Annotated in this window: 53 protein-coding genes (1 of these 53 cut by a window edge); 27 read left to right on the forward strand and 26 right to left on the reverse strand. The window is 70.8% G+C overall.

Annotation, left to right across the window (positions count from 1 at the left end; all coding sequences use genetic code 11):
* Positions 1-394: 394 nt before the first annotated feature.
* On the reverse strand, positions 395-1,066 hold the full coding sequence (locus ACFWNN_RS00295) for an AIM24 family protein (protein ID WP_382437623.1): 672 nt from the start codon (positions 1,064-1,066) through the stop codon (positions 395-397).
* Positions 1,067-1,085: 19 nt separating this feature from the next.
* Positions 1,086-2,468: a DUF2867 domain-containing protein gene (locus tag ACFWNN_RS00300; protein WP_382437624.1), complete on the reverse strand. Its 1,383-nt coding sequence runs from the start codon at positions 2,466-2,468 to the stop codon at positions 1,086-1,088.
* A 169-nt stretch (positions 2,469-2,637) separates the two neighbouring features.
* On the opposite strand from ACFWNN_RS00300, the gene ACFWNN_RS00305 reads away from it, so the two are divergent.
* The 5 genes from ACFWNN_RS00305 to ACFWNN_RS00325 are packed head-to-tail and all read left to right on the forward strand — an operon-like array spanning position 2,638 to position 9,822.
* Positions 2,638-3,135: a hypothetical protein gene (locus tag ACFWNN_RS00305; RefSeq protein ID WP_382437625.1), complete on the forward strand. Its 498-nt coding sequence runs from the start codon at positions 2,638-2,640 to the stop codon at positions 3,133-3,135.
* Positions 3,136-3,190: 55 nt separating this feature from the next.
* Positions 3,191-4,570, forward strand: a complete 1,380-nt coding sequence (locus ACFWNN_RS00310) for a hypothetical protein (protein WP_382437626.1) — start codon at positions 3,191-3,193, stop codon at positions 4,568-4,570.
* Positions 4,567-5,934, forward strand: coding sequence for a VWA domain-containing protein (locus tag ACFWNN_RS00315; protein ID WP_382437627.1), 1,368 nt, complete (start codon positions 4,567-4,569; stop codon positions 5,932-5,934). Before ACFWNN_RS00310 ends, ACFWNN_RS00315 begins: the two co-directional genes overlap by 4 nt.
* A gap of 43 nt (positions 5,935-5,977) precedes the next feature.
* The gene (locus ACFWNN_RS00320) at positions 5,978-7,090 is read left to right on the forward strand and encodes an AAA family ATPase (RefSeq protein ID WP_382437628.1); all 1,113 of its coding nucleotides are present in this window, start codon (positions 5,978-5,980) and stop codon (positions 7,088-7,090) included.
* Positions 7,087-9,822, forward strand: coding sequence for a DUF5682 family protein (locus tag ACFWNN_RS00325; protein WP_382437629.1), 2,736 nt, complete (start codon positions 7,087-7,089; stop codon positions 9,820-9,822). The genes ACFWNN_RS00320 and ACFWNN_RS00325 overlap by 4 nt, the downstream gene beginning before the upstream one ends.
* 84 nt (positions 9,823-9,906) lie before the next feature.
* Here ACFWNN_RS00325 and ACFWNN_RS00330 read toward each other — a convergent pair whose 3' ends face one another.
* Positions 9,907-10,704: an ion transporter gene (locus ACFWNN_RS00330; protein WP_382437630.1), complete on the reverse strand. Its 798-nt coding sequence runs from the start codon at positions 10,702-10,704 to the stop codon at positions 9,907-9,909.
* 427 nt (positions 10,705-11,131) lie between these two features.
* Between ACFWNN_RS00330 and ACFWNN_RS00335 the strand changes: the two genes are divergently transcribed.
* A complete protein-coding gene (locus tag ACFWNN_RS00335) occupies positions 11,132-12,091 on the forward strand; it encodes a hypothetical protein (protein ID WP_382437631.1) in 960 nt (319 codons plus the stop codon).
* Here ACFWNN_RS00335 and ACFWNN_RS00340 read toward each other — a convergent pair.
* The 3 genes from ACFWNN_RS00340 to ACFWNN_RS00350 all read right to left on the reverse strand — a co-directional run bounded on the left by ACFWNN_RS00340 (position 12,076) and on the right by ACFWNN_RS00350 (position 15,482).
* Positions 12,076-12,855 (reverse strand): hypothetical protein, encoded by a 780-nt coding sequence (locus ACFWNN_RS00340; protein ID WP_382437632.1) that lies wholly within the window; start codon positions 12,853-12,855, stop codon positions 12,076-12,078. The two genes, ACFWNN_RS00335 and ACFWNN_RS00340, sit on opposite strands and share 16 nt — an antisense overlap.
* 25 nt (positions 12,856-12,880) lie before the next feature.
* Positions 12,881-14,800, reverse strand: a complete 1,920-nt coding sequence (locus tag ACFWNN_RS00345; RefSeq protein ID WP_382437633.1) for a sigma-70 family RNA polymerase sigma factor — start codon at positions 14,798-14,800, stop codon at positions 12,881-12,883.
* Between the two features lie 67 nt (positions 14,801-14,867).
* A complete protein-coding gene (locus ACFWNN_RS00350; RefSeq protein WP_382437634.1) occupies positions 14,868-15,482 on the reverse strand; it encodes a class I SAM-dependent methyltransferase in 615 nt (204 codons plus the stop codon).
* A gap of 58 nt (positions 15,483-15,540) precedes the next feature.
* On the opposite strand from ACFWNN_RS00350, the gene ACFWNN_RS00355 reads away from it, so the two are divergent.
* Together ACFWNN_RS00355 and ACFWNN_RS00360 are read left to right on the forward strand one after the other, a co-directional pair.
* A complete protein-coding gene (locus ACFWNN_RS00355; RefSeq protein WP_382437635.1) occupies positions 15,541-16,695 on the forward strand; it encodes a glycosyltransferase in 1,155 nt (384 codons plus the stop codon).
* Between the two features lie 88 nt (positions 16,696-16,783).
* Entirely contained in the window at positions 16,784-19,723 is a 2,940-nt protein-coding gene (locus ACFWNN_RS00360; RefSeq protein ID WP_382437636.1) for a discoidin domain-containing protein, read from the forward strand.
* On the opposite strand, the gene ACFWNN_RS00365 is transcribed toward ACFWNN_RS00360, so the two are convergent.
* The gene (locus ACFWNN_RS00365) at positions 19,720-20,325 is read right to left on the reverse strand and encodes a TetR/AcrR family transcriptional regulator (protein ID WP_382437637.1); all 606 of its coding nucleotides are present in this window, start codon (positions 20,323-20,325) and stop codon (positions 19,720-19,722) included. The genes ACFWNN_RS00360 and ACFWNN_RS00365 overlap by 4 nt on opposite strands.
* A 54-nt stretch (positions 20,326-20,379) precedes the next feature.
* On the opposite strand from ACFWNN_RS00365, the gene ACFWNN_RS00370 reads away from it, so the two are divergent.
* From ACFWNN_RS00370 to ACFWNN_RS00380, 3 genes are all read left to right on the forward strand, one after another.
* A complete protein-coding gene (locus ACFWNN_RS00370) occupies positions 20,380-20,478 on the forward strand; it encodes a pentapeptide repeat-containing protein (protein WP_382437638.1) in 99 nt (32 codons plus the stop codon).
* 301 nt (positions 20,479-20,779) lie between these two features.
* Positions 20,780-22,000, forward strand: a complete 1,221-nt coding sequence (locus tag ACFWNN_RS00375; RefSeq protein WP_382437639.1) for an NAD(P)/FAD-dependent oxidoreductase — start codon at positions 20,780-20,782, stop codon at positions 21,998-22,000.
* Between the two features lie 20 nt (positions 22,001-22,020).
* Positions 22,021-22,431, forward strand: coding sequence for a hypothetical protein (locus ACFWNN_RS00380; protein WP_382437640.1), 411 nt, complete (start codon positions 22,021-22,023; stop codon positions 22,429-22,431).
* 172 nt (positions 22,432-22,603) lie between these two features.
* Here ACFWNN_RS00380 and ACFWNN_RS00385 read toward each other — a convergent pair whose 3' ends face one another.
* Together ACFWNN_RS00385 and ACFWNN_RS00390 are read right to left on the reverse strand one after the other, a co-directional pair.
* Positions 22,604-22,915, reverse strand: a complete 312-nt coding sequence (locus ACFWNN_RS00385) for a hypothetical protein (RefSeq protein WP_382437641.1) — start codon at positions 22,913-22,915, stop codon at positions 22,604-22,606.
* Positions 22,916-22,948: 33 nt separating this feature from the next.
* Complete coding sequence (locus tag ACFWNN_RS00390; protein WP_382437642.1) at positions 22,949-24,295, reverse strand: PLP-dependent aminotransferase family protein; 1,347 nt, start codon at positions 24,293-24,295, stop codon at positions 22,949-22,951.
* 88 nt (positions 24,296-24,383) lie between these two features.
* On the opposite strand from ACFWNN_RS00390, the gene ACFWNN_RS00395 reads away from it, so the two are divergent.
* Entirely contained in the window at positions 24,384-25,232 is an 849-nt protein-coding gene (locus tag ACFWNN_RS00395; protein WP_382438385.1) for an NAD-dependent epimerase/dehydratase family protein, read from the forward strand.
* On the opposite strand, the gene ACFWNN_RS00400 is transcribed toward ACFWNN_RS00395, so the two are convergent.
* From ACFWNN_RS00400 to ACFWNN_RS00430, 7 genes are all read right to left on the reverse strand, one after another.
* Positions 25,224-26,072: an RNA polymerase sigma-70 factor gene (locus tag ACFWNN_RS00400; protein ID WP_382437643.1), complete on the reverse strand. Its 849-nt coding sequence runs from the start codon at positions 26,070-26,072 to the stop codon at positions 25,224-25,226. The genes ACFWNN_RS00395 and ACFWNN_RS00400 overlap by 9 nt on opposite strands.
* Entirely contained in the window at positions 26,069-27,226 is a 1,158-nt protein-coding gene (locus ACFWNN_RS00405) for a PucR family transcriptional regulator (RefSeq protein ID WP_382437644.1), read from the reverse strand. Before ACFWNN_RS00405 ends, ACFWNN_RS00400 begins: the two co-directional genes overlap by 4 nt.
* Before the next feature lie 112 nt (positions 27,227-27,338).
* The gene (locus ACFWNN_RS00410; protein WP_382437645.1) at positions 27,339-29,441 is read right to left on the reverse strand and encodes a heavy metal translocating P-type ATPase; all 2,103 of its coding nucleotides are present in this window, start codon (positions 29,439-29,441) and stop codon (positions 27,339-27,341) included.
* Positions 29,438-31,285 carry a cytochrome c oxidase assembly protein gene (locus ACFWNN_RS00415; RefSeq protein WP_382437646.1) on the reverse strand — a complete coding sequence of 616 codons (1,848 nt, stop codon included), beginning with the start codon at positions 31,283-31,285 and terminating at the stop codon, positions 29,438-29,440. The genes ACFWNN_RS00410 and ACFWNN_RS00415 overlap by 4 nt, the downstream gene beginning before the upstream one ends.
* A 33-nt stretch (positions 31,286-31,318) precedes the next feature.
* Positions 31,319-32,854, reverse strand: coding sequence for a long-chain fatty acid--CoA ligase (locus ACFWNN_RS00420; RefSeq protein ID WP_382437647.1), 1,536 nt, complete (start codon positions 32,852-32,854; stop codon positions 31,319-31,321).
* Entirely contained in the window at positions 32,854-33,981 is a 1,128-nt protein-coding gene (locus ACFWNN_RS00425) for a DUF5938 domain-containing protein (RefSeq protein ID WP_382437648.1), read from the reverse strand. Before ACFWNN_RS00425 ends, ACFWNN_RS00420 begins: the two co-directional genes overlap by 1 nt.
* A 5-nt stretch (positions 33,982-33,986) precedes the next feature.
* Positions 33,987-34,790 (reverse strand): SDR family NAD(P)-dependent oxidoreductase, encoded by an 804-nt coding sequence (locus ACFWNN_RS00430; protein WP_382437649.1) that lies wholly within the window; start codon positions 34,788-34,790, stop codon positions 33,987-33,989.
* Between the two features lie 134 nt (positions 34,791-34,924).
* Here ACFWNN_RS00430 and ACFWNN_RS00435 point away from each other — a divergent pair, with 134 nt between their 5' ends.
* Positions 34,925-35,560 carry a TetR/AcrR family transcriptional regulator gene (locus ACFWNN_RS00435; protein WP_382437650.1) on the forward strand — a complete coding sequence of 212 codons (636 nt, stop codon included), beginning with the start codon at positions 34,925-34,927 and terminating at the stop codon, positions 35,558-35,560.
* Here the strand turns inward: ACFWNN_RS00435 and ACFWNN_RS00440 are convergent.
* Positions 35,557-35,910, reverse strand: coding sequence for a hypothetical protein (locus tag ACFWNN_RS00440; protein ID WP_382437651.1), 354 nt, complete (start codon positions 35,908-35,910; stop codon positions 35,557-35,559). The two genes, ACFWNN_RS00435 and ACFWNN_RS00440, sit on opposite strands and share 4 nt — an antisense overlap.
* 94 nt (positions 35,911-36,004) lie before the next feature.
* Here ACFWNN_RS00440 and ACFWNN_RS00445 point away from each other — a divergent pair, with 94 nt between their 5' ends.
* From ACFWNN_RS00445 to vanX, 3 genes are read left to right on the forward strand one after another with little or no spacing between them, the layout of a single operon-like run.
* Entirely contained in the window at positions 36,005-36,958 is a 954-nt protein-coding gene (locus tag ACFWNN_RS00445; protein WP_382437652.1) for an NAD(P)-dependent oxidoreductase, read from the forward strand.
* Positions 36,955-37,953: a D-alanine--D-alanine ligase family protein gene (locus ACFWNN_RS00450; protein WP_382437653.1), complete on the forward strand. Its 999-nt coding sequence runs from the start codon at positions 36,955-36,957 to the stop codon at positions 37,951-37,953. The genes ACFWNN_RS00445 and ACFWNN_RS00450 overlap by 4 nt, the downstream gene beginning before the upstream one ends.
* Positions 37,950-38,549: a D-Ala-D-Ala dipeptidase VanX gene (gene vanX, locus ACFWNN_RS00455; protein WP_382437654.1), complete on the forward strand. Its 600-nt coding sequence runs from the start codon at positions 37,950-37,952 to the stop codon at positions 38,547-38,549. The genes ACFWNN_RS00450 and vanX overlap by 4 nt, the downstream gene beginning before the upstream one ends.
* A gap of 5 nt (positions 38,550-38,554) precedes the next feature.
* Here vanX and ACFWNN_RS00460 read toward each other — a convergent pair whose 3' ends face one another.
* Both ACFWNN_RS00460 and ACFWNN_RS00465 read right to left on the reverse strand, forming a co-directional pair.
* Positions 38,555-39,625 (reverse strand): sensor histidine kinase, encoded by a 1,071-nt coding sequence (locus ACFWNN_RS00460; RefSeq protein WP_382437655.1) that lies wholly within the window; start codon positions 39,623-39,625, stop codon positions 38,555-38,557.
* Between the two features lie 53 nt (positions 39,626-39,678).
* Positions 39,679-40,404 (reverse strand): AraC family transcriptional regulator, encoded by a 726-nt coding sequence (locus ACFWNN_RS00465; RefSeq protein ID WP_382437656.1) that lies wholly within the window; start codon positions 40,402-40,404, stop codon positions 39,679-39,681.
* Positions 40,405-40,457: 53 nt separating this feature from the next.
* Between ACFWNN_RS00465 and ACFWNN_RS00470 the strand changes: the two genes are divergently transcribed.
* Positions 40,458-41,699, forward strand: coding sequence for an MFS transporter (locus ACFWNN_RS00470; protein ID WP_382437657.1), 1,242 nt, complete (start codon positions 40,458-40,460; stop codon positions 41,697-41,699).
* A 42-nt stretch (positions 41,700-41,741) separates the two neighbouring features.
* On the opposite strand, the gene ACFWNN_RS00475 is transcribed toward ACFWNN_RS00470, so the two are convergent.
* From ACFWNN_RS00475 to ACFWNN_RS00485, 3 genes are all read right to left on the reverse strand, one after another.
* Positions 41,742-42,860, reverse strand: coding sequence for a BMP family protein (locus ACFWNN_RS00475; RefSeq protein WP_382438386.1), 1,119 nt, complete (start codon positions 42,858-42,860; stop codon positions 41,742-41,744).
* Between the two features lie 82 nt (positions 42,861-42,942).
* Positions 42,943-43,458: a GNAT family N-acetyltransferase gene (locus ACFWNN_RS00480; protein WP_382437658.1), complete on the reverse strand. Its 516-nt coding sequence runs from the start codon at positions 43,456-43,458 to the stop codon at positions 42,943-42,945.
* A complete protein-coding gene (locus ACFWNN_RS00485; protein ID WP_382437659.1) occupies positions 43,452-44,450 on the reverse strand; it encodes a hypothetical protein in 999 nt (332 codons plus the stop codon). Before ACFWNN_RS00485 ends, ACFWNN_RS00480 begins: the two co-directional genes overlap by 7 nt.
* A 131-nt stretch (positions 44,451-44,581) precedes the next feature.
* Between ACFWNN_RS00485 and ACFWNN_RS00490 the strand changes: the two genes are divergently transcribed.
* The 7 genes from ACFWNN_RS00490 to ACFWNN_RS00520 all read left to right on the forward strand — a co-directional run bounded on the left by ACFWNN_RS00490 (position 44,582) and on the right by ACFWNN_RS00520 (position 52,850).
* The gene (locus tag ACFWNN_RS00490; RefSeq protein ID WP_382437660.1) at positions 44,582-45,211 is read left to right on the forward strand and encodes a MerR family transcriptional regulator; all 630 of its coding nucleotides are present in this window, start codon (positions 44,582-44,584) and stop codon (positions 45,209-45,211) included.
* Positions 45,208-47,526 (forward strand): VIT domain-containing protein, encoded by a 2,319-nt coding sequence (locus tag ACFWNN_RS00495; protein ID WP_382437661.1) that lies wholly within the window; start codon positions 45,208-45,210, stop codon positions 47,524-47,526. Before ACFWNN_RS00490 ends, ACFWNN_RS00495 begins: the two co-directional genes overlap by 4 nt.
* A 45-nt stretch (positions 47,527-47,571) precedes the next feature.
* A complete protein-coding gene (locus tag ACFWNN_RS00500; RefSeq protein ID WP_382437662.1) occupies positions 47,572-49,464 on the forward strand; it encodes a GH36-type glycosyl hydrolase domain-containing protein in 1,893 nt (630 codons plus the stop codon).
* Positions 49,461-49,823, forward strand: a complete 363-nt coding sequence (locus ACFWNN_RS00505; protein ID WP_382437663.1) for a hypothetical protein — start codon at positions 49,461-49,463, stop codon at positions 49,821-49,823. Before ACFWNN_RS00500 ends, ACFWNN_RS00505 begins: the two co-directional genes overlap by 4 nt.
* Positions 49,824-49,886: 63 nt before the next feature.
* A complete protein-coding gene (locus tag ACFWNN_RS00510; RefSeq protein WP_382437664.1) occupies positions 49,887-51,287 on the forward strand; it encodes a fatty acid desaturase in 1,401 nt (466 codons plus the stop codon).
* Positions 51,288-51,297: 10 nt separating this feature from the next.
* Positions 51,298-51,900, forward strand: coding sequence for a TetR family transcriptional regulator (locus tag ACFWNN_RS00515; protein WP_382437665.1), 603 nt, complete (start codon positions 51,298-51,300; stop codon positions 51,898-51,900).
* 23 nt (positions 51,901-51,923) lie between these two features.
* Positions 51,924-52,850, forward strand: coding sequence for an SDR family NAD(P)-dependent oxidoreductase (locus ACFWNN_RS00520; protein WP_382437666.1), 927 nt, complete (start codon positions 51,924-51,926; stop codon positions 52,848-52,850).
* Here the strand turns inward: ACFWNN_RS00520 and ACFWNN_RS00525 are convergent.
* The 4 genes from ACFWNN_RS00525 to ACFWNN_RS00540 are packed head-to-tail and all read right to left on the reverse strand — an operon-like array spanning position 52,847 to position 56,156.
* Complete coding sequence (locus ACFWNN_RS00525; RefSeq protein WP_382437667.1) at positions 52,847-53,203, reverse strand: 5-carboxymethyl-2-hydroxymuconate Delta-isomerase; 357 nt, start codon at positions 53,201-53,203, stop codon at positions 52,847-52,849. The two genes, ACFWNN_RS00520 and ACFWNN_RS00525, sit on opposite strands and share 4 nt — an antisense overlap.
* Complete coding sequence (locus tag ACFWNN_RS00530) at positions 53,167-54,930, reverse strand: hypothetical protein (RefSeq protein ID WP_382437668.1); 1,764 nt, start codon at positions 54,928-54,930, stop codon at positions 53,167-53,169. The genes ACFWNN_RS00525 and ACFWNN_RS00530 overlap by 37 nt, the downstream gene beginning before the upstream one ends.
* Positions 54,931-54,984: 54 nt before the next feature.
* Entirely contained in the window at positions 54,985-55,656 is a 672-nt protein-coding gene (locus ACFWNN_RS00535) for a GNAT family N-acetyltransferase (protein ID WP_382437669.1), read from the reverse strand.
* On the reverse strand, positions 55,653-56,156 hold the full coding sequence (locus tag ACFWNN_RS00540; protein ID WP_382437670.1) for a winged helix-turn-helix transcriptional regulator: 504 nt from the start codon (positions 56,154-56,156) through the stop codon (positions 55,653-55,655). Before ACFWNN_RS00540 ends, ACFWNN_RS00535 begins: the two co-directional genes overlap by 4 nt.
* A gap of 82 nt (positions 56,157-56,238) precedes the next feature.
* Between ACFWNN_RS00540 and ACFWNN_RS00545 the strand changes: the two genes are divergently transcribed.
* The 3 genes in view from ACFWNN_RS00545 to ACFWNN_RS00555 are tightly spaced (each overlapping or abutting the next) and all read left to right on the forward strand, a layout consistent with a single transcriptional unit that may run on beyond the window.
* Complete coding sequence (locus ACFWNN_RS00545; RefSeq protein WP_382437671.1) at positions 56,239-56,526, forward strand: putative quinol monooxygenase; 288 nt, start codon at positions 56,239-56,241, stop codon at positions 56,524-56,526.
* Positions 56,523-57,014, forward strand: a complete 492-nt coding sequence (locus ACFWNN_RS00550; protein ID WP_382437672.1) for a PaaI family thioesterase — start codon at positions 56,523-56,525, stop codon at positions 57,012-57,014. Before ACFWNN_RS00545 ends, ACFWNN_RS00550 begins: the two co-directional genes overlap by 4 nt.
* Positions 57,011-57,312, forward strand: the 5' end (the start) of a protein-coding gene (locus ACFWNN_RS00555) for an NmrA family NAD(P)-binding protein (RefSeq protein WP_382437673.1). The gene runs 577 nt beyond the window's last position; only the first 302 of its 879 coding nucleotides appear in the window; the start codon lies at positions 57,011-57,013; its stop codon lies off the right edge, out of view. Before ACFWNN_RS00550 ends, ACFWNN_RS00555 begins: the two co-directional genes overlap by 4 nt.

Below are 57,312 nucleotides of genomic sequence, written 5' to 3' on the forward strand. Positions count from 1 at the left end.
GTTTTTTTTTTTTTTTTTTTTTTTTTTTTTTTTTTTTTTTTTTTTTTTTTTTTATTTTTTTGTTTGAAATTTTTTTTTTTTGTTTTTTTTTTGGTTTTTTTTTTTTTTTTTAAGTTTTGTTTTTGTGTTTGAACATCAGCGTTTGGGGTTTGTGGGGGTGGGCCGCCGCGCGGCCCGGCCCCCCCACGACCGTGAGAGGCGGTGAAGGAGTCTCGGCCCCGAGCAACGCGGCGATGACGCCCGCACTCAACGGTCCACGAGCAGCGGGCAACAACATTCAACGCCTCCGGCAGATGTGATCCACGATCCCGTGATCACTTACCCGCCCGCGACGCGGCCAAACGCCGCTGGGGACCCGGTCTCGGCGATCTCGATCACCGAGACCGGAACCCGGCTACTGCGCGGTCGGGATCGGGTGCCCTTCCGACGCCTGCACGACGACGATGCCCTGCCCGGTCAGCGCGAGCTGGTAGGCCTCACCCGAGCCGCGGCCGATGACCGCGCCGAGCTTGGCCGTCTTGCGGATCGAGGACTGGAGCGAGGTCGACCACAGCACGGCCGACTGCATGTCGACGAACGTGGGCACGTCCACGTTCAGCACGACCGGCGTGCCGTAGGCGGTGACGGCGAGCGCGCCGGTGCCGGTGAACGTGGTGTTGAACAGACCGCCGCTGAGCATCGACGCGCCCTCGGTGCGGTTGATGTCCCACGTGAGCGTGCTGTCGAACGCGAGCACGTTCTTGCCGTTGACCGTGACGCTCTCGTTCTCCAGGTAGAGCACGAAGATCTCGTCGGCGTCCTGGGCGAGGAACACGTCGCCGCTGCCCGACACCTTCATCAGCGACATGCCCTCGCCGGTGAAGGCCTTCTTGAACAGCTTGCCGAGGCCGCCGGCGCCTTCGTAGGCGAAGTCGACGTCGCCCTGGTAGGCGACCATCGAACCCTGCTTGGCGAAGAAGAAGCCGCCACTGCCCGTGAGGTCGACCTTGAGCATGCGTTCGTTCTGCAGTTGGAAGCTTCCGGGCTCGACAGGCCGTTCCGCGTGGTTGAACAGTGAGCTGCGCATGCGCAGATCATGCAGGTGATCACCGGCTCGTGCACGCCGTTCGGACGATTCCGCGTGCCATCATCGCGAACACGATGTCGTGCAACGGTTTCTGCGCCATCCAGTACAGCTGGCCCATCAGTCCGTCGGCGGTGAACGTCACCTTCTGCCGGTAACGAGTGCGGTCGTCGTGGCGGTCCACGCGCATGTCGAGCACCGTGTGGCCGGGCATCTTCATGTCGGCGCGCAGAACGAGTCGTTTCGCTTCGTCGTCGCGGTGCACGACGGTCCAGAAGTCCACGACGTCGCCTTCACTGATCTGCGGGGCGCGGCCGCGGTAGAGCCCGATGCCGCCGAGCAGGTGGTCGATCGCACCCCGGACCGTCCACACGAGAGGGAGGGTGTGCCAGCCGTCCTCGCCGCCCAGTTCGGTCACCGTGCGCCAGACGTCCTCCGGTGACGCCTCGGTGAGCACCGTCCGTTCCTCGGCGAACTCCTCGCCGACCTGTCCGCCTGCTGCCGGAGCAGCGCCGCGAATGGCGTTGTCGACGCTGGTCAGGCCGCCCGGCGGCCCCGGCAGCACGTCGGTGGCGGGCGGTCCGGACTGGTCGAGGTCGTGCTCCAGCGACGCGAACAACGGCTCGGCGACCGCGGCCGGAACCGGGGTCACGAGCCCGGCTACCTGCGCGGCGAGCTTGTGCGACCACACCGGCGCGGGCAGCGGCATCCGCACCGGCAGGCGCAGCACCCGCGCGCACCGCTGCACCAGTTCGACGTAGCTGAGCCGCTCCGGTCCCGGCACGTCGAACACGCCGTCAACGGGCTCGTCGAGGTCGGCCGCCGCGACCAGGAAGTGCACGACATCGGCCGCAGCCACCGGCCTGCTGCTGTTGTGCATCCACGCCGGCATGGGCACCCACGGCGTGAGCGACGCCGACGACCGCAACAGCTCGAAGCTGGCCGACCCGGCGCCGATGATCATCGACGCCTGGAGCACCAGCGCGGGCACCGATCCTCCCGTCAGGACGTCCCCGACCTCCGCGCGTGAGGCGAGGTGCGCGGACGGCTCCGTCGTGTCCGGCCGCGGGCCGCCGACGTAGACGATCTGCCGCACCCCGGCGTGTGCCGCGACGGTGGCCGTGGTGGTGGCCGCGTCGCGGTCGACGCCCGCGAAGTCCGCCCGGTCGAGCGAGTGCACGAGGAAGTACACGACGTCGTTGCCCGCCAACGCCTCTCCGAGCGCCCGCGCGTCCGTCGCGTCACCGACGTGCACCATCACGTTGGTGGGAAACCGGATCGCCTGCGCGCCGTCGCGCACGAGCACGGCCACCTGATGACCGCGCGCGAGCAGTTCGGGCACCAGCTGCGACCCGAGGTACCCGGTGGCACCGAGCACGAGGCACTTCTTCACGTTGGACGTCACCGGGACGGTATACCCGCTTTCGGCCGATCGCACTCGTCCGTTCGCCGCCGGAAGCCCCGCGACCTGCGACTTCTGTAGATCTTCAAAAATTGTCAGACCCCGTCGCTAACGTCTCACCCGTACCGCCGCAGAGGCGGGTCCACCAGTTCGGGGGCAAGGAGAGGAATCGTTGGCAGACTGGGAAAGCGCGAGCACGGCGCGGGTGTTGCCGCCCGCTCGTCCGCGCAAGCTCGCCAAGGTGCCGTTCGTGGAGTTGGCGGACGGCCGGCTGCAGGGGGTGGTGTCCAGCGGGTCGGACATCGAGCGGGTGTACGTCTCGTCGGTCGCCGCGGGCACCTATGAGTTCGCCTGCAGCACCAACAACAACAGGCCGTGCGGCGGCGCGCGTGGTTCGTTCTGCAACCACATCTCCGCGCTGATCACCGAGTCCGTCCTGCAGTACGGGGTGGACCGGGTGGCGCGGTACCTGCGCGTCGACGGCGCGGATCTGGACGTGTCGGCGCTGCACTCGCACATGCTGGCGGCGCGACCGTCGCAGGCGGACAGTGCCGCGGCCGCCCAGGTCTTCAGCCGCTTCCTGCGTCATCTGGCCTATGTGGAGCTTCCGCCGACGACGGCGCCGCTGCCGGAGCTGCAGTGGTTCCCGCCGACCAGGGCGGTGGTGTGATGCGCGCCGACCTCAGGACCACTTCCTCCGACGGTGCCGACGGGACGGTGGCGTGATGCGAGCTGACCTGCTTTCGGATCCCCTCGACGGGGTCGACGAGGCGCTGGCCGCCGTCGCCGGTCTCGACCAGGCCCTCACCACCGGCCTGCTGCGCCCCCAGCCCGCGCAGGCCGCCGGCCTGGCCGCGCTGGCCGACGCCGTCTCGGCGTCCCCGCTGGCCTCGAAGGTCGCCGAGGCCGCGGACAAGGCGGCGGCCGGTGCCGCAGGGGAGGAGCACTTCCTCTTCCTGGCGGCGGCGCGGATCGCGCTGTTCGGCTCCGTCCACGACGCACTGATGGCGCGCGTGGAGCAGGCCACCGGCCGCGCCCAGACCGAGTGGACCGCCTCGCTGCCCGACCCCGGGCAGGCCGAGAACCTCGTGCTGGCCGCCCGGTCGTGGCTGGCCGACGTGGCCCGCGCCGGCTGGCAGGGCATCGACCACGACCTGGTCTCCGGTGCCGAACCTGTGATCTCCGCGCTGCTGCCGCACCCGCGCCTGCGCCGCCTCGCCGCGCTGCTGGACGGGTTCGCCGCCGAGCTGGCCGCCTCGTGCCCCGGCTCCGCGCTCGAACGGATTCCGGCGCGCCGCTGGGGTGACCTGTGGTCGCGGGCGCTGCTGCTGACGTTGCCGGGTGCGACCGACGCGCCCGCGAGCACGGTGACCGGGCGGCTGCTGCCGCTGGGCGTCGACCTGCACGAGCACGCGACGGCCGCGCAGGCCCAGGTGCACGCGGTGTTCGAACCGGTGGACGGCACGCCGTTCCTGGTGCGCGCCAGCGTGTCCGCGTCGAAACCGGACACCGTCATCGGCGCCGGGATCTGGCAGATCCTGCGCCCGCACATGTCGCTGCTGACGGCCTTCACCGAAGGCAGGTCGGTCGAACTGACGGACATGCCGATGACCGCCGAGGGCGACCTGCTGTGGCAGGACGAGCACGCGAAGCTCGGCGAGCCCGCCGACCCGTTCGTCACCGCGAGGGTGGTGCTGCCCAAGGCGAGCACGCCGCCGACGGCTCCGCTGGACCGGCACCCGGCGCGGATCGCGGTGCCCGTGTTCCTGGAGGGCTACGCGGCCGAGCAGACCGACGACGCGCTGACGTTCTCCTTCGCCGGGAGTCAGGTCGTGATGGACACCGACCGCGTGCCGGCCGGACCGCTGACGCCGGAGGCCGTGGCGGGCTCGAACGCCTGCATCGGGTTGCTGCGGTGGGACGCGGGCGCGTTCCGGATCCAGCCGCTCGCCGCCGAGACCACCGCCCGCAAGAAGACGGTGGCGCTGCACGCCGGTGCATGGGCCGGGGGAGCGGTGGACAAGGTCGGGGCGAAGGCCGAGAAGGCCGCCACCGACGCCGCGACCGTGCTGCGCGAACGCGCCGGAAGGTTGCTGCGCAAATGACGGACGCCCAGGAGAACCGCCGCCAGGTCCTGTACTGGCGCCTGCTGTCGAGGTTGTTCGATTCCGAGGAGCAGGCCGCGCTGGAGTCGGCGAGCCTCGCCGTGCTGCAGGACATCGGCCTGCCCCCGGCACTGCTCGACCAGCACGCCGGTGTGGACTCGATCGTGCAGCGCCACCCGGAGCTCGCCGCCGAGTTCGACGGTGTCATGGTGCCGCAGGCGCAGGAGGAGCGCGACAAGGCGGCCGAGGTGCGCCGCGCGGCATTGGCGTCGAAGGTGCTGCTCAACGTCTTCGCCACCGGCTCCGGCACGGTCAGCGCGGGCCAGCTGGCGCGCTGGCAGTCCGACGCGGGCTGGCTGGAACGAGCGCTGGGCTGTCAGCCCGGCCAGCTGCGCGGCGGCAACGGCACGCAGGCGTCCGGCACCGGGACCGGCGTCGGGTCGGGCACCCCGGACCTGAGCACCCTGATCCCGCAGATCGGCCCCGAGCTCGGTGCCCTGGAAGCGGATCTGGTCAAGCGCATGCACCTGCGCGAGGTGCTCGCGGACCCGGCGCTCGCCTCGCAGCTGACGCCGAGCATGTCGCTGATCGAGCAGCTGTTGCGGGACAAGGACAACCTGTCGGGTGTCGCGCTGGCCAACGCCAAGGCGCTGATCCGCAGGTTCGTCGACGAGGTCGCCGAGGTGCTGCGCACGCAGGTGCAGAAGGCGACGGCCGGAGCGCTGGACCGGTCAGTGCCGCCCAAGAGGGTGTTCCGCAACCTCGACCTCGACCGCACGATCTGGAAGAACCTGACCAACTGGAGCCCGGAGGAGGAGCGGCTCTACGTCGACCGCCTCTACTACAAGCACACCGCGCGCAAGACCACCCCGCAGCGGCTGATCGCGGTGGTGGACCAGTCGGGTTCCATGGTCGACTCGATGGTCAACTGCACGATCCTGGCCTCGATCTTCGCTGGGCTGCCCAAGGTCGACGTGCACCTGATCGCCTACGACACCAGGGCGCTGGACCTCACGCCGTGGGTCGCGGACCCGTTCGAGACCCTGCTGCGCACCCAGCTCGGCGGCGGCACCGACGGCACCGTCGCGATGGCGCTCGCCCAGCCGAAGATCGCCGAGCCGCGCAACACCGTGGTCGTGTGGATCTCCGACTTCTACGAGTGGCAGTGCGAGCCGCTGTTCGAGTCGATGGCCGCGATCCACCGCTCCGGCGCCAAGTTCATCCCGGTCGGCTCGGTGACCAGCGCGGGCCGCGGCAGCGTGAACCCGTGGTTCCGCGAGCGGTTCAAGGACCTGGGCACCCCGGTGATCTCCGGCCACGTCCGCAAGCTCGTGCACGAGCTGAAGTCCTTCCTCACCATCTGACTTTCCCCACCTCCCCGACATCCGCGAAAGGCACCACGAACCCATGTCCGACCTGTTGCGCGCCCCCGCCGAGCTCAAGTACGCCGAGGAACTCGACTGGCTGGAGTCGGTCGACGACAACCCCAAGCCGTTCTCGTGGCGGTTGTCGCCGAAGATGATCCGCCTGTTCGTCCTCGGTGCCGAGCGCTCCGACGGCCTCGACCGGGAGATCGCGCAGAAGTGGTTCGGCGACCGCAGCATCGTCGAGCGGGCCATCGTCACGCTGGCCTCCGACCGCGGCCTGCTGCTCATCGGCGACCCCGGCACCGGCAAGAGCTGGCTCGCCGAGCTGCTCGCCGCCGCGATCTCCCGCAACTCCACCCAGGTGGTGCAGGGCACCGCGGGCACGACCGAGGACCACATCAAGTACTCGTGGAACGTGTCGATGGTGATCGCCAAGGGCCAGTCCCGGCAGTCGATGATCCCGTCGCCGATCATGAACGCGATGGAGTCCGGCACCATCGGCCGGTTCGAGGAGCTCACCCGCTCGACCAGTGACGTCCAGGACGCCCTGATCTCCATCCTGTCCGAGAAGTACATCTCGGTGCCCGAGCTGGACACCGACAACATCGTGTTCGCGAAGCCGGGCTTCTCGGTCATCGCCACCGCGAACAGCCGCGACCGGGGCGTCAACGACCTGTCGTCGGCGCTCAAGCGGCGGTTCAACTTCGTGCGCATTCCGGTGGTGACGAACAAGAAGAGCGAGGCCGAGATCGTCCGGTTCCGCACCGAGGAACTGCTGCGCCGCCACCAGATCGAGCTCGACGTGCCGCCGACCCTGCTGGACGTGCTGCTGCGCAGCTTCGCGGACCTGCGCGCGGCGTCGGACTCGGCGGGCAGCGACGACGAGAAGCTCGAGTCCGCGCTCTCCACCGCCGAGCAGATCGGTGTCCTCGAGGACGCCATTCTGCACAGCAACTTCTTCGGCGACCGGCAGCTCACCGCCCGCACGCTCGGCTCGTCGCTGGTGGGCTCGCTGTCGCGGCGCGCGCCGGAGGACCTCGCGATCATGAACAAGTACCTGCACGGCGTCGTCGAGCCGCGCGGCAAGGACGAGGGCGGCGAGTGGCCCGAGTTCCTCGCGGGCGGGCGTGACACGATCGCCACCCTCTCGTGAGCTTCGAGTCGCTGCGCACGCAGCTGCACGAGGCGGCGACGACGTTCGCCGACGGACCGGGTGCCCTGGAGGGCATCCTGCTCGGCATGGTCGACGACGTCGACCGGGCGGTGTCCGAACCGCTGGAGATCTTCCCGGTCTGCCACCACTCGCCGGCCTCCGCCGTAGCCATGGCCCGCCGCCTGCGGGAGAAGCAGCCCAAGGTGATCTACCTGGAGCTGTGCGAGGACATGGCGCCGCTGCTCACCGAGCTGCGCAACTGCCGTCTGCCCGTCGCGGTGCAGGCGTTCTCCAGCGAGGTGGAGGGCTTCCCGGCGGAGTGGGCGCCGCTGTCGGTGGTCGCCCCGATCACCGAGGCGTCCGCCGAGTACCAGGCGATCGCGTACGCCCTGGACACGCCGGGCGTCGAGCTGGTGCTGGTCGACCGTTCGACCGACCACGTGTTCCAGTGGCAGCAGCCGGAGCACAGGCAGACCGACGGCGAGGACGCGCTGCACGGTGACGCGGTGGGCGTGGAGATCGGCGACCTGCGCCCGCGCTTCGCCGAGCTGGAAGAGCACCTCCTGCACCACGGCAAGGTCCGGCACTGGTCGGAGTGGTGGCACCAGTACGTCGAGCTGCCGCTCGGCGACAGCGACCACGACACGTACCGCCAGGTGATGTTCCTGATCGGCAGCCTGTTCCGCAGGCTCGCGCCCGGCGACCCGCGCCGGGTGCGCGTCGACGAGGACCGCGAGCGCTACATGTGGACGCGGATGCGCGAGCACCTCGCGTCCACCGGCGCGGACCCGGCCGACTGCCTGTACGTGTGCGGCGCGTTCCACGCGGCCAGCAGGGTCGCGGAGTTCGGTGTGGACGGCACCGGCGGGTTCGTGATCACACCGCGCAGCGCGACCAAGTGGCAACACGGCCTGATCCCGTCGAGCCACGCGGCGATCGAGGCCCAGTTCGACCTGGCGGCCGGATCGGTGTCCATCGCGGCCACCGAGTACGCCAAGAACCTGCGGCGCACCAAGGTGAAACCGTTCCAGCTGGCGGGCCAGGCAGGCGCGAAGAAGAAGCCCGCGAAGCAACCGGCGCTGCCCGCGCCGGTAGCGGAGATCGTGGCGGCGGACCAGCTCACCGGCTTCCTGCAACGCCCGCCGGTGCTCGACGGGCTGGACGAGGCGGAGCTGCTCGGCTGGTCGGTGGAGATCGTCCGGGCGGCCCGCCGCAACGGCTACCTGGCGTCCACCGCGGACGCGATCGCGGTGTTCGAGACGTCGATCCTGCTGGCGGGCATGCGGGACCGGGCGCGCCCCACCCCGTACGACTTCCAGGACGCCGCCGTCACGTGCATCGAGAAGGACGTGGTGCCCGGCCGCCGCGACGTCCGCAGGCTCGTCGAGATCATGATGGGCGGCGACCGGATCGGCCAGGTCGGCTACGACGCCCTGCCGCCGCTAGCGAGAGACGTGCACGACCGGCTGGCGCCGCTCAACCTCAAGCTCCAGCAACGAGGTGTGCAGCGGGCCCTGCTCGACATCGCCGGCACCCCGGAGCTGGAACCCTGCTCGAACCTCCTCTGGATGCTGCGCTACCTGCTGCCGCAGGGCGCCGCCCGCCCGATCATGGGCGAGCGCAAGCTCGGCGAACGCCCCATCCAGGAGTCCTGGGACCTCGCGCTGGGCACCCACCAGCGCGCCCTGATCGAGCTGGGCTACGAGGGCGTGAGCGTGGAACAGGTGGTGGAGCAACGCCTCCGCCGCAGCGCCCACGACCCGCAGGCCACCACGGCGAAGGTACTGGAGGCGGTGGAGGACGCCATCCGCTACCTGCACAGCCCCCGCCTGGCAGGCGAACTGGGCACGAGAGCGCTCGTGGTCCTGTCCAGCGAACGCACGGTGGACGGCGCGCCGGACGTCCTGCGCCGCACCCGCCGCCTCCTCGCGTACTACCGCACCAACGAACCCGTGCTGCCGCAGTGGATCGAGTCGTTCGTCCAGACCGGCTACGCCCACTACTGCACGCTGCTGCCCACGGCGTTCACCGACGAGGAAGCGGGCGCCAACCAGGTGGCCGCCATGCTGGGCTTCCTGTTCAGCATGGAGTCCCTGGCCCTCTCGCTGGGCTGCGACCGAACCCAGCTGGAACTGTCCGTGGCGCAGTCCCACCCGGAGGAACCGTCCAAAGTGGCCCTGCTCTGGGCCGCGCAGGTCCACCTGGGCAACCTGACCAGAACGGAACTGCGCGACCGCTGCACCGCGCTCCTGACAAACCCGCTCTCGCTACCGAGCTACCCGAAATACCTGAGCGGCTTCGTGCACGCCCTGGACCCGGTGCCGAGCATGGTGGACTTCGTGGTGGAGACCATGTCCAACGCGTTCGCCCACCTCCCGGACCCGCTGCTGCTGCCCTGGCTCCCCACCCTGATCGGCACACTGCGCAACCACAGCGCGCAGCACGTCCCACTGCTGATCAAGGAAGCGGGCCGCCTCTTCCCAGCCCGCCTGCCGGCCCTCGACGAGTGGACCCCACCCTGGGAACAGGAACCAGCGGCCATCACACCCCGCGCGCACCGCGGCGGAGGCACCGGCTCACCCTTGCTGGCAGCCCACCCGGCCACCACAGACGCACTCGCGGCCCTGCTGGGCTGCGAGGGTTCCTGGCAGGCGGCCGGACCTACCAGCGTGGCGCTGCTGGCCCGTCACCCGGAGACGGCGACCGCACTGGAGGCGCTGCTGGCCACCTGACGTGACACGCCGGGTCCGTCCAGCGCAGGACGGACCCGGCAGGGTTGCCGCGCTCTGCGAAGAAAGAAGGAGCGTGCTGTGCGCTCAGGCGGAAGCCTTGGCGCGCAACGCCTCCACATCGGCCCGCAGACGCCGCACCTCGGTGAGGATCTCCATCGTCGCGGCCATCTCCTCGCGGTCGTGCTCGGCGTGCTCCTCGCTCACCTGGTTCTGCATCGCGCTCACCGCCACGGCGATGAACAGGTTCAGCACGGTGAACGACGTGACGACGAGATAGCCGACGAAGAAGACCCAAGCGAACGGCTTCTCGGCCATCACCTGCCGCGCGACCTCCGACCAAGCCTCTCCGGTCATGACCTGGAAGAGCGTGAACAGCGAGTCGCCGAGGTGGCCGAAGTAGTCGGGCGCGACGCCGCTGAACAGCTTGGTCGCGATCACGGCGGACACGTACAACACCAGCGCGAGCAACGCGGTGATGGACGCCATACCGGGCAACGCCGTCAACAGGGCCGACACCACCCGCCGCATGCTGGGCACGACCGACACGAGGCGCAGCACCCGCATGACCCGCAGCGCGCGCAACACGGAGAACGAGCCAGAAGCCGTCGGCAGCAACGTGACGGCGACGACCGCGGTGTCGAACCAGTTCCACGGGTCGCGGAAGAAGCTCCTGCCGTAAGCACCGAACCGCAATGCCAACTCGACCACGAACACGGCGAGCGCGAGCCGGTCGATGGCGTGCAGCACGTCCCCGAACGACGCGAGCAACGCGGGCGACGTCTCGGCGCCCAACGTAATGGCGTTGACCAGGATCACCGCGGTGATCACTTTGTTGAACCACGGGGCGTCCACCAGGAGGCGCACCCGGTCACGGGACAGCACAAGATCAATCTATCGAGAGCCTCGGCACCTCCGGCGGTTCGCCCGTTCGGCCGCCGCGGCAGGCGATGGTGGCGGTCCGGCGCGGCCGAAGGTGTGGTGGTCAGGCCTGAGCGCCGGCTTCACCCGGCCTGGAAACCCCTGTCGCCCCGGCAGTTCTCGATCGCGATCCACGTGGCAGCGCTCGTCGACACGCCGCAGCACCACCGCTCAGGGCCTCCCGGTCCACCTGGGACCGGCGAGCCCGTGCGTGGTAGCTTGAGCCGCCGAAAAGACGTGAGGCGCCCGCTTGGTCTGGTCGGGTCCTCGTAGTCCACACGTCCTCGCGAACCATTGCGGCCACGGCATCTTTCTGACGACTCGATTTCGTCGGGGGATGCGATGTGGCGCGGGTTGTCACAGGGTCTCCTGGCGAGGAACGGAACCAGTTGTGACCACCACGACCAAGTTCGAGGACGCAGCACCGCGCGGGCACGCTCAGGCCGGGATGCGCGGGGTGATGGTGCCCGTCCTGATCGGGACGCTGACCGGCGCGATCTTCGTGACGGTGTTCCTGACGCTCTTCCACGCGCCGACGCCGCATCGGCTGCCACTTGGGGTCGTCGGGACGGTGGAGGCCGTCCAGGCGAGGCTCGACGCGCAACGGCCCGGCGCATTCACGCTCACTAGCTTCGCGGACGCGCAACGCGCGACCGAGGCGATCCAGCGCCGCGAGATCTACGGCGCCCTGCTCCAGAACGAAGGAAAGGTGCTCGTCGCCGGCGCGAACGGGCCGTCGGTGACCGCGACCGTCAGCCAGGCGCTGCAGGGCCAACGGGTCGAGGACGTGCTGCCTTCGTCCGCAGGGGACACCGCCGGGCTGTCGACGTTCTACGCCGGGTTCGGTGTGGTGCTGGCAGGGTTCCTGTTCGGACAGATCTCGTACGGGATGGCGCCGAGGCTGGCGTTGCGCAGCCGGTTGCTGAGCATCGGGATCTTCGGGGTGCTCAACGGCGTGCTGGTCGCGTTGATCAGCAGTGGCCTGAACGCGTTGCCCGGCAACGTCGTGCTGCTCGCCCTCGTCGTCGCGCTGGTGGCGACGGCGGTGGCGGCCGCGACGGTGACGATCATCCGGCTGGCCGGGCCGGTCGGCACGACGATCTCGTCGGTACTGCTGCTCATCCTCGGCAACGCCACCGGCGGCGGCACGCTGCCCGTCGCCTACCTGCCGGAGTGGTTGCAGTGGGTTTCGGGTGTGCTGCCGGTCGGCGTCGGCGTGCGGGCGATCAAGGGCGTCTCGTACTTCCAGAACGACGGGCTCGTGGTCGGGCTGCTCGTGCTCGCCGCCTGGATCGCCGTCTGCGCGGGAGTCCTGTTCCTCAAGGACAGGCGGGTTCAGCTCGCTGGGTGAGCACGGGTCCAGTCGTCGACGTGGAAGGGTGCCTCGCCGCGCGCGTTCGACGCGTGGGTGCGGGCCCAGCCCGGCAGCGGCGCGGGGGTCATGCCGAGTCGTGAGCGGTAGTCGTCGTGGAAGGCCTCCAGGACGGCGGAGGAGGTGAGCGAGGGCTCGTAGTCGGCCAGGCCGGCGATCGAGCTCTCGCGCAGCTCGTAGCCGAGCGCCTTGGAGACGTCCGTGATCACGGCGCGCACCTCGGCCGAGACGGCCACCTGCACGACGGTGCTGAACAGCGACCCGGTCGAGGTGACGCGCTGCGCCGAGCCGATGACCTTCGTGTCGCCGGCGACGTTGACGCTGAACTCGCCGGGGCAGTACTCGCCCTCCACCTCGCCGACGCGCGCGTCGATGGGGCCGAGCCCGCGCAGCACCCGGACGTGCGCCTCGGCGTTCGCGGCGAACGTCGAGGCGCCCGCGTGCCGGATGTCCGTGGTGCTGTCTAGGTGGTCGATCACGACCGCGCCGCCGTCGTAGGCGACCATCCGGCCGCCCGGCGACCTGACCACCGGCTCGAAGCCCGCCGCACGGGCGATCGCGGTGGCCTCGGCGATGCCGGGCGAGCGCAGGTCACGGCCGCTGAACGCGACCGTGGGACCAGACGGCACGTAGATGTGCACGAGCTGCGCCCACGGCGCGTTGGGCGTGCGCAGCAGCAGTGCCGGGACCACCAGTTCGGTGATGGCGTTCCCGGCGCTCCCGGAGACCAGCGGGTTGTTCACGCCCGTGATTCTCGGGCACGCCCCGTCAGCCCGCGGCGCGGTATGCCTCACCCGCCTGGTTGGGCGTGCCGCCCGCCTTGTAGAGGCCGGTGCCGGGCTTGTTCTCGTCGGGCAGCGCGAACCACGCGTACCGCTCGACGTACGGCAGGCCCTCCATCATCGCGCTGGAGTTCTTGGCGAACGCCGCGAGCTGCTCCTGCGTGGGAAAACGCGCCGCGCCACCGGAGAAGTCGATGAGCGCGTACTCCGTGAGCCAGATCGGCTTGCCGTACCGGGCGTGCACGGCGGACAGGTAGTTCTTCAGGTGCCCGACGGCGGCGTCGCTGAAGTCCGCGCCGTACCAGTGCACCGCGATGAAGTCGACGCGCAACCCGCGCTGCGCCGCGCCGGTCATGAACCGGTCGAGCCACCCGCCCGCCTTGTCACCGCTGTGCGCCACGGCCGGACTGCCCAGCCGCAGCCCGGTCGCCTGCAGCTTCGGCCACAGGTCGAGCGCCTGCTCGGGCGTCATGTTGGCCTGCTCGGGGAAGTCGGGTTCGTTGAACCCGAGCAACACCTTGCCGCTCGCCTTGGCCTTCGCGAGCGTGGCGTCGTCGGTGAACTTGGTGCCCCAGATCATCGGCACGAACTCGACGTTCGGCGGCGTGGCGATGCCGTCGGGCGTCGCGGCCCAGTTGTAGTACCAGCCCGCGCGGACGTCCGTGAGCGCCTTGCCGACACCGTCGAACTTCCAGGTGCTGACGCCCTTCTTCACCGACTTGGTCACGGGAACGGCGGGCGGCGCGGGCTGGACCGTGGTGGTGGGTGGGGTGGACGACGGGGTCGAGGACGGAGCGGACGACGACGGGGGAGCCGAGGTCGTCGTGGTGGGCGGAGCGGTGGTGGTGATGGGGATGGCGCGGGCGACCGGTTCCTCGCCGGAGGGGATCACCGCTACCGCGACGCCCAGGGCCAGGACGGCGGCGGCCGCGGCGGCGACGGGTTTGACCAGCGCGCCTTCGAGGAGGAGGGAGAACTTGCCGCTGGTGGCGGAAGTGGACACCGGGGAGGTCGCGCCGAGGTGGCTCACACCGGTCAGGGTGGAGGGGTCGGCCCCGCCGAGGTGGCTCATCCCGGCCACCGTCGACGGGTCGGCTGTTCCCCAGACCTGACCCGCCGCTCCCGCGAACAGCGCCGGGTCGAGCGTGAACGGCAGCGGCACCAGCGGCAGCCGCGCCAACAGCCCCTCGACCGAGGCCAGGTCGTGTCCGCAACGCTCACACCGGACGCATTCCCGGCTGTGCCGGGCGATCCGCTTGCGCCACAACGCGCTCGGCTCGCCGTCCCACTCCGCCACCATGTCGGCGAGATCCGGGCAACGGGGCGTGCGTTCCAGCGCGCGCACGACGATCCGTGCGGCGTCGAGCTGCGCCTTCACCCGTTGCACGCGCACGGCCGTGTGTTGTGGAGTCAGGTCCAACGCTGTGGCGACTTCGGTCCGGGTCAGTCGGCCCGCGGCCTCCAGCCACCACAGCGACAACAGTTCGCGTTCGTCCTCGCTGAGCCAGCGGGTGGCCGCCACGACCTCGCGGCGCTGACCGGACAGCTGCAGGCGCATGATCGTGAGGTCCACGAAGTCGGCGCCGGGGTCGGCGACGTCGTGGGGGACCTCGCCGGCGATCGGAGTGCGCTGGCGTTCGCGGTGGCGCAGGCGGATCTGGTTCATCGCGATCACGACGAGCCACGAGCGGAAGCCCGCCGGGTCGCGCAGCGACGGGAGGCCGTGCACCGCGCGCAGCATGGTCTCCTGGACCACGTCGTCGGTGTCGGCGTGGCCGCCCAGGGCGTGGCCCACGATGTTGTAGACGAGGGGCAGGTACCCGCTCACCAGCTCGTCCAACGCGCGCTGGTCGCCGTCGCGCGCGGCGATCACCGTCGCGACGACGGGTTCCTCCGGTGCTGCCATGCCCACCTCACTTGCCGGTCCTCTGGTCCGACCAGGAGATGTCCAGGGCGCGCGGCGATAACAGAAACTAGCTCGGCTTCACCGCGACCAGTCGCTCGACCACGCCGAGCTTGAACCGCTCGTGCCGTTCCACGACCAGGCCGTGGCCCTCGACCAGCGGAAACGGGCGGCGGAGGAAGTGCTCGCCCGCCATCGGCACGGTGATCCGCTCCAGCAGCCACTGGACGCCGCGCGCGAGCCGGGACGTGCTGGCGACGTGGTCGAGCAGGATCAGCCGCCCGCCCGGCCGCAGCACCCTGACCATCTCGGCCAGCGCGGTCGCGTGGTCGGGGATCGCGCACAGCCCGAGCGTGCACACCACCGCGTCGAACGAGGCGTCGGCGAACGGCAGGGCGTGCGCGGTGCCCTGCCGCAGCGTCACGGAGACGCCCAGGTCGGCGGCACGGGCGCGGGCCAGGTCGAGCATCCCCTCGCTCAGATCGAGCCCGGTCACCACGGCGCCGGCGGGGTAGTGCGGCAGGTTGAGGCCGGTGCCGACGGCGACCTCCAGCACCTCGCCGCCCGCCTGCGAGCACGCCCACGCCCGCGAGTCGCCGAAGACCTTGCGGTCCAGGACGCCGATCTCCCGGTCGTAGGTGGCGGACTTGCGGTCCCAGTAGTTCTGCCAGCGCGGCCGGTCCATGCCGTCCAGCGAAGCATCCCGCCTCGACTGACGCGAGCAACTCCGCTAGATCTGTGCGGTGCGCGTTGTCGTGGTCTCCGGAGGCGATCCCGGTCATGTGGTGCCGGCGATCGCGTTGTGCCTGAAGTTCGCCGCCGCCGGGGACACCCCGGTCCTGCTCACCGGCGACCGCTGGGTCGACGCGGCCCGCGCGGAGGGCATCACGGCGTCGCGCGTCACGGGCCTCTCGCTCGCCGACCTGAAGGACGTGCCGGACCTCGGGCTCGCCCTGTGCGACCAGGCCGCGGACCTTGCCACCGCACTCGCGCCCCAGCTCGCCGTGCTCGAACCGGACCTGGTCGTGTGCGACGTCCTGGCGCTGGGCGCGAGCATGGCCGCGGAGCTCGTCGGCGTGCCGTGGGCGCAGCTCTCCCCGCACCCGCTGTACGAACCGTCGAAGTGGCTGCCGCCGATGGGCAGCGGACTCGAGGCGGGAACGGGCGTGCGCGGCCGGCTGCGGGACGCGGTGCTGCGCGCCCTGACGGCCAGGTCGTTGCGCCAGGGCGAACGTCAACGAGCCGTCGTCCGGCACCGCATCGGCCTCGGCGCCACGGAGACCGGCCGGATCGCACGACTGATCGCGACCCTCCCGGCCCTGGAGGTGCCGCGCCCGGACTGGCCGCGCGACGCGCACGTCGTCGGGCCGCTGCTGTGGGAGGCGAGCCGCGACGTGCTGACCCCGCCGCCCGGTGACGCGCCGCTGGTGATGGTCGCGCCGTCGACCGCGTGGACCGGGGCGCAGGGCATGGCCGAGATGGCGCTGGAGGCCTTGGAGGGACTCCAAGTGAGGACGGTGATCTCGACGTTCGCGAAGCTCGACGAGCTGCCGCCGTGGGCGAGGTCGGGGCCGGGCAAGCAGGACGAGCTGCTGCGGCAGTCGGCGGTCCTGGTGTGCGGTGGCGGGCACGGAATGCTGGTCAAGGCGCTGCGGGCCGCCGTGCCGGTCGTGGTCGTGCCCGGTGGTGGTGACCAGTGGGAGATGGCCTGCCGGGTGGCCAGGCAGGGGAGCGGGCTGATCGTCCGGCCGTCCACTGTGGATGGTCTGAGGGACGCCGTGCGGCGCGTGCTGGACGACCCCGGGTTCGCCGCTGCGGCGGCGCGGGCGGCGGCGACGGTGAGTGATGTTCGTGATCCTGTGGAGGTATGTCGGACTGCGTTGACTCTTGCGCGTTGAGAGCGCTCCCACTTCAATGAGTGCCATGCGCGTGTCAATGACGATGCTCGTGGTGGCGGCGTTATCCATTTCGACGGCATGGCCAGCGGTGGGGCACCAAGACCGTGCGGCCGCACCCGACCTGTACCCCTCGGTCGGCGCGGGTACCAGCTTCCTCAACCACTCCGACCTGCTCGGGAACGTCCCCGAACCGGCCTGGTACGAGGCCAACATCCCGTTCGTGGACCTGCCCGACCGCGAGATCCGCGACACCTACTACTACCGCTGGCGCACGTACAAAGAGGCGCTGAAGTACACGGGACCGAAGGACGGCTGGATCGTCTCCGAGTTCCTCGGCCCGGTCGGCTACTCCGCCCCGAACGGCGGCATCGTCGCGGCGGCGGGCCACCACGTGTACGAGGGCCGCTGGCTGCGCGACCACCGCTACCTCGACGACTACGTCGACTACTGGCTGCGCGGCGCGGGCTCCGGTCCCAAGCCCGCCACCGACTTCCTCAACAAGAACACCACCGACTGGGCCCACCAGTACTCGTTCTGGGCCGCCGACGCCGTGGCCGCGCGGGCCGCCGTCGACGGCAGGGCGCGGTTCGCCACGGACCGGCTGCCGGAGCTCACCCGGCAGTGGCAGCGCTGGCAGCCGCAGTTCGACCAGAACCTGGGTCTCTACTGGCAGACGCCCGTGTGGGACGCCATGGAGTACACGGTCAGCTCCTACCAGAGCCCCGACCCGTACCACGGCGGCGACGGCTTCCGGCCCACCCTCAACGCCTACCAGTACGGCGACGCCAAGGCGATCGCGGAGCTGTTCCGGGCACGCGGGGACACCACGAGCGCCCGGCAGTACGACCAGGCCGCCGAAGCGCTCAAGACCAACCAGGAACGCTGGCTCTGGGACGACGCCGGCAAGTTCTACAAGCACGTCATGCGCGACGACAACCCCGGCCGCACGAAGCTCGCCGACCGCGAGGAGATCGGGTTCGTGCCGTGGTACTTCCACATGCCCCCGGCGGCGAACAGCGCGGCGTGGGCCCAGCTCACCGACCCGCAGGGCTTCGCGGCGCCGTACGGGCCGACGACGGCCGAGCGGCGCAGCCCGTGGTTCATGAAGGACGCGCTCAACGGCTGCTGCCGCTGGAACGGGCCCAGCTGGCCGTTCGCGACCAGCCAGACGCTGACCGCGCTCGCCAACCTGCTGATCGACTACCCGAGCCAGCCCTACGTCGACCGCGACGACTTCGTCTCGGTGCTGCGCGGGTACGCGCTGACCCAGCGCAAGAACGGCGCGCCGTACGTCGCGGAGGCGCACCACCCCGACGAGAACCGCTGGATCTACGACGGCCAGGGCCACAGCGAGGACTACAACCACTCGACGTTCAACGACAACGTGCTGTCCGGCCTGCTCGGCGTCCGCCCGCAGCTGGACAACTCGCTGCAGCTCTCCCCGCTGGTCCCGGACTCGTGGAGTCACTTCGCCGTGGAGAACCTGCCGTACCACGGCCGCAACCTCACGGTCCTGTGGGACAAGGACGGCTCCAAATACGGCCAGGGTGCAGGCCTCAAGGTCTGGCTCGACGGCAGGCTCACCCACTCCCAGCCGACCCTGGCGACCGTCCGGCTCACCGTGCCGGCCCGCACCACCGCGGACACCCCGGAACTGGTCGACGACTTCGCGAACGTCAGCCGCACCGGCCTGCCGACGGCCCGCGCCTCGTTCAGCTACAGCGCCGACCCGCCCACGAAGGCGATCGACGGCCAGGACTTCCACCTCGACGTGCCCGGCACCCGCTGGACGTCGTACGGCAGCCCGAACGCCGCCGACTGGCTGGAGATCGACCTCGGCGCCCCGACGCAGATCTCCGACCTGCGGCTGGTCTTCTACGACGACGGCGGGGGAGTGCGCGTGCCGACGACGTTCGACCTCCAGCACTGGGACGGATCCCAGTGGCGTGACCTGCCCGGTCAACGCAGAACCCCGGCACAACCCGTGGCACGTCAGGTGAACCGCGTCCTCGTGGAACCCGCGCTGACCACCAGCCGGGTGCGCGTCCTGCCACGCCGCGCGGACGGGGGAGCCGTCGGGATCACGTCGTTCTCGTCGTGGCGCGCACCGGTCGCGGGTCTCACCGCGTCGGTCCCGGACGATCTCGCCCTCCGGTCGGGCGCGGTCGAGACCACGACGACCTTGCAGGCGCAGCAACCGTTGCGCGGTGTGCGGGCGACGCTCGCGGTCCCTCCCGGATGGACCGCCACCGCGCTGACCCCGGCCACCGCCGCGATGCTGAACCCGGGCCGCAGCCTCGTCACACGTTGGCGGATCACCGCTCCGGCCACGAAACTCGGTGACCGCGCGCCGATCCGGTTGCTGGCAACGGCTTCCGGCAGCACCGGTGCCACGTCGGCGTTGACGTCCGCGCAGGCCGTCTTCGATCCGGCCGACTACGCCACCGTGGCCTGGGACGACACCTTCGACGCGGACCGGCTGGGCTCGTACCGCGTGGACGGGCCGTTCGGCGAGTCGTCACCGGCGTTGCGGGTCGCGAACGGCGTGCTGACGGCGAGTGCGGGAGCCAGGGCGGGCGCGGTGCTCGCGGCACCCGTGACCGGCAGCGCCAGGGGCACGGCGGTCGTCGTGGAACCCAGGACGTTCGCGGGGTCGGCGCCGGAGGACAGCCTGTTCCTCGGCCAGACCAACGGGAACCGCGACTTCGCGCTGGCCTGGTTCAACAACGCGGGCAAGGCGTCCGGAGTGGACGTGACGGTCGGCGGCACCCGGCGGGGCGACGAGGCCACCGGCGGCTGCTGCGCCACCCTGACCTGGGCGTCCGGCGACAAGCTCGCCGTCGTGATCGAGAACGGTCAGCTCACCAGTTGGCAGCAGCACGCGAACCGCTGGACGTTGCTCAGGTCGGCGCCCATCGGCACGGCGGTCGGCCAGGACGTGATCGCGGGCTGGGCGCCGGGCCTCGGCCTGCGCCTGGACGCGGGCGCGCTCACGATCGACCGCTTCACCGTCCGCACGAAGAACTAGCCGCAGACGCGCTCGACCAGGACCCGCCAGCTGGTGGTCAGGTTCTCCACCGCGGCGTCCAGGTCGGGCGCGTCGTCGTGCGACTGCAGGTACAGCAGGATCGGCCCCTCCAACGCCGCCACCAGCTGCAACGCCAGCGTGCCGCTCTGCGCGTCGTCCGGGCGGGCCTCGGCCAGCAGCATCTGCACGTGGAAGAGCGACGGGCTCTCGGCCGCGGGCACCGGCTGGCCGGGGTCGATCGACGCGCGTGCCAGGACCATGTGCCGCACCAGGAACTCGAGCCGCGCCCGTCCGAACGCGACGAGCCGGGCGGCCGCGGGTGCTCCCGGCCCGAGCGGGGGCGGACCGCTCATCACCTCGCGCTGGAACCGGGTCTCCTCCTCGTCCAGCAACGCGTGGAAGATGCCCGCCCGCGTGCGGAACCGGCGGAACACCGTGCCCTTGCCGAGCCCGGCGCGGTCGGCGAGACCGTCCATCGTGACCTTGTCGGCGCCGAGTTCGGCGACCATCCCCCGCGCGACCTCGATGAGGTGCGCGCGGTTGCGTGCGGCATCGGCCCGTTCTTCCCGGGGCCGGCCCAACGGCAGCGCGACAGGTTCCACGCCCCGCACGCTACCTGTTGATCACCGGTCAGCGCTGGAAGGCCGCGTCCACGATTGTCGGCGTCCTCCGATCTCAGGGGATCGACCCTGACCGGTGCGACGCTGACGGAGGCCGACCTGGTCGGTGCGGAGATGGACGGCGTCGAGTGGTAACCGGCTGCGCCGCGAGATCGACTCCGCCGCGAGGTTTGTGCTCCCGGCGCAAGCTTCGGCCGCCGTCGACCGGATTCACTGTCGGTTGTGCGTACGAGCGGGCTTGTGGTGGCGGCGGTGTGGCTGGTCTCCGGACGGGCGCGCACGTGGGCCGGGAAGGCTGCGGCCGCGTTGCTCGTCGCGGCGTCGCCCGTCCGCATCGGTTCACCTCGCCGGCTGACGCCTGAACCTTGACACTGAATGTCCGGGTTCCCTACGTTCGCCCTGTCAGCACCGGTCGTGACAACCGAGGAGAACCTGGATGTCCAGTATCCTGATTGTGGGTGGCGGTTTCGCCGGCGTCTGGAGTGCGGCCAGCGCCGCCAGGCTCCGCGGCGAGCGCGGACTGTCCGAAGAGGACCTGAAGGTCACGCTGATCAGCGCGGGCGACGACATGGTGATCAGGCCCCGGCTCTACGAGGCGAGCCCGGACCGCATGCGGGTGCCGCTCGACCGCGTCCTCGGCCCGATTGGTGTGCGCCGCCTCTCCGGCACCGTCACCGCCATCGACACCGGCGCCCGCAGCGTCACGGCGGTCCGGCGCGACGGCACCACCGACGAGATCTCCTACGACAGGCTGGTCCTGGCCTCCGGCAGCCAGGTCGTGCGGCCCGCGTTGCCCGGCGCGGAACACCTCTTCGACATCGACACGATGACCGGCGCGGCCACTCTCGAAGCCCATCTCCAGCGGCTGCCCGCGCGTCAGGGCGACGGCCGGTTCACCGCGGTGGTCGTCGGCGCGGGCTTCACCGGCCTGGAGATCGCGACGGAACTGGTCGGCCGCCTGCGCGAACTCGCCCCGGCCGAGCAGGTCAGGGTCGTGCTCGTGGAACGGCAGGGCGAGGTGGGCCCGGAACTGGGCCCCGGCCCGCGCCCGGCGATCGAGAAGGCGCTCGCGAAGCTCTCCGTCGAGGTGAGGCTGGGCGTGAGCGTCGCCGAGGTGACGCGGGACAGCGTGCTGCTGGCGGACGGCACGGAGATCGCCGCGCACACCGTCGTGTGGACGGCGGGCATGACCGCGAGCCCGCTCACGGCGTTCGTGCCGGGTTCCCGGGACCACCTGGGCCGCCTCGACGTGGACGAGTACCTGCGCGTGCGCGGCGTACCGGACGTGTACGCGGCGGGCGACACCGCCGCGGCGCTCTCCCCGGCCGAGGGCCGCGTGGTCATGCAGAGCTGCCAGCACGCGTTGCCGCAAGGGAAGTTCGCCGGCCACAACGTGGCCGCGGACCTGCTCGGCGAGCAACTCGTCCGGTTCGAGCCCGCCCCCTACGTGACGTGCCTGGCGCTCGGCCCGGCCGGCGCGGTCGTGACGTCCGGCTGGGACCGCGAGGTGCAGATGACCGAGCACGTCGCCAAGGACCTCAAGCAGACCATCAACCAGCAGTGGATCTACCCACCCGTCGACGACCCGCAGGCGCTGCTCGGCCAGGCCGGCCCGCAGGCGGGATGGCCGGAGTACCGGCAACCTGAAGCCCTGTAACAGCAACGAAGGACCGTCCCGTGAAACTCCTGCTCGACCGGATCAGCCTCGCCTTCATCGCCCTCACGTCGGCGTACGTCGGGTTCTTCGCGTACTTCGCCCCGAGAACCTGGTTCGACACGTTCCCCGGCCTCGGCCTGCGCTGGCTGCCGCAACTCGGTCCGTACAACGAGCACTTCGCCAAGGACGTCGGCGCGGCGTACCTCGCGTTCACCGCGCTGAGCCTGATGGCGTTGCTGTACGCCAAGAAGCACGCGGTCGTGCCACTCGCGGGCGCCCCGCTGCTGGTGTTCAACACGCTGCACTTCGTCTACCACCTGACGATGCTGCACATGTACGAGCCGCGCGACCAGGTGCTCAACGTCGTGCTGCTGAGCCTTCTCGTGGTGCTATCAGTGATTCTGGTGATCCCGGATCGCACGCGGCGCTGACCAGGGCTCGCCGCCGAATCACTTCGGTCACGAATGCACTCCGCTTGGATCACGCCTATCGTCTGCATCGGGTCGGGGCTGATCCAGAGGGAGTGGCCTCACGTCGCCCACAGCCGCCGAGATCCAGTCCGCACCATCAGGACGTCGTGACCTGATGGTGCGCGACCCTGAATCAGGTGCGCAGTTTGTCGCTCTTCGAGTGAATGATCGTCGCGAGGACGCTGAAGGCGCGGGTATCGGGGTTGGCTGGTGCCGGGATGGTGCTCAGGTCCGCGTCGCTGGCCGTCGAAGCTCGGGCGTTGTCGCTGGCCACCGCTGAACGTGACCTCTCGGGCGTTCCAGAGATTGCTCCGGCGATCACCTTGCTCGCCGGCATCCCTGGATGGTTCTCCAACGAGAAGATCGTGCCGATGGCGAAATCGGCCGCAGCATCCGCCACTGCGGCCGGGCAAGCCTTCTTCGGTGGGCTGTCAGACGGGGCCACTGCACCCCATCGACACGATCTCGACCAGGTGACTCAAGCCAGCACGCGGGTCAGGGCGGCCAGGGCGGCGGGCCACCCGCTGCGGGACGGCGTCGCGAACCCCACGACGGCGGCGTCCCGCTCCGGCACCACGGCGGGGTGGCGGAACCAGTCCAGGCCGACCACCGCGAGCCGGTGGGCCGCCGCCTCGCGCAGCACGGCGGCCTCGGTGCCGCGGGGGAGCTCGACCAGCGCGTGCAGTCCGGCGGAGATCCCGCGCACGCGGCCGGCCAGTGCGGACGTGAGGTCGTCGCGGCGCCTGCGGTACTGGGTCCGCATCGCCCGCACGTGCCGGTCGTAGGCGCCGGAGTCGAGCAGTTCGGCCAGCACCAGTTGGTCGAGTGCGCTCGTCTGGGACACGCCGCCCAACGCTCGTGCCACGTCGTCGGCGATGGCGTCCGGCAGCACCATCCAGCCGAGGCGCAGGCCCGGTGCGATGGTCTTGCTGGCCGTGCCGAGGTACACGACGTGCTCCGGGCCGAGGCCCTGCAGCGCTCCCACGGGTTTGCGGTCGTAGCGGAACTCGCCGTCGTAGTCGTCCTCGACGATCAGGCCGCCGGTCCGCCGTGCCCACTCGACGACCGCCGCGCGTCTGGCCGGGTGCAGCGGGGCTCCGGTCGGGAACTGGTGCGCGGGGGTCAGCAGAACCGCGCCCACGCCGCTCAGGCGGCCGATCTTGGCGCCGTCGGCGTCCACCGGCAGGGGCAGTGTGCGCAGGCCGGCTGCGGTGAAGCGGTCGCGCAGCATCGGCATGCCGTAGCTCTCCACGGCGATCCGCTGGACCTGGCGGGCGCGCAGGGTCAGGGCCAGCAACGACATTCCGTGCGACGCGCCCGAGCAGACCATGATCCGGCTCGGGTCGGCGCAGACGCCTCGGGCGCGGGCGAGGTAGTCGGCGAGGGCTCGGCGGAGCTCGATCCGGCCGAACGGCGAGGAGTACGTGAACACCTCGTGCGGGGCCTGGTCCAGGGCCCGGCGGGTGGCGCGGGACCAGTCGGCCCTCGGGAACGACGACGTGTCCGGACGGCCCGGCCGCAGGTCGTGCAGTGGCTGGATCTCCGCCGGCGGCACGGGGCGCGGGGTGGTGCGCCCCGCCACACGCCCCGCCACCAGGGTGCCCGCGCCGGGGCGTGCGGTCAGCCAGCCCTCGTCGATCAGCGAACCGTAGGCGGCGACGACGGTGTTGCGGGCCAGGCCCAGGTCGGCGGCGAGAGTCCGGCTCGACGGCATTTTGCTGCCGGGCGCGAGACGTCCGGTGCGCACCGCCTCGCGCAGGGCCTCGGTCAGCCCCGCCAGCACGCGCGGTCCCCGGACTTCCAGATGCAGATCGACGCCGTTCATGCCATTAGGACCGAGCGGGCCGCGCGTTTCGTGACAGGCGAGGTGTCACGAAACGGGTGGGCTACGTGGTCTTGACCGCGTGGAACAGATGCGAGTGTTCGCGGCAGGCGCCACCGGTGTGATCGGCAGGCGCGTGACCAGGTCGTTGGTGGAGCAGGGGCACGAGGTCGTCGCCCTGACCCGAAGTGAGGACGAGGCGGCGAAGCTCAAGGCGATGGACGCGGAGGCGGTGATCGGCGACGTGTTCGACGCGCGACAACTGGCCGAACTAGTGGCCGCCGCCGCGCCGGACGTGCTCATGCACCAGCTGACGGATCTGCGCGGTGGCGATCGCACGGCGAACTCCCGCGTGCGGACGGCCGGCACGCGCAACCTGGTCGACGCGGGACTGGCCGCAGGCGTGCGGCGGATCGTCGCGCAGAGCATCGCGTGGGCCTACGAGCCCGGTGACGTGCCCGCCGCCGAGCACTTGCCGCTGGACTCGGCGGCGACGGGGGAGCGGCACGACACCGTGGCGGGCATCGCGGCGCTGGAGTCGGCGGCGCGGGAGCTGCCGGAGTGGGTCGTGCTGCGGTACGGGCTGCTCCACGGCCCGGACACCTGGTACGCGCCTGGTGGGCCGATGGTCGCGGCCGCGCTGGGCGGGCACCTGCCGGCCACCGCCGACGTGACGAGTTTCGTGCACGTCGACGACGCGGCGGACGCGGCCGTGGCGGCGTTGGCCTGGCCGTCCGGACCGGTCAACGTGTGCGACGACGAACCGGCGCCGGGCCACGACTGGCTGCCGGTGTTCTGCGCACGGGCCGGGGCGCCCGCACCGTCCACACCGGACCTTCCGCGCACGCCGTGGGCTCGTGGCGCGGACAACGCCGCCGCCCGTGCACTGGGGTGGCGGCCGCGGTGGCCGACGTGGCGGGAGAGTCTCGGCTCAGCGTGACAGGCCGGCGAGCTTGTGCGGGTTGACGACCATCATCACCCGCTCGATGCCCGCCTCGGTCGCGTCGATCGCCGCGAGCGAGACAGGACGGCCGTCCCGGCTGACGAGCACCGCCGGGCGGCCGTTCACCTCGACGAGCATGGTGTCCGTGCCGCCGTGGAACTTCTGGACCACCCCTGCGAGGAACCGGGCCACCCGGCTGCGTCCCCGCACCGGAGCCCGCGCCGCCCGGACGAGACCGCCGCCGTCGGAGCACGAGACCGCGTCGTCCGCCAGCAGGTTCTCCAGCGCCGCGACGTCACCGGAACGGGCCGCGCTCAGCAACGCCTGCAGCAGCCGCCGGTGCTCGGCGGTGCCGACCGGCCGGCGGCGGTCGTCGTGCACCCGGTCGCGGGCGCGTTTGGCGAGCTGTCGCGCGTGCGGTTCGGAGGTCTCCAGCACCTCGGCGATCTGCCGGAACGGGTAGTCGAACGCCTCGCGCAGGACGTACGCGGCCCGTTCCTTCGGGGTGAGCCGTTCCATCAGCACCAGCACCGCGAGGTCGAGCGCCTCGGCCCGTTCGGCGCCGAGCGCGGGATCGTCCTCGGTGCTCACCGGCTCGGGCAGCCACGGCCCCACGTAGACCTCGCGCCGCGCCCTCGCCGAGGTGGCGGCGTTGATCGCGAGCCTGGTCGCGGTGGTCGCGAGGAACGCGCCGGGGTTGGTGATCGACGCCGGGTCGGTGCGGTCGAACCGCAGCCAGGTGTCCTGCACGACGTCCTCGGCGTCGGCCACGCTGCCGAGCACGCGGTAGGCGATGCCGAACAGCCGGGGCCGGGCCCGGTCGAACTCGGTGATCACCGCAGCACCGCCGGTCCCAGGACGTCGGCCAGGTGCAACGCCACGTGCAGGCGCAGCCGCTCGGCGCCGACCGGCCTGGCGAGGAGCTGCTCGGCCCTGCGCACCCGGTACAGCACGGTGTTCTTGGCGACGTGCAGGTCGGCCGCCGCGGCCGAGAGCCCCCGGTCGTGGTCCAGGTAGGCCTTGAGGGTGCGCCGCAGGTCGGCGTTCGCCGCCTCCGTCAACGGCCCGAGCTCGTGGCGGACGAACTCCGCGGCGGCGTCCAGGTTCTCGGCGGCGAGCGAGGTCAGCGCCAGGTCCTCGTAGGCGTGCAGGCCGGGCGGCCGCTGGGTGAGCCGGGCCAGTTCCCGCGCCTTCACGGCCTGCCGGTGGCTGGAGCGGAACCCGTCCACGCCCTCGGCCGCCAGCCCGGCGGCCACGTGCACGCCGGACCCCTGCGGGAGCTCCACCCGCGCGGGCCGTGTGCGCGACCCCCACGCCCACAACACCGAAGGCCCCGCGACCACCAGCAACCGGGCCGTGCACCCGGCCGCGACGAGGACGTCGGCCGCCGCCGTCTCCAGCTCCCGCGTCGAGTGCCCGTCGGCCCAGAAGACGAGCGCGAGGTGATGCCGGGTCAGGTCGTACCCGAGCCGGTCCGCGCCGTGGCCGCCGTCCAGCACCGACTCGACCAGCTCACGCCGCGCGAACGCAGCACTGCGCACCCAGCGCTCCCGTTCGGCGGTGAACTGGGCGATCAACGTGGTCGACAGGTGGTCCAGGCCGCGGAACAGGTCGGCCATCAACTGCCGCGCCTGCGGTGCCGTGGCGAGCGACGCGAGCTCGCGGGCGACGACGGCGTAGGTGCGTTGCACGGCCTGGACGATCGTCTCGACGGCCATGCCCCGCGCGACCGCCGTCCTGGTGGCGAGATCGGCCTCGACGGTGAGCCGCTCGCTCACCACCTCGCCCGTCCGCACCGCGAGCAACGCGCTGAGCACCACCGCCTCGGCGACGCGGGCGTCGTCGAACTCGTCCGCGCGCAACGCCACACCCCACCGGACGAGGTCGTCGCCGATGACGCCCGCCACCTCTTCGAGCAACTCGGGCCTGCCGGCGGGCTCGGTCGCCGTGTGCGGGCGCACCTCGTCCAGCCACGATCGATCTGCGGTCATCACCTCGAACCCTAGGGGCCGCGCGGCCCGTTCCTTGGGCCGCTTTCCCGCTGATTTCGTGGGCCATTCCGCCGACCGGCTACCAGTTCACCCCGCGTGCTGAAGGGCGAGCTCAGGAGTCCGCGCGGGAAGACGGTGCCGCGCGTGGCGTGACCGACCGGAGCCGGAGGCTGTTGGCCACCACCAGCACCGACGACAACGACATGGCCGCGCCCGCGATCAACGGGTTCAGCAGCCCGGCGGCGGCCAGCGGGATCGCGGCGGCGTTGTAGCCGAACGCCCACCAGAGGTTGCCGCGGATCGTCGTCAGCGTGCGGTTGGCGAGCACGATCGCGTCCGGGACGGCGTCCAGGTCGTCGCGCACCAGGATCACGTCGGCGGCGTGCGCGGCGACCTCGCTGCCCCGCGCCATCGCCATCCCGAGGTGCGCGGCGGCGAGCGCAGGGCCGTCGTTCACCCCGTCCCCGACCATGGCGACGTGGTGGCCGGCGGCCCGCAGCCGTTCCAGCGCCGCGACCTTCTCGGCCGGGCGGACACCGGCGAGCACCTCCTGAACGCCGATCTCGCCGGCCACGACCTGGGCAGCGGCGGAACTGTCACCGGTGAGCAGGACGGTCCGCAACCCCATGGCGTGCAGGCGTTCCACGGCGGCGCGGGCCGACGGCCGGACGGTGTCGCGCACCGCGATCCCGCCGATCACCACGCCGTCCCGCGCGACCAGCACCCCGGTCTCGGCGCCGAGCGAGTCGTGCCACGCCCGGACGTCCTCCGGAATCTCCAGCGAAGCCGTGAGCTGCAAGGACCCCACGACGACCTCGGAGCCCTCGACGATCCCGCGCGCACCGGCGCCGACCAGGGCCTCGAACCCGGAGACCGCCGGGGGATCGGTCACCGCAGCGGCGATCGCGACGCCGATGGGGTGTTCGGACGCGGCCTCGACGGCGGCCGCCCAGCGCAGCACGTCCGGACCGAACGTGCCCACCACGGTCATCTGTCCGGTCGTCACCGTGCCGGTCTTGTCCAGCACCACGGTGTCGACCGCCCGCGACGCCTCCAGCGCGTCCGGCCCCTTCACCAGGATGCCGAGCTGGGCGGCCCGCGCGACGCCCACCATCAACGCGGTCGGCGTCGCCAGCCCCAACGCGCACGGGCACGCGATGATCAGCACCGACACGGCCGCCCGGAACGCCTCCAGCGCCGAACCCCCGAACACCAGCCAGCCGCCCAGGGTCAGCACGGACAACCCCAGCACGACCGGCACGAACACCGCACACAACCGGTCCACCAGCCGTTGCACGCGCGCCTTGCGTTCGGCGGCCTGCTGCGCCAGCGCCCGCATCTGCGCCAACTGCGTGTGCGCACCCACGGCCGTGGCCTGCACGACGAGCCGTCCGGTGTGGTTGACCGTCCCTCCGACGACCGAAGAGCCCGCTGACACCTCGACCGGCACTGGTTCACCGGTCATCGACGACATGTCGATCGCCGAGAACCCATCCGTCACCACGCCGTCCGCCGGCACCGCCTCACCGGGCTTGACCACCAGCAGGTCCCCGACCCGCACCTCGGCCGCCGGCACCAGCACCTCGGCCCCGTCGCGCAGCACCCGCGCCTCCTTGGCCGCGAGACCGGCGAGAGCGCTCAGCAACCCGGCGGCGGTGCGCCGCGACCGCACCTCGAAGTACCGCCCGGCCAGCAGGAACGTCGTCACCCCGGCGGCGACGTCCAGGTACCCGACGTCGAGCGTCCACACCGCCCACCCGAACGACGACAGCACCCCGAGCGACACCAGAGTGTCCATACTGGACGATCCGTGCCGCAGATTCCGTGCGGCAGCGCGATGGAACGGCCACGCCGAATAGGCCACCACCGGCAGACTCAGCAGGACGCACAGCAACTCCCAGCCGGGAAACCGCAACGCGGGCGCGAACGTCAGCGCCAGCGTCAGGTTCCCGAGCGGCACGGCGAGCACGGCCGCCACGACGAGCCTTCGCCGCAACGCCCCGACCACGTCGACGTGCGACCCGGTCGTGGAGGCGTCATATCCGGCCGCGCGCACGACCTGCACCGCGTCCGCTTCCGGCAGTCCGTGCACGATCGCGCGTTCGGTGGCGTAGTTGACGGTCGCGCGCACGCCGTCGAGCTTGTTGAGCTTGCGTTCGATGCGGGTCGCGCAGGCGGCACAGGTCATGCCGGACACGGCCAGTTCCACGGTCATGCGGAGGTCTTCCGTTCGGAGAGTTCGGCGAGCATCGCGTTGTAGGCGGAGAGCCGGTCGTCGGTGGCGTGGTCGAACCGCCGGGCCTCGTGCCGGTCGGCGACGGCCCACTGGCGCATCAGGGCGAGCACGACGACGAGCATCGGTATTTCGCCCGTGGCCCAGGCGATCCCGCCACCGAGCCGTTGGTCGGTCAGCAGGTCCGGCACCCACGTCAGGTCGAGCGACCGGTAGAAGTTCGAGGCGATCACGGTCTGCTTGTTCATCAGGATCACGCCGAAGAACGCGTGAAAGGGCATGACGGCGAACAACAACCCGAGCTTCGCCAGGTGCGGCAACGACCGCGGCGCCGGATCGACGCCGATCACCAGCCAGAAGAACACGTACCCGGTCAGCACGAAGTGGACGTTCATCAGCTGGTGCGCCCAGTGCAACGGCATCGCCGCACCGAAGAGGCCGGAGAAGTACAGGAGGTAGAACGACCCGACGAAGGTGATCGCGGCGACCGCCGGATGCGCCACGAACCGCGCCATCCGGCAGTGCAGCAGAGCCTTGATCCACACCCGCGGGCCCGGTGGCAACACCCGCAGCGCCAGCGTGATCGGACCGCCGAGCACCAGCAGCACCGGCCCGAGCATGTTCAACGCCATGTGCGCCACCATGTGCGTGCTGAACGTGCCCGCCGCGTACCGGCCGACGCCCGAGGACGTCACCACCAGCAGCACCGCGCACCCCAGCAGCCAGGCGACCGTCCGCCCGACCGGCCAGGAACGCACCCGCCGCGCCGCCAGCACGTACAGCACGGCGAGCACGAGGGCACCGAGCCCGACCACGAGGTCCAACCGCCAGCCCAGCACCAGCTCGGAGAACGACGGCGGAGCCGGAAGTTCGTACCCGATCAGGGTTTCCTGCGGAGACGGCCGCACCACGCTCCACGCCGGCGGCACGAGATGAGCCAGCCCGGTCGAGGCCCCCAGCGCGAGCCCCACCGCGACGAGTTCGACGCCCAGAGGCCGCCGCACGCCCCACCGCGCCCGGAGCAGCGGCACCAGCGCACACACCGCGACCTTGAGCAGCAACAACACCACGTACCCGCTGTGCACATCCGGCCCTGCCAGGACCACGCCGACGACCGACCCGCTCAGCACCAGCACGGCGATGCACCAGTTGCTCAGCAGCCGGTACCGGCGCAACACGACCTCGTCGCCGACGCGCGGCCGCAACGCGACCAAAGCGCCGATCCACACCGCGGCAGCAGGGATGTGCCACACCATCGCGTTCGTGGCGACGTCGTGCCACGCTCCGTTAGCGACGTGCCCGGTGATCACCGGCGCCAGCACCCCGACCAGCGCCGGCAGCACCCACAACACCGAGGTGGTCCACGTCAACGTGGCCCGCGCGCCGACCGCGACGACACCCGCCGCCACGAACGTGACCAGCCACGCCTTGGGCTCCTCGGTGGCCCCGACCAACCCCGGCAGGTGCTCCACCACAACGGAAAGCGGCTGACCCGTGGCGTCCGCAGTGGACAGCACGACCGCGAACCCCGCTGTGACGACCCACACGGCCGCGGCGTTGGCCGCCGTGCGCACCGCCGCATAGGCAGGTGCGGTGAGCTGAGCACGCCGAGGCGGCGCCGGAACCACGAAGGCCCCGAACACCAACGCGCCGATCGTCACCGTCCCTGCCGCGTTCGCCAGTGTCCTGACCAGCCCGAACGTCAGCGAAGTCAGCCGTCCGGGATCGCTGTCGCCGAGCAACGCGTGCACGTCACCGGCCCACAGAACCACGGCCACGACGCAGGAAACCGAGATGGCCGTCGCGAGCACGACAGCCTTGTCCACCCTCACACGACACAGGTCGGGTGAAGAACGACTTCAGTTCCCGGAAAGCTGAGCGCGGATCTCGGCCTTGAGCACCTTGCCCACTTTGGACCGCGGCAGGTCCGGCCAGATCTCCACCTGCTTGGGCGCCTTCACGCCACCCAGCTGTTCCTTCACGAACGCGATCAACGCGTCGGGCTCGGCCTCACCGGACGCCCGCAGCTGCACCACGGCCGTGACCCGCTCACCCCACTTGGGATCGGGCAGCCCGACCACGGCGCTGTCCTGCACCGCCGGGTGCGCCCGCAACGCCTGCTCGACCTCGGCCGAGTACACGTTGAACCCGCCCGTGATGATCATGTCCTTGGCCCGGTCGACGATGAACAGGAAGTTGTCGGCGTCCAGGTACCCGATGTCGCCGGTGTGGTGCCAGCCGAACGTGCTCACCTCGGCCGTCGCCGCCGGGTTCTCGTGGTACCCGGCCATCACCAGCGGCCCGCGCACCACGATCTCGCCGCGTTCCCCGGCCGGCATCAGGCTGCCGTCCGCTGCCATGATCGCGACCTGCGTCAACGGCGAGGGCCGTCCCGCCGACGCCAACCGCTCGACCGCGACCGACCCGTCGGCGTGGAAGTGGTCGGCCGGGGCGAGCGTCGCGATCATGTTCGGCGCCTCGGTCTGCCCGAAGAGCTGACCCATCACCGGCCCGATCCGCCGCAACGCCTCGGTCAGCCGCACCGGCGACATCGGCGCGGCGCCGTACCAGAGGCAGCGCAACGAGGTCAGGTCCGTCTCGTCGAGCGCCGGGTGGTCGAGCAGGCCGTAGATCACCGTCGGCGGCAGGAACGCGTGCGTGATCCGGTGGCGTTCGATCAACGCCAGGAACTCGCCGAGGTCCGGCGCCGGCATGATCACCGTCTCGCCGCCCATCGACATGATCGGGAACGTCAGCACGCCCGCCGAGTGCGTCAGCGGCGCGAGCGCGAGGTACCGGGGCCGGACGCCGAACGGGTAGCTCATCAGCGTCAGCGCGGTCGCGGTCTCCAGGTTGTGCCCGGTCAGCCGCACTCCCTTGGGGCGCCCGGTCGTGCCGCCGGTGCCCGCCAGCACGCACAGGTCGTCGTCGGGCACGAACACCGGTTCCGGCTCGCGGCCGAACTTCGCGAGCCAGGCCTCGAACGGGACGGCGCCGTCGACCTCGCCGTCCAGGCACACCAGGATCGTCAACGCGGGCAGGTCGCCGCGGATCCGTTCGACCAGGGGAGCGAACTTCGCCTGGAAGAACAGGCAGCGGCAGCCGAACAGGTCGAGCAGCTCGCGGTTCTCCGCCGCCTCGTTGCGCGGGTTGACCGGGCACCACACCGCCCCGGCCCGCGAGATGCCGAACACGCAGGTGAGCGCCAGCGGGTCGTTCGCGGACAGCACGGCGACCCGGTCACCGACCGCGATTCCGCTGCCCTGCAACGCTCCCGCGATGTCCCGGGAGCGTTGCTGGACCTCGGCGTAGGTCTGGGAGACCCCGCCGACGGTGAGGCAGGGCGCGTCGCCCCCGAGCGACGCGCCCTTGTCCAGGTAGTCGCTGAGACGCATCAGCGGTGCGTTTCGACGATCGGGTCGAGCACCAGGCCGAACGACCGCAGCGCGCCGAGCAGTTCGCGGTGCCCGAACGCCTGGCAGCCCGACGCGAACCCGACCCGCCGCGGGGCGTCCTGCAGCAGGTGCACGGCGGCGTGCACGTTCAGCAACGCCGTCTGCTTGTAGTTGCAGTTGCCGTGGATCACGCAGCTCGCCCTGCCCAGCGGACCGGACGCGTGCACGGAGTCGAGCGAGATGTTGATCCGCGGGTTCTCGCGCGGCGGCATCTCACTGCGCACCTGCGCCGAGAACGCGTCGACGATCTCGTACTTCTCCGCGTCCGACTTGCCCTCCATCTGCTCCAGCGCGGCCGCGACGATCTGCGGCACGCCCAGCATCAACGGCCGGTTGAAGACGCCGCCGAGCGCGCGCACGGACGCCACTCGCGGGTCGCGCTTGAACCACACCGGGTGCGCGGTGCCGCCCCACGGCAGGGCGAGGCCGAGCTCGTGCTGGCCCGGCACGACGAGCTCGTAGAGGCCCGCGTCCGGCGGCCATTCCACGTACTCGTTCTGCTCCAGGTAGTACGCCTTGGCGAACGCCGCGTTGGTGAGGATGGTGTTGGTGGAAGCGACGGTCGGATACCCCTTCCAGAACACCCCGATGTCCAAAGTGTCCAGTCCGGGCTGCTCCAGGCAGATCTGCGCGGCGATCTCGCCGACCGTGTACATCTGCGCGATGCCGGGGGAGAGCAGCAGGCCCTGCTTCGCGAACTCGGCGCCGTACTGGGCGTCGGCGTCGATCATCCAGTCCTGCTCGCCGTTGGTGTCGGTGTAGTGCGCACCGATGTTGAGGCTGGCCTGGACGGCTTCGTGGCCGTAGCGGGAGAACGGTCCGACGGTGTTGAGCACGACCTTGGCGCCGGTGAACGCCTCGGTCAGCGCCTCCGTGGAGTGCTCGACCTCGGCGATGTCGTAGGAGACCGTGTCGATGCCGGGCACCGCGTCGACGGCTTCCTTGACGCGCTTGGCGTCACGTCCGGCGGCGAGGAACGGGATGCCGTACTCGCGCAGGTACTCGCAGATCAGCCGGCCGGTGTAGCCGGAGGCGCCGTAGACGACGACGGGCTTGTCGGTGGGCATCTGGTTCACATCCCCATTCCGCCGTCGACCGGCAGACCCGCGCCGGTGATGAACTTCGAGGCGTCGGACGCGAGGAACACCACGGCGTCGGCCATGTCGTCGACCTGCCCGAGGCGGCCGAGCGGCGTCAGTTCCACGACCGCGCCGACGGCGGCCTCGACCGACGGGAAGAGCCCGAGTTCGGCGCAGTCGACGGCCAGCTGGTTGCCCATCGCGGTGGGGGTGAGGCCGGGGTAGATGCAGTTGACCCGCACGCCGTAGCCGAGCTTGCCGGACTCCGCGGCCGCGACCCTGGTCAGCCGGTCGATCGCGGACTTCGTCGCCGAGTAGACGCTGATGCCGGGGAACGCGATGGTGGCCGCGACGGACGCGATGCTGATGATCGACCCGCCGTTGCCCGCCGCTCCGCCGGGACGCATGGCGCGCAGGCCGTGCTTCAGGCCGAGCGCGGTGCCCAGGACGTTGACGTCGAGCATCTTGCGGACGTCCGCCGGGTTCAGTTCGGTGATCAGGCTCGTGATCTCGATGCCCGCGTTGTTCACCAGGATGTCGAGCCCGCCGATGGTGTCGACGGCCGTGCTCACCGCGGAGGCCCAGCTTTCGTCGTCGGTGACGTCCAACGGGACGAACTCCGCTGCGGCGCCTTGGTCGCGGAGCGCTTGGGCCGTCTGCTTGCCCTCTTCCTCCAGGACGTCGCCGATCAGGACCGCCGCCCCGGCCTGCGCCAGCGCCTGGGCCATGCCCGCGCCGAGCCCTCGCGCACCCCCGGTGACCAGCGCTTTCCGCCCGCTCAGCTGATAACTCGTCATTGAGTCGCCTCCTCGGTGAGATGGCTCACACACTAGTTATTCCTGGACAGTCGTCAAGATTTTCCTTGACGACTGTCCAAGATTTTTTGGACGAACGGTCAAGGTTTGTCGCAGTGAACGGTAGGCTCCGAGGCGTGACCGAAGTCGCTTCGCGCAAGCAGGACCGCATCGCCCGCCGGCAGGTCGACAAGTTCGACGCCAGGCGGACGGAGCTCGCCGTGGCGACCCTGCACACGCTGGCCGAACTGGGCTACGCGCGCACCAGCCTGCGGGAGATCGCGCAGAACTCCGAGTTCTCGCACGGCGTCCTGCACTACTACTTCGCGGACAAGCGCGACCTGATCACCGAGGCGGTCCGCCAGTACGAGGTCGTCTGCGTGACGCGCTACGACGAGGTCGTGGCCACCTCCAAGACGGCCGCGCAGCTGCGCGACGAGTTCGTGGCGATGTTCTTCGACACCCTCGAGCAGGACGCGACGCTGCACCGCCTCTGGTACGACCTGCGCAACCAGAGCCTGTTCGACGAGTCGTTCCGCGCCGACGTGCTGGAGATCGACAGCCACCGCGAGGCCATGGTGTGGCGGGTGGTCCACCGCTACGCCGAACTGCTCGGCGGCACGCCCGCCGCGTCGTCCGCGATCGTCTACGTGACGCTCGACGGGCTGTTCCAGCGCGCGTTGCTGCACCAGCTGTCGGGCAACGCGGACGTCGTCGAGGCGTTGCGGGTGGAGCTGCCGGTGACGATGGACCTGCTGGTGCGGACCGCCTAGACGTCTCGGCGGGCGAGCGTCGCCGACAGCGGCAGGCCGAGCCGTTCGGCTGCCTGGCGCCGCGCCCGCACCTGAGCCCGGGTCCTGGGCCGGAACTCCCGGCGTGGTGCGCAGCCGCAGCCCGGCCGGTGGTCGTAGGTGAGGCCTTCCGCGAGCACGGTCGCCACGACGGACCACGCCTTCACGTCGCTGCGCCGGGGCGCGGCGAAGTCGTAGCCGGCGAACACGAGCTCGTCGCGGCAGCCAGGGCAGACGCGCCTGCGGATCGGCCAGGTGCTGCCCTTGAACGAGAGGCGGCACGCCACGCACACGTAGTGGCGAAAGGCGCCGTTGAACGCGTGGTAGCACATGGTTCGACAGGATACAGAGTTCTCGACGGCATATCGCCCGCATATCGGAAACCGCATACGAGGTGGCAACGCCGTGCTGTCTTGACTCGGGTTCATGGCAACAGGCATCACGATTTACGGGTGTGAGCCGGACGAGGCCGTCCTGTTCGAGGAAATGGCACCTCGGTGCGGCGTGACGCCGACTCTTGTCGAAGCACCGGTGTCATCGGAGAATGCCGCGCTGGCGTCCGGGAACGAATTCGTCAGTGTCGGTCACAAGACCCAGGTGACCCGGTCCGCGCTTTCCGCGCTGAGTCGTGCCGGTGTTCGCCACGTGTCGACGCGGAGCATCGGGGTCGACCACATCGACGTCGAGTTCGCCGCGAGCGTCGGCATCGGGGTCGGCGGCGTCGCCTACTCGCCGGACAGCGTCGCCGACTTCACGGTGATGCTCGCGCTGATGCTCCTGCGCGACGTCCGGTCCGTGCTCGGGCGAGCCGACCTGCACGACTACCGGCTCGGCTCGCGTGGTCGTGAGCTGCGGGATCTCACCGTCGGGGTGATCGGCACCGGGCGGATCGGGGTGGCGGTGCTGGATCGGCTGCGGGGGTTCGGCGGGTGCGTGGTGGCGCACGACAGCAGGCCGCGCAACTCCGCCGACTACGTGCCGTTGGACGACCTGCTGCGCGTGAGTGACGTCGTCACGCTGCACACGCCGTTGAACGCGGGAACCCGTCATCTGCTCGATCGCGACCGAATCGCGTCGATGAAGCCCGGGGCGTTCGTCATCAACACCGGGCGCGGGCCGTTGGTCGACACCAAGGCGTTGGTCGAGGCGTTGGAAAGCGGCAGGCTGGGCGGTGCGGCACTGGACGTGCTGGAAGGTGAGGAAGGAATCTTCTACACCGACTGCCGTGCCCGTGAGGTCGATCTCGAAACATTGGTCCGACTTCGCGCGATGCCCGCCGTGCTCATCACTCCGCACACGGCTTATTACACGGATCACGCGCTGAGCGACACCGTGGAAAACACTCTCGTCCACTGTTCGAACTTCGGGGGAACGGCATGAGCAAGGTCAGGATCGGCGTGCTCTTCGGCGGGGCGTTCGAGGAGCACCCCGTCTCGGTGAAGTCGGCGGGGGAGGTGGCGCGCGCCCTCGACGGCGAGCGGTACGACCCGTTCTGGATCAAGATCACCCGTGGCGGTGACTGGCTGCTGTGCGCGGGCCCGGACGCCGCCGACGGCCGGCCGGTGGTGCTCTCGCCCGCCGGGCTGGTGGTGCTGGGCGACGGGTCGTTCGAGGTGATCGGGCTCGACGTGGTGTTCCCCGTGCTGCACGGCAGGCAGGGGGAGGACGGCTCGGTGCAGGGCCTGCTGGAACTCGCGGGCATCCCGTACGTCGGGTGTGACGTGCAGAGTTCCGCGCTGTGCATGGACAAGACGCTCACCTACCTCGTGGCGCGGAGTGTGGGGGTGGCGACGCCGCGGTTCTGGACCGACGTGCCGGACTCGCCGACCTGGCCGGTGTTCGTGAAGCCCGCGCGGTCTGGGTCGTCGTTCGGTGTGACCAAGGTGTCCACAGAGGACGAGCTGGCGGTTGCGCTGGAGGTCGCCCGGCAGTACGACTCCAAGGTCGTGATCGAGGAGGCCGTGGTGGGCGGCGAGATCGGCTGCTCGATCCTCGGCAGCGGCGACGACCTCGTCGTCGGCGAACTGGACCGGGTCGCCCTGACCCACGGCTTCTTCCGCATCCACCAGGAGGAGACGCCCGAGACGGGGTCGGAGAACTCGGCGTTCGTCGTGCCCGCCGACATCCCCGAGGAGTCGCGCGCCCTGGTGCGGGAGACGGCGCAGGTCGTCTACCGGGCGTTGGGCTGCTCGGGTCTCGCACGGGTCGACGTGTTCCTGACGCCGGACGGGAAGGTCGTGCTGAACGAGGTCAACACCATGCCCGGCCTCACCTCCTACAGCCGTTACCCGCGGATGATGGCCGCCGCCGGCCTGTCGCTCGGTGACGTGATCGACCGGCTCGTCTCCCTGGCACTGACGGGAAAGCTCCGGTGAACCCGGACTTCGTGTTCGTCGACGAGCACGTTCCCGGGGTGCGCTGGGACGCCAAGTACGCCACCTGGGACAACTTCACCGGCACCCCGGTCGACGGCTACCTCGTGAACCGGGTCGTGGGCACCACGGCGTTGTGCGCGGCGCTGGACATGGCCCAGCAGAAGGCGGAGTCCCTCGGCTTCGGCCTGCTGCTGTGGGACTGCTACCGCCCGCAACGCGCCGTCGACCGCTTCCTGCGCTGGGCGGCCGAGCCCGACGACCCGGCCACGAAGGCCCGGTTCCACCCTCGCATCAGCCGGGCCGAGATGTTCGAAAAGGGTTATGTGGCGAGGAAATCCGGCCACAGTCGAGGGGGAACGGTCGACCTGACCCTCTACCACCTGGAGTCCAGCGAGCTGGTCGCGATGGGCGGCGGCCACGACCTGATGGACCCGGTCTCGCACCACGGCGCTCCCGTCGCCGAGGCCGCGCACCGGCGGCACCTCTGTTCGATCATGGAGGCCTGCGGCTTCCGGCGCTACGACACCGAGTGGTGGCACTACACCCTGATCGACGAGCCCTACCCGGACACCTACTTCGACTTCCCGATCGCCTGAGTCGGTCACGGTGCGGGCAGCCGCACCGTGACCCGCAGTCCGCCTCCGGCCAGGGGAGTCAGCGCGAGCGTCCCGTCGTGAGCCTGTGTGATGCTCTTGACGATCGCCAGCCCGAGCCCCACGCCGGCCTGGTCGCCGCGCACCCTCGTCGTCCCGCGCTGGAACGGCTCGGTCAGCGTCTCCACCAGCTGGTGGGTGAGCTGCGGCCCGGTGTTCTCGACGGTCAGCGTGCCGAACGCGGGCCCGGCGGCCGTCGTGACCAGCACCGTGCCGTCGAGGACGTTGTGGACGATGGCGTTGTGCAACAGGTTCGTGGTGACCTGCAACAACAACGCGGGCGACCCGGCCGCGAACGCCATCTCCCCGGCCGTCTCGACCACGACGCCGTGCTTCTCCGCCAACGGGAGCAGCGTCTCGACTGCCTCCTCGGCGACCAGTGACAGATCGACCCGCTGCCGCGCGAACGACCGTTGATCGGCCCGGCTCAGCACCAGCAGCGCCTCGGTGAGGTCGATCGCGCGGGCGTTCACGAAGTGCAACCGCTCCACCAGCTCGTCCGGCTCCCGGCTGCCGCGCGCCACGTCGAGCAACGTCCGCGTGACGGCCAGCGGCGTCCGCAACTCGTGCGACGCGTTGGCCGCGAACCGCTGCTGCTCCGCCACGTGCGTCTCCAGCCGCCCCAGCATGGCGTCGAACGCGTCCGCCAGCTCGTGGAACTCGTCCGACCGGCCGGGCAACGCGATCCGGTGCGCCAGCGACCCACCGGCCGCGACGCGCGTGGCGTGCGTGATGCGGTCCAGCGGCGCGAGCATCCGCCCGGCCAGGAACCAGCCGCCCAGCAGCCCGAACACCAGCAGGAAGCACAGCACCCCGGCGATGAACGGCGCGAACGAGGCGGCGAGGCGGGTCCGGTTGATCAGGAAGTCGCCGGTGGGCGTGAGGATCCAGCCGTCGGGCAGGAGGTAGGTGTAGTAGGCGAGCACGGCCGCCATCAGCAGGATGCCCGTGACCACGAGGAAACCGGCGTAGCTGATCGTGAGCTTGAGGCGGACGCTCAAACCGGGGGCCCTGTCCACTGCCCCGAGGCTAGGGCAGGGACCGTATCGTCCGCATATCCGAACTGCGTGCTTCAGGGCATCGCCGCGGCCCGGTAGGCGCCCGGCGTCTGGCCCATCGTGCGGGCGAACGTGTCCACGAAGGCGCTGGTGGTGGCCCAGCCGCACCGGTGCGCGGTCTCGGTCACGGTGGCGCCGTCGCTGAGCTCGATCATGGCCTGGAACACCCTTACGTTGGTGCGCCACTGGGGATACGTCGTGCCGAACTCGGCGCGGAACAGGCGCGCCAGGTGCCGGTCGCTGGTGCCCGTCCTGGCCGCGAGCCAGGTGATCGTGCGCGGGACGCTGAGGTCGTCGGTGACGAGGCGGCACGCGTCGGCGAGGCGTGGCTCCGTGGCCGCGGGCAGGGCCAGCGGTGCCAGGTCCGCGTGCCGGACGCGGTCGCGGATCACCGCGCGCAGCCGCTGCGCCTCGTCCTCGGGCAGGCCGGGTTCGGTGCAGGCCATCAGCAGCTCGCGCAGGAGCGGCGACACGGCGATCACGGTCGGACGACTGCCGGGGAACAGCACCTCGTGTGCGGGGAAACGCAGCAGGTGCACCAACGTGCGGCCGTAGACGCGGTGTTCGTGCCAGGTCTCGGCGGGAGTCCAGATCGCGCGCTGGGCGCTCGCGACCCACGTGCCGTGCTCGGTCTTCGTCGCGTAGATCCCGCTGCTGACGTAGAGCAACTGGTGGTCGCCGTCGTGCCGGTGCGGCTCGATGACGGTGCCTGCCTCGGATTCATGGCGGTATTGCGACACGAGCGGGCAGTTTATCGGAAGTCTTCCGGCGGTGAGTGGATCACCGTGGACGCATGAGAAGGTTCTTCGCCGACACCCGGCCGCTCGCGATTCCCGCCTACCGGCGGGTGTTCCTGGGGCAGGGCACCGCGGTCGTCGGCATGATGATCACCGCCGTCACGGTGCCGGTGCAGCTCTACGACCTGACGCGGTCGTCCCTCGTGGTCGGGCTCAGCGGAGTGGTCGGGCTGCTGCCGGTCGTCGTCTTCGGCCTCTACGGGGGTGCCATCGCGGACGCGGTCGACCGCCGGAAGCTGGTCCTGGTGTCGTCGTCGGTGTCGTGGGTCGTGACGCTCGCGCTCCTCGCGCAGAGTCTCGCGGAGGTGCGCTCGCCCGTGGTGATCCTCGGGCTGGTGGCCGTGCAGTCGGCGAGTTTCGCGGTGTCGGCGTCCGGGAGGGGCGCGATCCTGCCGTTGCTGGTGCCGGCCGACCTCGTGCCGGCCGCGAACGCGTTGAGCTACACGGTCTCCACGCTCGGGCAGGTGCTGGGGCCGCTCGTCGCCGGTGTCCTGATCGGACTGCCGGGAGGGTTCAGCCTCGCCTACGCCGCGGACGCCGTGCTGTTCACGGCCTCGCTGTACGCCACGATCCGCCTGCCGTCGTTCGGCGTGGCCGACGGGCTGGGGAGGCCGGGGCTGAAGTCCATCGTGGAGGGACTGCGGTTCCTCGGCGGCAACCCGGTGCTGATGATGTCGTTCGCGGTCGACATCGCCGCGATGGTGCTGGCGACGCCGGAAGCTCTGTTCCCGCAGGCCGCCGCGACGAGGTTCGACGGGGGTGTCGGCCCGCTGTACTCGGCGATCGCGGCCGGGTCGATCCTCGCGGGCCTGCTCAGCGGCTGGATCGGTGGCGTGCGGCGGCAGGGGGTCGCGCTCACGCTCGCCGTCGTGGTCTGGTCGGCGGCCATCGCCGTCGCGGGGTTCCTGCACAGCCTGTGGGCCGTCGTGCTGCTGCTGATCGTCGCGGGTGCGGCGGACTTCGTCAGCGCCGTCTACCGGCAGGCGATCCTGCAGACGTTCGTGCCGGACCGGCTGCGCGGACGTCTGCAGGGGGTGTTCACCGTGGTCGTGAACGGGGGACCGCGCCTCGGTGACCTGCGGGCGGGTTTCATGGCGGCGGCCACGACGTTCACGCTGGCGTGGTCCGGCGCGGCCGTGCTCTGCATCGCGGTCGTGCTGGCCGCGGCGGTGAGCGCGCGGTCGTTCTGGCGGTACGACACCCGTGAGCACGCGCCGGAGCGAGTCGAGGTGACCTGAGTGCGAGGGGAGTGCCGGCGACACCGGCACTCCCCGGCACGGTCAGATCTTGTCGTTGACCTTGATCTTGCCCTCGATGATCTGCGCCTTGTAGCCCTCGACGATGCCCTGCAGCGTCGCGTCGACCTTGCCGCCGGACGTCGCGTACCCGACGCCGTTGGACTTCAGGTCGAACACCTTCGGCAGCGACGCGAGGTCGTTGCCCGCGGCCGCGTGGAAGAAGTCGTAGACGGCCACGTCCACGCGCTTGAGGCTCGACGCCGCGATGACGTCGCGGTTCGCGGCGAGCGACGGCTGGTTGTACTGGTCGGCGTCGCAGCCGATCGCCAGCACACCCGCCTGCTTGACCGCGGCGAACACACCGATGCCGGACGCGCCCGCCGCCGGGTAGACGACGTCGGCACCCTTGTCGATCAGGCCCTTCGCGGCCTCCTGACCCTTGGGCGGGTCCTGGAAACCGGTGAAGTCGCCGGCCGGGGTGATGTACTTCTTGTCGATCGCGATCTTCGGTGCCGCGGTCTTCGCACCCTGGTTGTAGCCCGCCTCGAACTTCTGGATCAGCGGGATGTCCACGCCGCCGACGAAGCCGATGTGGCACTTCTTGCTCTGGTAGGCGGCGATGACGCCCGCGAGGAACGCGCCCTCCTGCTCGGCGAACACCAGCGGCGTCACGTTGGCGACGCCCTCGACGGCGGAGTCGACCAGCCCGAACTTGACGTTCGGGAACTCCGGCGCGACGACCCTCAGCGACTCGGTGTAGGCGAAGCCGACGCCGACGATCGGGTTGAAGCCCTCCGTCGCGAGCTGCCGCAGGCGGGTCTGCTTGGCGGTCTCGTCCTCGTTCGGGGCGGCGGACAGCTCGCGGGTGTTCTCCTTCTTCACGCCCATGTCCGCGATCGCCTTGTCGAACCCGGCGGCGGCGAGGTCGTTGAACGACGCGTCACCCCGGCCGCCGATGTCGTAGGCCAGGCCGAGCTTCAACGCGCTGCCGTCGACCTTCTTGCTGTCGGTGGCCGCTGCCTGCGACGTGGCGGGCGCGGTGGGCGGCGTCGCGAACTCGCAGGCGCTCCCGGTCTGAGTGGTGGTGGTGCCACCGTTGTCCTTGGCGCACGCGCTCACCACCATGGTCAGCGCGATCGCGGCAACGGCGGTGCCACGGATACGACGGCGCACAGGTACCCCTCAACTCTCGGCTTGTGAGAGCCGGACGGTACCTCGCGACTGTTTCGTTCTTGTTGAGCGTTCACCCAGTGAGATCTTTGCGGAACACCAGGAAGTCGCACGGGGTCGCGAGCTTCGGCACGAGGAACGGGTAGGCCGTCGCGAGATCGTCCCTGCGCTGGAGCCGGTAGCCGAGGCGGGTGTACCAGGCGCGCAGGAACTCCTTGACCGGGTGCGCCCACTCCTGCGGCACCAGCAGTTCCAGCTGCATCTCGGCCAGGTTCCGCTCGCGCGCCCAGTTCTCGGCGAACTCGACGAGCCCGCGGCCGACGCCGGTGCCGCGCTCCTCGGGGGCGGCGACGAGCATGCCGAACTCGCCCGCGCCGTCCGGCAGCTCGTGGATCCGCACGGACCCGATGAGCCTGCCTTGGTCGCGGGCGACCGCGATCTCACCGGCCGCGATGAGGCCGGCTATCTCCTGTTCGCCGGTACGCGCGGCGCCGTCGAGCCAGATGCCCTTCTCGGCGTCGGCGTAGACGCGGTTGATCAGCGCGGCGATCTCCGCAGCCTGGGCGGTGTCGTCGGTGAACGTCACCACGGCGCGGGCTGGTTCGTCTCGGCGAGCTTGTCCGCGTGCTGGAGTACACCGAGCTCGCGCAGCATCTTGTCCTTCTGCCTCGGGTCGTGCGCGACGTTCGACGCGTGCAACGCCTTGCGCAGCCGTGCCCTGCGCCACGGCGTGCCCTTGCCCGCCAGCGCGAGCTTCGCGGCCCGCAGCGCGGCCTTGTCCCTGGTCCGCGCGAGGGCGTCCCGGCCGTCGTCGCCGAGACCGAGCAGCGACAGGAACCGTTCCCGCAGCTCACGGCCGATGCGCGCCCACGTCGTCGTCCGCTGCCGCGCGGCCCGGATCTCGATGCCGAGCGCGAGGTGCAACATCACGAGCCCCAGCACCGGACCGAGCAACACCCGTGCCGTACCGGCGATCGGCCCCGACAGGCTGAAGGCGGCGAACGCGGCGAACGCCGTCAACGCCCACGCCACGAGCCGCGCCGGACCCGGTCGTCCGTTCTGTCGCACGCCGCCGCGCATCGCCCAGCCGCACGCGATGAGCGCCGCCTCCATGACGGAGAACAGCAGCACCCGTTCCACGACGTCGGTGATGCCGAGCCGCTGCTCGAAGAACCGCCACGACGTGTCGACGCTGACCCCGATGCTCATGAGGGCCACGAGGTAGAACCCCTTGGCGCCGGCGGGCTTCGTCGGCTCGGCCGGCTCGGCCGCGGGTTCGGGCTGGAGCTCGGGTCCGGGGGAGGGCTGCTGGTCCAGCTCGGCGATCAGCTCGGGCGTCAGCACGACCTGTCCGGCCGTGTCGGTGACGCCGTTGCGCGCACGCCACTCGTTCACGGTCGCGTTCGCGTACGGCCGGTGCGGAGCCCTCTGGCCCTGGCGGCTGAGCCACCGCCGGACGTCCTCGACCGTGGCGCCGCGCGGCATGTGCTCGAGCGCGTACTGGATCTGGGCCTTCTGCGTCTTCAACCGGCCTAAGGCGACGCTGTGGTCGGTCAGGGTGCCGACCTCGTCCGTGGTCACTCGTGCTCTCCGTCCTCATCGATGGGCTTGCAGGGGCACGCGGACCCGCCGGACCCTACCCGGCTACCAGGCGTGAACATCATCAGGTTTTCTCGTTGACACTGTCACGATGACAGTGTCACTATCTAGGGGTGTGGACGCTCGACGAGTTGCTGGACCGCGTCTCCGCCGCGTTGACGGCGGAGTACTCGGGCGCGCCCAACGGCCGCGTCCGCGACGTCCCGGACCGGCGGGCAGTCCGCTGGTACGCGACGACGGGCCTGGTCGACAGACCGTCCGCGATGCGCGGCCGCACGGCCCTGTACGAGAAGCGCCACCTGCTCCAGCTCGTGGCGATCAAGCGACTGCAGTCGGAGGGGAGGACGCTGGCGGACGTCCAGGCAGAACTGACGGGCGCCACCGAGGCGACGCTGACAGCGATCGCCCGCGTGCCGGCGCACCTGCTCGACTCGGGTGACGCGGCGCCGGCGGAGGGAGTGCGGCCGAGGTTCTGGGCAGCACCCGCAGGGCCCGCACCCGCTGCTTCCGTCCCAGCGGCCGGCGCAGATTCCGTCCCAGCCACTGGCGTCGCCGCTCCTGCCCCTGTTCTCGCCCCCGAACCCTCAACTCTCCTTACCGGCGTCCCTCTCCCCGGAGGCGCGTTCCTGCTCCTCCCCGCACTCCCGACCGAAGCCGACCGCGAAGCCATCGCCGCCGCCGCCCAGCCACTGCTCGACCTCCTCGCCGCCCGCGGCCTGCTCACCGAAAGGGAACCGTCATGACCATCTCCGTCGCCCCGATGAGGGAAGCGGAAGCCGACCGCGTCGGCCGGACGACCGAGGACGCGGGTCTCGGCGCACTGCGCACCGAGCGCGGCAACCTGCCGCTCGAACGCCTCGACGTGCGCGCGCAGATCACCGGCCTGACTGGCCGCACGGTTCTGACGACCGGGTTCGTGAACACCTACGACACCGCGCTCGAAGCGACCTACGTGTTCCCGTTGCCGGACCGCGCCGCCGTGACCGGCATGAAGATGACCGCCGCCGACCGCACGGTGGTGGCCGACCTCCAGGAACGCGGGCAGGCCCGGCAGACCTACGACGACGCGATCGCGGCCGGCAAGCGGGCGTCCATCGTGGAGGAGGAGCGGCCGGACGTCTTCACCATGCGCGTCGGCAACATCCCCGCGGGCGAGCGGGTCACCGTCGAGCTGACGCTCACCGGGCCGCTGGTGTTCGAGGACGGCGCGGGCACGTTCCGGTTCCCGCTGGTCGTGGCGCCGCGGTACGTGCCGGGGCAGCCGCTGCCGGGGCCGTCGGTCGGGGACGGGCACGCCCAGGACACCGACCTGGTGCCGGACGCCTCGCGGATCTCGCCGCCCGTGCTGCTGCCGGGCTTTCCGAACCCGGTGAAGCTCTCGATCGACGTCGAGATCGACGCGGGCGGGCTGGACCTGGGCGAGGTGCGGTCGAGCCTGCACACCGTCGTCACCGAGGGCAGCACCGTGTCCGTGAAGCCGGGGGAGCGGGTCGACCGCGACTTCGTGCTCCGCCTGAGCTACCAGGAGAACAGCTCCGCCGTCGTGTGCGTGCCGGACGCCGAGGGCGACGAGGGCACGTACCAGCTGACGGTGCTGCCGCCCGAGCCCGAGACGAAGACCAGGCCGCGCGACGTCGTGCTGTTGCTCGACCGGTCCGGCAGCATGGGCGGCTGGAAGATGGTCGCGGCGCGCAGGGCGGCGGCGCGGATCGTCGACACGCTCACCGCGGACGACACGTTCGCCGTGTTCCTGTTCGACCACGAGATTGACCGGGAGCAGGGTGGCACGCTCGTCACGGCCACCGACCGGCACCGGTTCCGCGCGGTCGAGCACCTCGCGAAGGTGCAGGCGCGCGGCGGGACGGAGATGTTCGAGCCGCTGCGGCAGGGGCTGAGTCTGCTCTCCGACGTGGCGCAGGGCCGCGACCCGGTGCTGGTGCTCGTCACGGACGGGCAGGTCGGCAACGAGGACCAGATGCTGCGCGACATCTCGCCGTTGATCAACCGGACGCGCATCCACGCCGTCGGCATCGACACGGCCGTCAACGCCGGGTTCCTCGGCAGGCTGGCCGCGGCCGGCGCCGGCCGGTGTGAGCTGGTCGAGAGCGAGGACCGGCTCGACGAGGCGATGACGCACATCCAGCGGCGCATCGGCGCGCCGGTCATCACCGACGTCGTGGTCGAACCCGGCTCCGACCTGCCCAAGCTGCCCACGGCCATCTATCCGGGCGTGCCGCTGGTGGCGTTCGGCCGGTACACCGGCAAGCCCGCCGAGTTCACCGTGCGCGGGCGGACCAGGGCCGGTGAGGACTGGCGCGAGACGGTCGCGGTCACCGAGCACGCCGCGGAGTCGGTCCGGTCGCAGTGGGCCCGCGCGGCGCTGCGCGACCTGGAGGACCGGTACGCGGTAGGCGACTCGTCGGTCGAGCCGAAGATCGTCGAGACGTCGCTGAAGTACGGCGTGCTGTGCCGGTTCACGGCGTTCGTCGCGGTGGACGAGCGGGTGGTGTCCGACGGGACGGTGCACCGGGTGACGCAGCCGGTCGAGCAGCCCGCGGGCTGGGAGATGCCGAGCATGCCGGTGCGGAGCTTCGGCGGTGGCATGGGTGCTCCGCTCGCGGCGGCGCCCGCCCCGTTCGCCCCGGGTCCGTTCGCGGCCGCTCCGGCCATGATGGACGGGATGCGTCCCGGTGGCGCTCCGGTGGCTCGTGCGGCTGCTCGGCCCGCCGCGCCGAAGATGGTGAGCATGCCGGTTCCGCCGCCGCCTCCGTCGGACGACCTGCCGGCCGTCGTGGCGCGCGAGGTCGAACGGCTGGAGAGCGACGCGACGTTGCCCGCGTGGGAACGCCGCGACCTGCTCGCCGACCTGGCCAGCCGCCTCGGCACGCTCTTCGCCTCCCGGCAGGGCGCGGAGTTCCAGCCGGTGCACGACCTGATCGCCGCGATCACGGCTGGTGGCGACACCGACGAACTGTGGGCGCGGGCGGTGCGCGTGCTGCGCGAGTTCACCGGGGCGGAGAAGGCGCAGCCGGAGCGTCGGCGCAGGTTCTGGCGCTGATCGGTCGATTGCCCGCCCGAGGGTGAAGCCGGAACGCTCAGAGCCGTGAGCGCGTTCGGGGAGTGGACGACAGCCGAGGGCCTGCCCGCGTTCGACTACCGGGCGGGCCCGACGCCGTGGGACCCGATCCTCGACCCGCCGTCGGCCACGCACCGGGTGCACCTCGGCAACCGCCGGATCACCCTCGCCGCCGACAGCGACGGGCTCCTCGGCCTCTGGGACGAGCACCTCGACGGCCGCTGGCTCGTCGAACGGACCGGAGGCGGGTTCGGCACGCCGTTGTTCGGCCCGACCTTTGTGCGGTTCACCGGCGCGAACGTCGAACGCACGGTGCTGTGCCCGGAAGGCGACCTGCCGTGGGTACTGATCAGGGTCGACGTGAGCGATGGCGCCGACGTGACGGAGGAATGGGTTGTCCGCCAGCGGGAAGTCCACCTGGAGTTCGGCCCGGTGCGCGGCGACGCCCCGCCGGACCTGGCGACCGTGGCGCTGGAGCACATCGGCGGTGAACGCGTGGCAGCCACCGATGGGCCGCTGAAGATCACCGCAACGGCCGCGGCAGGAAGCACCACGTGGTTCCGCTTCGGTCTCCTCGACGGCCACGAAGACCCGATCGACCCCGCCGGTGCGAAAGCCTTGTACACCAGCAGTCTCAACGCCCTGCGGGAACGACTGCCCACCGGCAGAACGCCGGAGATCACCTGGCACGCGGCGCTGCTGACGGGCGGCGCGTGCGCGGACGGGGTGCTCGGCGGGCACACGCTGAACCAGGGCAGCGCCTACTCGTTCCGGCACGGTTTCAACGGCGCCGCAAGGGATCCGTTGCAGCACGCCCTGCCGTTGGTGCACTGCGAACCGGACCTCGCGCTGTCCGTGCTGCGCAACACCTGCGCGTGGGGCAGCCCGGACGGTGACCTCCCGTACGCCCTCGACGGTCGCAAACAACCGTGGACGCAGGTCTTCCGCCCGTCCGACCTCAACCTGTGGGCCCTCTGGCTCGCCGCCGAGTACGCCGCCGCGACCGGCGACCTCGCGGCGTTCGACGTGCCCGTCCGCTACCACCCGAGTTACGACGCCGAACCCGTGCCGCTGGGCGAGAACCTGCGGCGCCAGTTCAGGTTCTTCGCCGACGTCGTGGGCACGGGCGAGCACGGGCACGTCCGCATCCTCAACGCGGACTGGAACGACCTCGCCATCCGGGAGTCCGGAGTGGACAGAGAGGTGATGATCGAGCGCGGCGAGTCGGTGCTGAACTCGGCGATGGCCGCCTGGGTGCTGCCGGTCTACGCGGGCCTCGCCGACCGCCTGGGCGACACCGCGACCGCCGAGGAAGCACGCTCCCGTGCCGCCGCCCTCCGCGAACGAGTCGCCGGCGAGTGGAACGGCCGCTGGTTCCGGCGCGCGCACGGCCCGGGCAGTGTCGTGGGCGAGCACGACCTGTGGCTCGAAGTGCAGCCGTGGGCGATCCTCTGCGGCGCCGCGACCCCGGACCAGGCCCGCGCCCTGCTCGCCACGATCGACGAGACCTGCCGGGCGGGCTCACCACTGGGCGCCCGCCACCGGTGGCCGGTAGCCGAAGGCACGCAGGGACAAGTGTGGTCGTCGGTCAACATGACACTGATCTGGGCGGCCTCCCGTTACGAACCTGACCTGGCGTGGGACGAGTGGCATTGCATGACCCTGCACGCGCACACGGACGCGTATCCGGACGTGTGGACGGGAACGCTGTCCGGCCCGGACTGTTACCTCGCGCCGGAGAGCGACCGGCCCGGTGAGACGTGGGCGTTGCCCGAATCGGGGATCGCGATGCAGGCGTACCCGATCGCCAACCTGCACAGTCACTCCCAGCCGTTGCTGGCCTACCTGCGGCTGCTTGGCGTGGAGCCGCGGCCGGACGGGACTCTCGGTCAGGTACCTCGATCCGGTGAATGGGCGTGACGAACCGGGCGCTGCTGTGGTCTGCACCGGTGCAGGCGCCCGCACCAGCCCGAGGAGTTCCGTTGTCCAGCTGCCCCAGCCGAGTGGTCCCGTTGCGCACGCCGCTGTCCGAGGACCAGCGGCTGTTCCTCGTCGAGCAGACCGTGCTGTGCCACCCCGCCGTGCACAGCGTCGAGCTGACGTCGGGTGAAGAGATCCGCGCGGAGGTGGTCGTGTGGCGGGGGAGTTCTCCCGAACGGACCGCTCATGACCTCGACTCGGCGCTCTACGCCGTGCTGGCGGATGTGCCCGTGTGCGTGACCGTCACGGCCATCGCGTACCGGCGTCGCTCCACCACGCTGCTCGCGGTTTACAAATAGGCGCCTATTGTCAAACGGGCTTTACGTGCCCTACCGTTCTGTCAACCTCCGGAGGAGTGTGGCATGAGCGACACGAAGGCAACGGTGCCCGTCGGCTCAACCGAGCAGTGGACGGACGGCAAGCGGTACCTGTGGCTGCTGGGACTGGTCGTGCCGTCCCTGGCGTTCCTGGCGATCGGGATGCACGCGGTCACGGGCTGGGGCGTGTGGTTCTGGATCGGCCCGATCGTGGTGCTGCTGATCGTCCCGGCGATCGACCTGTTCGCCGGGCTCGACCGCAGCAACCCGCCCGACGACGTGCTCGAACGGCTGGAGAACGACCGCTACTACCGCTGGGTCACGTACCTGTTCCTGCCGATCCAGTACGTCGGCTTCGTGTTCGCGTTCTGGCTGATCGCGCGCGGCGACCTGAGCGTCGTCGACAAGATCGGGCTCGCGGTGTCGATCGGGTGCATCGGCGGCATCGGCATCAACACCGCGCACGAGCTGGGGCACAAGAAGGAGAGCCACGAGCGGTGGCTGTCGAAGATCGCCCTCGCGCAGAGCTTCTACGGCCACTTCTACATCGAGCACAACCGCGGCCACCACGTGCGGGTCGCGACGCCGGAGGACCCGGCGAGCAGCAGGGTCGGCGAGAGCTTCTACCGCTTCTGGCCGCGCACGGTGTTCGGGTCGGTCCGGTCGGCGTGGCGGCTCGAGGTCAAGCGCTACGGGCGGCGCGACCGGCACCCGTACCGGCTGGGCAACGACGTGCTCAACGCGTGGCTGATGTCGGCGGTGCTGTGGGCGGCGATGATCGTGTGGCTCGGCCCCGGCATCGTGCCGTACCTGCTGGTCCAGGCCGTGATCGGGTTCTCGCTGCTCGAGGTCGTGAACTACATGGAGCACTACGGCATGCTCCGCCAGATGGTCGGCGCTCCGGGCCGCAGGCGTTATGAGCGGGTCGACCCCAGCCACAGCTGGAACTCCAACAACATCGCCACGAACGTGCTGCTCTACCACCTGCAGCGGCACAGCGACCACCACGCGAACCCGACCCGCCGCTACCAGACGTTGAGGGACTTCGCGGAGTCGCCGGTGCTGCCGACCGGCTACGCGGGCATGATCCTGCTGGCCCTGGTGCCGCCGGTGTGGCGGCGCGTGATGGACCCGCGCGTGCAGGCGCACTTCGGCGGTGACATCGGCCGTGCCAACATCCAGCCCGGCAAGCGCGCGAAGGTCCTGGCCCGTTACGGCGGCACGGATTCCAGCGACGTCTCCGCCGAGGACACCCGTGGCGACGCGACCGCGGGCGGCATGTGTCCTGGCTGCGGTTACGTCTACGACGAGAAGACGGGCGACCCGCGCGAGGGCTTCCCGGCCGGAACGCCGTGGGCCGACATCCCCGACACCTGGTGCTGCCCGGACTGCGGAGTCCGCGAGAAGATCGACTTCGTGGCGCCGGGCCGGGCGACGGCCGCCTAGGATCAGTCCCATGGCTTCTCCCGCGGCCGCCGGTCGCAGGCGCCCGATCATCGAGGCGGCGATCGAGATGACCGCCCGCGACGGCTGGGCCGCGGTCACCATGACGCGGCTCGCCGAGCAGGTCGGCGTCAGCAGGCAGACCGTCTACAACGAGATCGGCTCGAAGAACACGCTGGCCGACGCGATGCTGGCGCACGAGCTCGACCGCTTCCTCACCGCCATCGGCGCCGCCTTCGACCGCCACCCCGCCGACCTGGTCGAGGCGATCCACGACGTCGTCCGCGACGTCCTCGACCTGGCCAGGGGCAACCTGCTGGTCCGCGCCATCGCCTCCGCCACCCACGGCGCCGACACCGAACTCGTGCCGCTGCTGACCACGCACTCCGACACGTTGCTGGCCGATGTGAAGGCGATGCTGATGGTCCGGGTCGAGGCCTACGACACCGGCCTCGGCGCCGAGCAGATCGAAGTCCTGATCGACCTCATGACCCGGGCCGTCCTCAGCCACGTCGTCCAACCGACCGGCACCCCGGCCACCACCGCCGACGGCCTCGCGTGGCTGGCGTCACGTGTGCTCGCGGCCCCGGCGAGGAAACCCCTGCGGTACGGCTGATTTCAACGCGAGGAGACACAGCGGTGAGCGCACTGCTCGGCGTGCTCGACACGGTCGCGGACCGACTGGTGGTCCCCGGCTACTCGAGGTGGGGCCTCCAGCTCCGCCGCCGGGGCTGGGACGACCTGCCCCCGTTGCCGGGCGCCCGCGCCGTCGTGACGGGAGCGGGCACGGGCATCGGCAAGGCCGCCGCCCTGGGCTTGGCGCGCCTCGGCGCCGACGTGATCCTGGTGGTGCGCGACGAACTGAAGGGTCAAGCGGCCCGCGCGGACATCCTCGCCGCCGCACCCGGCGCCACCGTCCAGGTCCGCCACTGCGACCTGTCGAGCCTCTCCTCTGTCCGCGACTTCGCGTCGTCGTTGGAGCTCGACCAGCTGGACGTGCTGGTGCACAACGCCGGCGTCCTGCCGTCGGAACGCAAGGTCACTGATGACGGCCACGAGCTGACGTTCGCCACGCACGTGGCAGGCCCGCTGCTGCTGACCGACCTGCTCCGCCCCAAACTCACCGGCGGCCGGGTCATCTTCGTGTCGTCGGGCGGCATGTACACCCAGCGCCTGCGATCTGACGACCCCGAATACCGCACAGGCACCTACAAGGGCGCCACCGCCTACGCGCGCACGAAACGCATGCAGGTGGCCCTGACGCCGCTGCTCGCCTCCCGCTACGCCCAGGACGACATCGCGGTCCACGCCATGCACCCGGGCTGGGCCGACACACCAGGTGTCGCAAGCTCGTTGCCCGGCTTCCACCGCCTGACGAAGACGTTCCTGCGGACCGCCGAGGAGGGCGCCGACACGATCGTCTGGCTGGCCGCGACCGACCAGCCGACCGGCCGCTTCTGGCACGACCGCCGCGAACGCCCGACCCACCTGCTCCCCACCACCCGCGACGAGGACGTGGTCGCGTTCTGGCAGTACTGCACCAGCGCGGCCGGCATCCTCCCTTAGAGCACCACCTTCTGGTACTGCTCGCGATCCATGTCGTAGACCTCCAGCGTCATCTGCGTCGGCAACCCCTCGACGGGCTTGAGGTGATCGCGCGCGAGCCCGATGCTCACCCGCCCGACCTCCTGCTTGAGCTCCACCGACCGCCCCGTCAGCAACCCGACCCGCACGTGGATCATCGCCGCCGGCGACCCGTCCCCGATCACGGACTCCTCGATCTGCCGGAAGCGCGTCTTGAACGCCACCACCTCGGCGCTCACCAGCGGCCCGAGGGTGCGGTGCATCGCGAGGGCGAAGGCGCGGCGGTCGAACGCCTCGCTCAGTTCGGCGGAGTACTCGACGGTGATCTGTGGCATGCGCTCACGCTACCGGCGGCGGCCACGACCTCGCGGATCGTCGCGCAGAGCAGATCATCATCTGGGATCGAGCGGGTGGGACGCACGTCGGTCGTGAGCAACGCCCGCAGCACCGGCACGGCCCGTTGGGCGAGCGGGCCGAGCGGGCCGAGACCGCGGATCTGCTCGATCATGTAGGTGCCGAGCACAGGCGTCGCCTCGATCGCCCGGCGTACGGCCGTGGCGAACGAGCGTCCGTCCTCTTCCGAACCGGTGATGCGCCACCAGGCGTGTCGCACCTCGACCCGGTCCCAACCGATGAGGTTCGGAGCGTGCAGCAGTTCGTCCACTTCTCCGGTCAGTCGCCATCTCAGCAACGCGTCCAGGCCGTGGATCGGAGGGCGCTTCAGCACACTCGGCCGGACTATCTCGAAGGCTTCGTCGCAGTCCAACGCGATGAGGGCGTCGATCGCGTAGCGGTCGGCCTTCGTGCCGAGGAACGACGCGATGTCCGGCAACGCCTCCCTGGCGGCCGGACCCCATTTCGCCAGCACCCGCAGGTAGTCCCGCTGCTCCCTGGGATCGGACGCTGCCGCCAGCCGTCGCCTGACCGCGGCCAGCAGCTCGGTGGGCGGCAACAGCACGAGGACCTCGATCACCCACGAGGTCGGATCCCCGAGGCCGCCTGCGACTCCGAGGTCGCCTGGCGTGTCGAGCAGGTCCGCCATCAGGTCCACGGTTTCCGGTGCGCCGATCCTGGCCAGGGCGAGTCGGGCGTTCGCCGCCACCTCCGGCTCGTCGTCCCAGACGGCGAGTAGTTCCCGTGTCCACGGAGCGGCGGCCAGACCTGACTGGGCGAGGATGTCCGCGGCCGACCGTCGTTGCCGGAAGTCCTGATCGGACAGTCGTTCGGCGACGAGTGGAAGCAAGGTGGGAACGGGGGAGCGCCAGCGTTCCATCACGCTCCTGGCGGCGGCCATCGTGCGCACTCGCCGCATCGGATCAGGGTGGTCGAGCAGGGCGGCGACCAGCCGGGTTCGCCCGTCTCCGTCATCCCCGAGCACGTCGTTCGCCCGCGCCAGCATCACCGCGAAACTGCGTCGCCCCTCCGGCGAGATGTCCTTCCACACGGCGAGGTCCGAGGCGGCCAGGTAGGTCGCGGCCTCGTCCACGTGCCGGGGATCCCGGCCGCCGAGTCCGCAGTCCCGCACTGCGAGGACGCCCGCGAACCGCACCGTGCTGTCCTCGTGGTGGAGCAGGGAGTTCAGCCAGTCGATCACATCGGGTGGCCACTCGCTCGACGTCGCTCGCAACAGCCGTCCGGCCGCGATCACGCAGTTGACGCGGGCGGCGTCGTCAGACTCGATCCGAAATCGGGCGAGCAGCGCGGAGGCCGAGTCCACGGTGGAGTAGCCCAGCGCCAGAGCGGCGGCCCTGCGGATGACGGGATCGGGGTCGTTCAGCAGCACGAGGAGCAGGGGCACGGCTCGCTGCCACTCCTCTGCCCAGGCGGTGTCGACGCACTCGGGACGGGCACGCCGCGCTGTGCCTGCGAGATCGGAGAGGATCCCGATCGCCTGGACCCTGAACGGGTGCTGGGGGTCCTCGGCCCATCGTGTGAGCACGGGGAGCAGAGGCGGAACGTCTGCGGCGATCGCGCCGCTTCGGTGCTGCAGATCGCCGGCCAGTTCGCGGAACGCGGTGCGATCGCCGGAGTCGGCGAGAAGAACGACAGAGTCCTGGATCATCCAGGCGACTTCTTTTCGAAGAGGACCGCGGACGCGCGGTCAGGTGTTCTCACCCTACGTCACGGGCGTGCCGGTGTGATCGAGAACGAGGAACTCGGTGCTCAGGCGTTGCTGGAAGCCGAGGCGTTCGTAGAGGCGGATCGCGCCGGTGTTGGACGCGAGCACGTGCAGGAACGGGGTCTCGCCGCGGGCGCGGATGCCGTGGGCCACGGCCAGCAGGAGGCGGGTGCCCAGTCCCTGGCCTCGGGCGTCCGGGTGGGTGCAGACGGCGCTGATCTCGGTGTGGCCCGGCACGTGCAGGCGTTCGCCCGCCATCGCGACCAGCCGGCCGTTGCGGCGGACGCCGAGATAGGTGCCCATCTCGATGGTGCGGGGGAGGAACGGGCCGGGCTTCGTGAGGTCGGCCAGCTCCAGCATCTCCGGTACGTCGGCGGCGCCCAGCACGACGGCTTCCGGTTCCGGAGACGTCACGAGGTCGGGGCCGACGAACTGGAACAGGGGCAGGCGGGTGACGACGTGCCAGTCCGGTGGTGGGGCGTGGCCGTTCAGGACCGCTCTGGGCGACAGGGCGGCCAGGTCCAGCCAGTCGGTGGAGGACGGGGTGAGCGGCAGGGCGGTGAACGGGGACATGTCGGGCGGGTAGCGCAGCGCGTTGCCCTTGGACTCGGCGAAGTGGGCGTGCGGGCCGGTGAGAGCCGAGTGGGCGGCGTTGTCGAGAGGGTTCACGAGAGGGGCTCCAGCAGGCGGCGGGGCGTGTTGAGCAACGCCGAGACGGGATCGGGGTTGGTGTTCGCGGCGGCGAAACCGGGGCCCGGTTCGACGGTGGTCTGCGCGATGGGAACCACTCCGCCGCACACCGCGCACTGGTTGTGGGGGTCCAGCACGCCGCCGTCGGCCTCGTGGCGGAACGTGCGCTTCGCGCCGGTGGGGGAGTAGTGGGCGTCGCCCCACGCCATCATCGCCCGCAGCACGGGCCAGAGCTGAAGGCCCTTGGCGGTCAGGTGGTACTCACCGTCCACGTGGGACAGCACGTCCTCGGCCACCAGGAACTTCAGCCGGTTGGTCAGGACGGCGCGCGGGATGCCGAGCTGGGTCGCGAAGTCGCCGAAGCGGCTGATGCCGAAGAACGCGTCGCGGACGATCAGCAACGTCCACCGCTCGCCCACGATCTCCAGCGCACGCGCCAGTGAGCAGTTGCGGTCCGCGTAGGTGCTGGGCAGTGCCATGGGTCCCAGTCTAGTTCATTCACTGAACTGCCGTGCTACGGTCCGTCCAGTTCAGTGAATGAACTAGCCGAGAGGGAGTGTCATGTACCAGTTCCTGGTGTCGTTCACCGTTCAGCCGGAGCACCGCGAGGACTTCGTGAAGGTCGCGCGCAGGACCGCCGAGGACTCGCTCGCGAACGAGCCGGGCTCGCTGCGGTTCGAGGTCATCGCGGACGAGGAGGACGCGGACGTCTTCTACCTCAACGAGGTCTACGCCGACGTGGAGGCGTTCCAAGCGCATGCGGTCGGGCCGTACTTCGGCGCGTTCTTCGCCGAGGCGAGCGCGTACGCCGAGGGCCCGAAGTGGCTGATGAAGGGCACCGTGGCATGACGCGCACGAGAACGGTCACGTGGGCCGATCCGAAGCAGACCGCGCGAGAGGCACAAGAACGAGCAGGGCTGGACTTCCTCAAAGCCGTTGCGGCAGGAGAACTTCCGGCGCCGCCGATCGCCGAGGTGCTCGGCATGCGGCTGGTGTCGGTGGACAGCGGCTCGGTGGCGTTCACGCTGGACCCCGCCGAGTTCCACTACAACCCGATCGGCTCGGTGCACGGCGGCGTCCACGCGACGCTGCTCGACTCCGCGGCCGGGTGCGCCGTGCACACGACGTTGCCGGCCGGCACCGGCTACACGAGCCTCGACCTCGCCGTGCGGTTCGTCCGTCCGATCACGACGGACACCGGCACCGTCACCTGCGTCGGAACCGTTGTGCACCAGGGCAGGCGGACCGTCATCGCCGAGGCACGGCTGGTCGACGGCGCGGGCAGGCTGCTGGCGACGGCCACGAGCACGTGCCTGATCCAGGAGGCGAAGAGTTGATCCTCGTCACGGGCGCCACCGGACGGCACGGCGGCACCGGCGCCCACCTGGTGCGACGACTGAAAGAAGAAGGTAGGGGCGTGCGCGTCCTCGCCCGCACCCGCAGCGAACGCACCGAAGCGTTGGAGGCCCTTGGGGCTGAGGTCGTGACAGGAGATCTCCAGGATCGCCGCAGCATCGTGCCCGCGCTCGAAGGCGTGGACCAGGCCTACTTCACGTACCCGATCGACGCCGGCGTGATCCCGGCGGCGGCCAACTTCGCGGCCGCCGCAAGGGGAACGGGCACACGCGTGGTCGT

The organism is Lentzea sp. NPDC058450 (assembly GCF_042721395.1).
Lineage (GTDB): Bacteria > Actinomycetota > Actinomycetes > Mycobacteriales > Pseudonocardiaceae > Lentzea.

Coding starts and splice junctions, on each gene's coding strand:
- ACFWNN_RS00515 (WP_382437665.1), top strand. CDS start 51,298: ATGGCTTCTCCCGCGGCCGCCGGTCGCAGGCGCCCGATCATCGAGGCG.
- ACFWNN_RS00540 (WP_382437670.1), bottom strand. CDS start 56,156: ATGGCACTGCCCAGCACCTACGCGGACCGCAACTGCTCACTGGCGCGT.
- ACFWNN_RS00430 (WP_382437649.1), bottom strand. CDS start 34,790: ATGACGAGTTATCAGCTGAGCGGGCGGAAAGCGCTGGTCACCGGGGGT.
- ACFWNN_RS00445 (WP_382437652.1), top strand. CDS start 36,005: ATGGCAACAGGCATCACGATTTACGGGTGTGAGCCGGACGAGGCCGTC.
- ACFWNN_RS00530 (WP_382437668.1), bottom strand. CDS start 54,930: ATGATCCAGGACTCTGTCGTTCTTCTCGCCGACTCCGGCGATCGCACC.
- ACFWNN_RS00390 (WP_382437642.1), bottom strand. CDS start 24,295: ATGAACGGCGTCGATCTGCATCTGGAAGTCCGGGGACCGCGCGTGCTG.
- ACFWNN_RS00470 (WP_382437657.1), top strand. CDS start 40,458: ATGAGAAGGTTCTTCGCCGACACCCGGCCGCTCGCGATTCCCGCCTAC.
- ACFWNN_RS00495 (WP_382437661.1), top strand. CDS start 45,208: ATGACCATCTCCGTCGCCCCGATGAGGGAAGCGGAAGCCGACCGCGTC.
- ACFWNN_RS00440 (WP_382437651.1), bottom strand. CDS start 35,910: ATGTGCTACCACGCGTTCAACGGCGCCTTTCGCCACTACGTGTGCGTG.
- ACFWNN_RS00450 (WP_382437653.1), top strand. CDS start 36,955: ATGAGCAAGGTCAGGATCGGCGTGCTCTTCGGCGGGGCGTTCGAGGAG.
- ACFWNN_RS00350 (WP_382437634.1), bottom strand. CDS start 15,482: ATGGACCGGCCGCGCTGGCAGAACTACTGGGACCGCAAGTCCGCCACC.
- ACFWNN_RS00320 (WP_382437628.1), top strand. CDS start 5,978: ATGTCCGACCTGTTGCGCGCCCCCGCCGAGCTCAAGTACGCCGAGGAA.
- ACFWNN_RS00545 (WP_382437671.1), top strand. CDS start 56,239: ATGTACCAGTTCCTGGTGTCGTTCACCGTTCAGCCGGAGCACCGCGAG.
- ACFWNN_RS00315 (WP_382437627.1), top strand. CDS start 4,567: ATGACGGACGCCCAGGAGAACCGCCGCCAGGTCCTGTACTGGCGCCTG.
- ACFWNN_RS00420 (WP_382437647.1), bottom strand. CDS start 32,854: ATGCGTCTCAGCGACTACCTGGACAAGGGCGCGTCGCTCGGGGGCGAC.
- ACFWNN_RS00405 (WP_382437644.1), bottom strand. CDS start 27,226: ATGACCGCAGATCGATCGTGGCTGGACGAGGTGCGCCCGCACACGGCG.
- ACFWNN_RS00410 (WP_382437645.1), bottom strand. CDS start 29,441: ATGACCGTGGAACTGGCCGTGTCCGGCATGACCTGTGCCGCCTGCGCG.
- ACFWNN_RS00425 (WP_382437648.1), bottom strand. CDS start 33,981: ATGCCCACCGACAAGCCCGTCGTCGTCTACGGCGCCTCCGGCTACACC.
- ACFWNN_RS00345 (WP_382437633.1), bottom strand. CDS start 14,800: ATGGCAGCACCGGAGGAACCCGTCGTCGCGACGGTGATCGCCGCGCGC.
- ACFWNN_RS00525 (WP_382437667.1), bottom strand. CDS start 53,203: ATGCCACAGATCACCGTCGAGTACTCCGCCGAACTGAGCGAGGCGTTC.
- ACFWNN_RS00310 (WP_382437626.1), top strand. CDS start 3,191: ATGCGAGCTGACCTGCTTTCGGATCCCCTCGACGGGGTCGACGAGGCG.
- ACFWNN_RS00295 (WP_382437623.1), bottom strand. CDS start 1,066: ATGCGCAGCTCACTGTTCAACCACGCGGAACGGCCTGTCGAGCCCGGA.
- ACFWNN_RS00395 (WP_382438385.1), top strand. CDS start 24,384: ATGCGAGTGTTCGCGGCAGGCGCCACCGGTGTGATCGGCAGGCGCGTG.
- ACFWNN_RS00510 (WP_382437664.1), top strand. CDS start 49,887: ATGAGCGACACGAAGGCAACGGTGCCCGTCGGCTCAACCGAGCAGTGG.
- ACFWNN_RS00550 (WP_382437672.1), top strand. CDS start 56,523: ATGACGCGCACGAGAACGGTCACGTGGGCCGATCCGAAGCAGACCGCG.
- ACFWNN_RS00375 (WP_382437639.1), top strand. CDS start 20,780: ATGTCCAGTATCCTGATTGTGGGTGGCGGTTTCGCCGGCGTCTGGAGT.